At 73.3% G+C, this 50,478-nt stretch carries 41 protein-coding genes and 2 tRNA genes (1 of these 43 running past the window's edge); 12 read left to right on the top strand and 31 right to left on the bottom strand.

Features of this window, described 5'->3' with window-relative positions:
• Positions 1-87 precede the first annotated feature (87 nt).
• Positions 88-1,521: an ATP-binding protein gene (locus HLI28_RS08810; RefSeq protein WP_171247140.1), complete on the top strand. Its 1,434-nt coding sequence runs from the start codon at positions 88-90 to the stop codon at positions 1,519-1,521.
• Here HLI28_RS08810 and HLI28_RS08805 read toward each other — a convergent pair whose 3' ends face one another.
• A complete protein-coding gene (locus tag HLI28_RS08805; RefSeq protein ID WP_171247139.1) occupies positions 1,522-3,378 on the bottom strand; it encodes an ATP-binding cassette domain-containing protein in 1,857 nt (618 codons plus the stop codon).
• A gap of 98 nt (positions 3,379-3,476) precedes the next feature.
• On the opposite strand from HLI28_RS08805, the gene HLI28_RS08800 reads away from it, so the two are divergent.
• Positions 3,477-4,445 (top strand): acetylxylan esterase, encoded by a 969-nt coding sequence (locus tag HLI28_RS08800; protein ID WP_171247138.1) that lies wholly within the window; start codon positions 3,477-3,479, stop codon positions 4,443-4,445.
• Positions 4,446-4,575: 130 nt separating this feature from the next.
• Here the strand turns inward: HLI28_RS08800 and HLI28_RS08795 are convergent, their stop codons facing one another.
• From HLI28_RS08795 to HLI28_RS08780, 4 genes are all read right to left on the bottom strand, one after another.
• A complete protein-coding gene (locus tag HLI28_RS08795) occupies positions 4,576-6,477 on the bottom strand; it encodes a glycoside hydrolase family 127 protein (protein WP_171247137.1) in 1,902 nt (633 codons plus the stop codon).
• Positions 6,478-6,503: 26 nt separating this feature from the next.
• Positions 6,504-7,319 carry a carbohydrate ABC transporter permease gene (locus tag HLI28_RS08790; RefSeq protein WP_171247136.1) on the bottom strand — a complete coding sequence of 272 codons (816 nt, stop codon included), beginning with the start codon at positions 7,317-7,319 and terminating at the stop codon, positions 6,504-6,506.
• Positions 7,316-8,245, bottom strand: a complete 930-nt coding sequence (locus HLI28_RS08785; protein ID WP_171247135.1) for a carbohydrate ABC transporter permease — start codon at positions 8,243-8,245, stop codon at positions 7,316-7,318. The genes HLI28_RS08790 and HLI28_RS08785 overlap by 4 nt, the downstream gene beginning before the upstream one ends.
• Positions 8,246-8,329: 84 nt before the next feature.
• Positions 8,330-9,622 carry an extracellular solute-binding protein gene (locus tag HLI28_RS08780; protein ID WP_171247134.1) on the bottom strand — a complete coding sequence of 431 codons (1,293 nt, stop codon included), beginning with the start codon at positions 9,620-9,622 and terminating at the stop codon, positions 8,330-8,332.
• A gap of 127 nt (positions 9,623-9,749) precedes the next feature.
• Here HLI28_RS08780 and HLI28_RS08775 point away from each other — a divergent pair, with 127 nt between their 5' ends.
• Complete coding sequence (locus HLI28_RS08775) at positions 9,750-10,817, top strand: LacI family DNA-binding transcriptional regulator (RefSeq protein WP_171247133.1); 1,068 nt, start codon at positions 9,750-9,752, stop codon at positions 10,815-10,817.
• A 91-nt stretch (positions 10,818-10,908) separates the two neighbouring features.
• Here HLI28_RS08775 and HLI28_RS08770 read toward each other — a convergent pair whose 3' ends face one another.
• From HLI28_RS08770 to metG, 7 genes are all read right to left on the bottom strand, one after another.
• A complete protein-coding gene (locus tag HLI28_RS08770) occupies positions 10,909-11,838 on the bottom strand; it encodes a 4-(cytidine 5'-diphospho)-2-C-methyl-D-erythritol kinase (protein WP_171247132.1) in 930 nt (309 codons plus the stop codon).
• Entirely contained in the window at positions 11,835-12,707 is an 873-nt protein-coding gene (gene rsmA / locus HLI28_RS08765) for a 16S rRNA (adenine(1518)-N(6)/adenine(1519)-N(6))-dimethyltransferase RsmA (protein ID WP_171247131.1), read from the bottom strand. Before rsmA ends, HLI28_RS08770 begins: the two co-directional genes overlap by 4 nt.
• A gap of 43 nt (positions 12,708-12,750) precedes the next feature.
• Entirely contained in the window at positions 12,751-14,103 is a 1,353-nt protein-coding gene (locus tag HLI28_RS08760) for a resuscitation-promoting factor (protein ID WP_171247130.1), read from the bottom strand.
• 423 nt (positions 14,104-14,526) lie between these two features.
• A complete protein-coding gene (locus HLI28_RS08755) occupies positions 14,527-15,825 on the bottom strand; it encodes a resuscitation-promoting factor (RefSeq protein WP_343035742.1) in 1,299 nt (432 codons plus the stop codon).
• 222 nt (positions 15,826-16,047) lie between these two features.
• Positions 16,048-17,172, bottom strand: coding sequence for a resuscitation-promoting factor (locus HLI28_RS08750; RefSeq protein ID WP_343035740.1), 1,125 nt, complete (start codon positions 17,170-17,172; stop codon positions 16,048-16,050).
• A gap of 145 nt (positions 17,173-17,317) precedes the next feature.
• A complete protein-coding gene (locus tag HLI28_RS08745; RefSeq protein WP_171247127.1) occupies positions 17,318-18,250 on the bottom strand; it encodes a TatD family hydrolase in 933 nt (310 codons plus the stop codon).
• Positions 18,250-20,046, bottom strand: a complete 1,797-nt coding sequence (gene metG, locus HLI28_RS08740; protein ID WP_171247126.1) for a methionine--tRNA ligase — start codon at positions 20,044-20,046, stop codon at positions 18,250-18,252. The genes HLI28_RS08745 and metG overlap by 1 nt, the downstream gene beginning before the upstream one ends.
• Before the next feature lie 76 nt (positions 20,047-20,122).
• On the opposite strand from metG, the gene HLI28_RS08735 reads away from it, so the two are divergent.
• Both HLI28_RS08735 and HLI28_RS08730 read left to right on the top strand, forming a co-directional pair.
• Positions 20,123-20,695 carry an isochorismatase family protein gene (locus HLI28_RS08735; protein WP_171247125.1) on the top strand — a complete coding sequence of 191 codons (573 nt, stop codon included), beginning with the start codon at positions 20,123-20,125 and terminating at the stop codon, positions 20,693-20,695.
• 177 nt (positions 20,696-20,872) lie between these two features.
• The gene (locus tag HLI28_RS08730) at positions 20,873-21,382 is read left to right on the top strand and encodes an LURP-one-related/scramblase family protein (protein ID WP_171247124.1); all 510 of its coding nucleotides are present in this window, start codon (positions 20,873-20,875) and stop codon (positions 21,380-21,382) included.
• Between the two features lie 94 nt (positions 21,383-21,476).
• On the opposite strand, the gene rsmI is transcribed toward HLI28_RS08730, so the two are convergent.
• Positions 21,477-22,349 carry a 16S rRNA (cytidine(1402)-2'-O)-methyltransferase gene (rsmI, locus tag HLI28_RS08725; RefSeq protein ID WP_171247123.1) on the bottom strand — a complete coding sequence of 291 codons (873 nt, stop codon included), beginning with the start codon at positions 22,347-22,349 and terminating at the stop codon, positions 21,477-21,479.
• Between the two features lie 48 nt (positions 22,350-22,397).
• Between rsmI and HLI28_RS08720 the strand changes: the two genes are divergently transcribed.
• Positions 22,398-24,380, top strand: a complete 1,983-nt coding sequence (locus HLI28_RS08720) for a dolichyl-phosphate-mannose--protein mannosyltransferase (protein ID WP_343035739.1) — start codon at positions 22,398-22,400, stop codon at positions 24,378-24,380.
• A 19-nt stretch (positions 24,381-24,399) separates the two neighbouring features.
• Here the strand turns inward: HLI28_RS08720 and HLI28_RS08715 are convergent, their stop codons facing one another.
• The 11 genes from HLI28_RS08715 to HLI28_RS08665 all read right to left on the bottom strand — a co-directional run bounded on the left by HLI28_RS08715 (position 24,400) and on the right by HLI28_RS08665 (position 35,578).
• The gene (locus HLI28_RS08715; protein WP_171247122.1) at positions 24,400-25,848 is read right to left on the bottom strand and encodes a family 20 glycosylhydrolase; all 1,449 of its coding nucleotides are present in this window, start codon (positions 25,846-25,848) and stop codon (positions 24,400-24,402) included.
• Positions 25,849-25,872: 24 nt separating this feature from the next.
• A complete protein-coding gene (locus tag HLI28_RS08710; protein ID WP_171247121.1) occupies positions 25,873-27,477 on the bottom strand; it encodes a hypothetical protein in 1,605 nt (534 codons plus the stop codon).
• A gap of 55 nt (positions 27,478-27,532) precedes the next feature.
• Positions 27,533-28,642, bottom strand: a complete 1,110-nt coding sequence (locus tag HLI28_RS15960; protein WP_171247120.1) for a diguanylate cyclase domain-containing protein — start codon at positions 28,640-28,642, stop codon at positions 27,533-27,535.
• Positions 28,643-28,777: 135 nt separating this feature from the next.
• Positions 28,778-29,056, bottom strand: coding sequence for a metal-sensitive transcriptional regulator (locus HLI28_RS08700; protein ID WP_171247119.1), 279 nt, complete (start codon positions 29,054-29,056; stop codon positions 28,778-28,780).
• A 141-nt stretch (positions 29,057-29,197) separates the two neighbouring features.
• Positions 29,198-30,064: a TSUP family transporter gene (locus HLI28_RS08695; protein ID WP_171247118.1), complete on the bottom strand. Its 867-nt coding sequence runs from the start codon at positions 30,062-30,064 to the stop codon at positions 29,198-29,200.
• 16 nt (positions 30,065-30,080) lie between these two features.
• Positions 30,081-30,689 carry a rhodanese-like domain-containing protein gene (locus tag HLI28_RS08690; protein ID WP_171247117.1) on the bottom strand — a complete coding sequence of 203 codons (609 nt, stop codon included), beginning with the start codon at positions 30,687-30,689 and terminating at the stop codon, positions 30,081-30,083.
• A 71-nt stretch (positions 30,690-30,760) separates the two neighbouring features.
• Positions 30,761-32,170, bottom strand: coding sequence for an MBL fold metallo-hydrolase (locus HLI28_RS08685; protein ID WP_171247116.1), 1,410 nt, complete (start codon positions 32,168-32,170; stop codon positions 30,761-30,763).
• A 286-nt stretch (positions 32,171-32,456) separates the two neighbouring features.
• On the bottom strand, positions 32,457-33,311 hold the full coding sequence (locus HLI28_RS08680; RefSeq protein ID WP_171247115.1) for an aldo/keto reductase: 855 nt from the start codon (positions 33,309-33,311) through the stop codon (positions 32,457-32,459).
• A gap of 226 nt (positions 33,312-33,537) precedes the next feature.
• Positions 33,538-33,610: transfer RNA gene (locus HLI28_RS08675), tRNA-Ala, on the bottom strand.
• A gap of 97 nt (positions 33,611-33,707) precedes the next feature.
• Positions 33,708-34,859: a DUF4231 domain-containing protein gene (locus HLI28_RS08670; RefSeq protein WP_171247114.1), complete on the bottom strand. Its 1,152-nt coding sequence runs from the start codon at positions 34,857-34,859 to the stop codon at positions 33,708-33,710.
• Positions 34,860-34,939: 80 nt separating this feature from the next.
• Complete coding sequence (locus HLI28_RS08665; RefSeq protein ID WP_171247113.1) at positions 34,940-35,578, bottom strand: GNAT family N-acetyltransferase; 639 nt, start codon at positions 35,576-35,578, stop codon at positions 34,940-34,942.
• A 64-nt stretch (positions 35,579-35,642) separates the two neighbouring features.
• On the opposite strand from HLI28_RS08665, the gene HLI28_RS08660 reads away from it, so the two are divergent.
• Positions 35,643-36,299: a 5-formyltetrahydrofolate cyclo-ligase gene (locus HLI28_RS08660; protein WP_171247112.1), complete on the top strand. Its 657-nt coding sequence runs from the start codon at positions 35,643-35,645 to the stop codon at positions 36,297-36,299.
• Between the two features lie 16 nt (positions 36,300-36,315).
• On the opposite strand, the gene HLI28_RS08655 is transcribed toward HLI28_RS08660, so the two are convergent.
• On the bottom strand, positions 36,316-38,973 hold the full coding sequence (locus HLI28_RS08655; protein WP_425483388.1) for a penicillin acylase family protein: 2,658 nt from the start codon (positions 38,971-38,973) through the stop codon (positions 36,316-36,318).
• 71 nt (positions 38,974-39,044) lie between these two features.
• On the opposite strand from HLI28_RS08655, the gene HLI28_RS08650 reads away from it, so the two are divergent.
• From HLI28_RS08650 to mscL, 3 genes are all read left to right on the top strand, one after another.
• Complete coding sequence (locus HLI28_RS08650) at positions 39,045-39,362, top strand: FmdB family zinc ribbon protein (protein ID WP_171247111.1); 318 nt, start codon at positions 39,045-39,047, stop codon at positions 39,360-39,362.
• A gap of 96 nt (positions 39,363-39,458) precedes the next feature.
• Positions 39,459-40,118: an SAF domain-containing protein gene (locus HLI28_RS08645; protein WP_171247110.1), complete on the top strand. Its 660-nt coding sequence runs from the start codon at positions 39,459-39,461 to the stop codon at positions 40,116-40,118.
• A 165-nt stretch (positions 40,119-40,283) separates the two neighbouring features.
• Positions 40,284-40,676: a large conductance mechanosensitive channel protein MscL gene (gene mscL / locus HLI28_RS08640; protein ID WP_171247151.1), complete on the top strand. Its 393-nt coding sequence runs from the start codon at positions 40,284-40,286 to the stop codon at positions 40,674-40,676.
• 58 nt (positions 40,677-40,734) lie between these two features.
• Here the strand turns inward: mscL and HLI28_RS08635 are convergent, their stop codons facing one another.
• Positions 40,735-40,950 carry a hypothetical protein gene (locus HLI28_RS08635; RefSeq protein ID WP_171247015.1) on the bottom strand — a complete coding sequence of 72 codons (216 nt, stop codon included), beginning with the start codon at positions 40,948-40,950 and terminating at the stop codon, positions 40,735-40,737.
• 31 nt (positions 40,951-40,981) lie between these two features.
• Positions 40,982-45,112: a hypothetical protein gene (locus HLI28_RS08630; RefSeq protein WP_343035736.1), complete on the bottom strand. Its 4,131-nt coding sequence runs from the start codon at positions 45,110-45,112 to the stop codon at positions 40,982-40,984.
• A gap of 297 nt (positions 45,113-45,409) precedes the next feature.
• Between HLI28_RS08630 and HLI28_RS08625 the strand changes: the two genes are divergently transcribed.
• Entirely contained in the window at positions 45,410-46,624 is a 1,215-nt protein-coding gene (locus HLI28_RS08625; RefSeq protein ID WP_246246580.1) for an MFS transporter, read from the top strand.
• Positions 46,625-46,729: 105 nt separating this feature from the next.
• Here the strand turns inward: HLI28_RS08625 and HLI28_RS08620 are convergent, their stop codons facing one another.
• The 4 genes from HLI28_RS08620 to HLI28_RS08605 all read right to left on the bottom strand — a co-directional run bounded on the left by HLI28_RS08620 (position 46,730) and on the right by HLI28_RS08605 (position 50,211).
• A complete protein-coding gene (locus HLI28_RS08620; protein WP_171247108.1) occupies positions 46,730-47,245 on the bottom strand; it encodes a DinB family protein in 516 nt (171 codons plus the stop codon).
• A gap of 86 nt (positions 47,246-47,331) precedes the next feature.
• Positions 47,332-48,771 carry an RNA-guided endonuclease InsQ/TnpB family protein gene (locus HLI28_RS08615; protein ID WP_171247107.1) on the bottom strand — a complete coding sequence of 480 codons (1,440 nt, stop codon included), beginning with the start codon at positions 48,769-48,771 and terminating at the stop codon, positions 47,332-47,334.
• A gap of 46 nt (positions 48,772-48,817) precedes the next feature.
• A tRNA-Arg gene (locus HLI28_RS08610) sits at positions 48,818-48,890 on the bottom strand.
• Positions 48,891-48,972: 82 nt separating this feature from the next.
• Positions 48,973-50,211: an ROK family protein gene (locus HLI28_RS08605; RefSeq protein WP_171247106.1), complete on the bottom strand. Its 1,239-nt coding sequence runs from the start codon at positions 50,209-50,211 to the stop codon at positions 48,973-48,975.
• A 95-nt stretch (positions 50,212-50,306) separates the two neighbouring features.
• On the opposite strand from HLI28_RS08605, the gene xylA reads away from it, so the two are divergent.
• Positions 50,307-50,478: the beginning of a xylose isomerase gene (gene xylA / locus HLI28_RS08600; RefSeq protein ID WP_171247105.1), read on the top strand. 992 nt of this gene lie beyond the right edge of the window; the window shows 172 of its 1,164 coding nt (coding positions 1-172); its start codon is at positions 50,307-50,309; its stop codon lies beyond the right edge, outside the window.

Genomic DNA, 50,478 nt, shown 5'->3' with positions numbered 1-50,478 from the left:
ACCGACGTGTGCGCACACCCCGACATCATTGCCCCAATGTCAGATGTGTTCTAACTTAGATGACATCTAACATTGTTGGAGACGACGATGGAGTTCCACGGCCGATCCTCAGACCTTCGACTGCTCCAGCAGCAGCTCGACGACGTCCGCACCGGCACCGGGACGACGCGGGGACGGGCGTTGATGCTCAGCGGCCGCCGTCGGGTCGGCAAGTCCCGACTCGTCCAGGAGCTGTGCGACCGCTCCGACCTGCCGTCCGTCGTCTTTCAGGCCACGCGACGCCGCAACCCGGCTGCCGAGCGCCGGGACTTCCTCGACATCGTGGCCCACAGCGACCTGCCCGGCGCCGACCTCGTCGCCGGTCTCACCGCGTCGGACTGGAACCAGGCCCTCCGGGCCCTCGCCGTCGCCCTGCCCGACGACGGACCCGCCGTCGTGGTCATCGACGAGCTGCCGTGGCTGACCGAGCAGGACCTCGAACTGGAGGGCGCTCTGCAGACGGTGTGGGACCGCCACCTGGCCCACAAGCCCGTGCTGCTCGTCCTCGTCGGCAGCGATCTGTCGATCATGACCGCCCTGCAGGAGCACGGTCGACCGTTCTTCGGCCGCGCTCGGCCGATCCGGATCGAACCTCTGCACGTCGCCGACGTCCAGGACGCCACGGGACTCGACGCTGCCGCCGCCGTGGACGCCTACCTCGTCACCGGTGGGTTTCCGGAGATCGTCCAGTCCTGGCGACCGGGATCGACGCTGCGGACGTTCCTCGCGGAGTCGCTGACCAACCCCCTCTCGCCGCTGCTCGTCTCCGGCGAGCTCTCGATGCTGGGCGAGTTCCCCCAGGCGACCTCGGCTCGGTCCGTGCTCGACGCCGTCGGATCGGGAGAGCGCACCTTCAGCACCATCGCGGCGGCGGCCGGCAACGACGGCCCGCTGAAGTCCGGGACCCTCGGACCGCTCCTCACCACGCTGCAGGACAGGGGTGCGCTCGCCGTGGACAGCCCGTTGTCCACGCGAGCGGACACGAAGAACAAGCGCTATCGCGTGGCAGACGCCTACCTGCGCTTCTGGCTCGCCTTCGCGCCCCGGGCGATCCCGCTCGTCGAGCGGGGTCACGGCGAACGTGCCCTGGCCCAGATCGAGCGGTCCTGGGCGTCCTGGCGCGGGAGAGCCGTCGAGCCGTTGGTCCGCGAGTCCCTGCGCCGGTTGCTCCCCGATAAGTCCTGGCCCATCGTCAACGCGGTCGGCGGATGGTGGAACCGCCGGAACAACCCCGAGGTCGACCTGGTCGGCACCGACCACGAGCCGGTCGCCCGGTCCGTCGAGCTCGTCGGCTCGGTGAAGTGGCACGACACGCGGCCCTTCGACCGGCGCGAGTACGACGCGCTGGCTCGCGCTGCCGTCGCCGTTCCCGGGGCGAGCGAGGACGTACCCCTGGTCGGGGTGTCCCGGTCCGGGTTCGTCGACGGGCTGCCGCTGGCGGCCGCCTGGGGCCCCGGGGACCTGGTGGCCGCCTGGCGGTGATCACTCGACGAGCTCAGCGGCCTCCAGCCACTCCATCTCGAGCTCGTCCTTCTCGGCCTGCAGCGCGCGCAGCCGCGCGTCGAGCCGCGCCGTCGCCTCGAAGTCGGTCGGGTCGGCCGCCATCTGCTCGTGCAGGCGCGTCTCCTCGTCGGCGAGCCGGGCGAGCTGCTTCTCCAGGCGCTGCACCGTCTTCTTCGCCTGACGCTGCTCGGCCGCCGAGGCCGCCGGGGCCTTCCGGTCGTCCGACGACGCGTCCGGGCCCGAGGCCTCGGGCGCCGTGGCGGCGGACGAGGCGCCCGTGGCCGGCGCCCGGCCCGACGTCGCCGCACGCCGCAGCTCCAGGTACTGCTCGACGCCGCCCGGCAGGTCCCGCAGCGCCCCGTCGCCGAGCAGCGCCCACTGCCGGTCGCACACCCGCTCCAGCAGGTAGCGGTCGTGGGAGACCACGATCAGCGTGCCGGGCCAGCCGTCGAGCAGGTCCTCGACCGCGGCCAGGGTGTCGGTGTCGAGGTCGTTGGTGGGCTCGTCCAGCAGCAGGACGTTCGGCTCGGAGACGAGCAGGCGCAGCAGCTGCAGCCGGCGCCGCTCCCCGCCGGACAGGCCGCGCACGATGGTGTGCGCCCGCTCGCGGGTGAAGCCGAGCCGCTCGGTGAGCTGGCCCGCGGTGAGCTCCTTGCCGTCCACGACGACGGTCCGCTTCTCCCGGTCCACGACCTGCACGGCGGTCAGGTGCGCGACGTCGTCCAGCTCGGTGACGTCCTGGGTGAGCTCGGCGACCTCGACGGTCTTGCCCCGTCGCACGCGCCCCTCCTCCGGGGTGCGGCGGCCGGCCAGCAGCGCGAGCAGGGTCGTCTTGCCCGCACCGTTGACGCCGACGACGCCGTACCGGTCGCCGGGCCCGAGGCGCCACGTGACGTCGTCGAGCAGGGTACGCTCCCCGCCGTCGGGCAGGGGGACGCGCACCGTGACGTCCTCCAGGTCCAGGACGTCCTTGCCGAGCCGCTTGGTCGCCATCTGCGTCAGCTCGAGCCGGTCGCGCGGCGGCGGCTCGTCGGCGATGAGCGTCTGGGCGGCCTCGACGCGGAACTTCGGCTTCGAGGTGCGCGCCGGGGCGCCCCGCTTGAGCCAGGCGAGCTCCTTGCGCAGCAGGTTGTTGCGCTTCTCGGCGGCCGCGGCGGCCTGCCGGGACCGCTCGGCCCGGGCCAGGATGTAGGCGGCGTACCCGCCCTCGTAGCCGTCGACGGCGCCGGAGCCGTCGCCACGGACCTCCCACATCCGCGAGCAGACGGCGTCCAGGAACCAGCGGTCGTGGGTGACGACCACCAGCGCACCGGTCGCACCGGGGCGGCCGTAGCGGTTCCTCAGGTGCTCGGCGAGCCAGGCCACGCCCTCGACGTCCAGGTGGTTGGTGGGCTCGTCGAGCAGCAGCACGTCCGGGTCCTCGACGAGCAGGTGGGCGAGCGCCACGCGGCGGCGCTGGCCGCCCGAGAGGGTCGTGGCCGGCTTGTCGAGGTCGAGGTCCGCCAGCAGCCCGGCGTGCACGGCACGGACCCGCGGGTCCGAGGCCCACTCGTGGGTCTCGTCGTCGCCGTGCACGAGGTCGAGCACCGTGGCGCCCTCGGGGACGTCGTCGCGCTGGTCGAGCATCCCGAGCCGGGAGCCGCCCACGCGGGTGATGCGGCCGGCGTCGGGCACGGCGGTCCCGGCGAGCATCCGCAGCAGGGTGGACTTGCCGGCGCCGTTGGGGCCGACGACACCGATCCGGTCGCCGTCGTCGAGCCCGAGGGAGACGTCGTCGAGCAGGGTGCGGGTGCCGATGGTCAGCGAGATGCTGTCCGCGCCGAGGAGATGTGCCACCGCAACAGGGTAGTCGCCACGGCTGCACCCCCGGTCCGGACGACGGTGCTGGGACCGCTAGCCTCGGACCGTCGACGACACCGCGTGAGGAGAGCCCGATGGCCCAGTTCGACCTGTCCCCGGCCGAGCTCGAGGAGTACCGCCCCACGATCCACGAGCCGGAGGACTTCGACACGTTCTGGACCGGCACCGTCGCCGAGGCCCGCGGTCACGGCGGCGACGTGCGGGTGGAGCGGGTCGACGCCGGGCTGACCGAGATCACGGTCGACGACGTGACGTTCCCCGGGTTCGGCGGGCACCCGATCAGGGCGTGGCTGGTCCGGCCGGCACGGGTCGACGGGCCGCTGCCGGCCGTCGTGGAGTTCATCGGGTACGGCGGGGGCCGGGGCCTGCCCCACGAGCACCTCGGGTACGCCGCCGCCGGGTTCGCCCACCTCGTGGTCGACACCCGGGGTCAGGGGTCCGGCTGGGGGTCCGGCGGGGACACCCCGGACCCGGTGGGCCACGGCCCCGCCTCCCCCGGGTTCCTGACGCGCGGCATCCTCGACCCCGCGGAGCACTACTACCGCCGCGTGTACACCGACGGGGTGCGTGCCGTGGACGCGGTGCGGCAGATCGACGGGATCGACCCGGCACGGGTCGCCGTCGCCGGGACCTCCCAGGGTGGCGGCATCGCGATCGCCGTCGCGGGTCTGCTGCCCGACGTCGCCGCCGCGGCACCGAACGTGCCGTTCCTGAGCCACTTCCGCCGCGCCGTGGAGATCACGGACGCCGACCCGTACGCGGAGATCACGCGGTACCTGTCGGTGCACCGCGAGCACGCCGACGCCGTGTGGCGCACGCTCTCCTACCTCGACGGCGTCGCGTTCGCCCGCCGCGCACGGGCCGCCGGGCTGTTCTCCGTCGCGCTCATGGACCAGGTCTGCCCGCCGTCCACGGTCTACGCCGCCTACAACGCCTGGGGTGGCACGGACCGGGAGATCGACGTCTACCCCTACAACGGGCACGAGGGCGGTCAGCACTACCGGTTCGCGCCGACGCTCGCGTTCCTGCGCAAGCATGTCTGAGCGCTGATCGTCAGACGGGTGCTGGCGTGGGACACGAGAGACCTCCGTCGGTACGAGCCGGGTTCCTCGACAGCTCCCGATCGACGCCGGAGGTCTCTCGCTGTGTCAACAACGTGCCGCGGACGTGGAGCTAGTCCGCGACGGGCATCCATACACGCATCGTGGACGGCCCCCTGTTGGCCCAGGCGTGGTACGGCACGAGGGTGACGTCACGGACCTCACCGGCGGCGGCAGCGTCCGGCTCGGGACGGTACGGCCACGTGGCCTCGATCCGCTCACGCAGACGCACGGGCACCCGGACGATCGTGCCGTCGTCGGCGGGGGCGTCAGAGGCAACGACCTCAGCGAGAGCGACGTCCACTCCGAGGTCCACCGACTCCAGGCAGTACACGACCGGGCCGCGCTCGACAGCGACCTGGCCTCGGAGGGCGTCGACCTGCGGGTGCGGCCACGTCCACCGGGCGGCGAGAGGGATGACGAGTTCGACAACATCACCGACCGCCCACTCCCGGCGCACGTCCGCGTAGCCCGGTCCCATCTCGCGCTCCTCCTCGCCCACGCGCAGTACGGCACTCGGGCACCAGCCCGGCACGCGCAGGGAGAGGGTCCACGGCTCCGGTGGCGTAGCGGCGATCCGGACCCGGACGAGGCCGTCCTCGGGGTAGCGGGTCTCGACGTCGACCTCGACGCCTCCAGCAATGTCCGCCCGGATGTGCGCGCTCGCATACTGGTGCACCTGAAGGCCGTCAGCGCTGGTCGTGGCGACATAGGCACCGAGCGAGGACAGGGTGCGGGCAACGTTCGTCGGGCAGCACGAGACGGCGAACCAGGGTGCCCGCAGGCTCGAGGCGGCCCGGGGGCTCGGCTCGTCCTGAGCCGGCTCGGTGCCCGGCTCCCGCTGGTGCAGGGTGTTGGTGTAGTGGAACGCCCGTCCGTCCTGCGCTGGCGAGGCGCTGATCACGTTGTACAGCACGCGCTCGACGAGGTCGGCGTGCTCAGCGCCGCCGTCGGCGAGCAGGAGACGGTGCGCGGTATGGATCGCGCCGACCCCCGCGCACGTCTCGGAGTAGGCCCGGTCCGGGGGCAGCTCGTAGTCCTGCCCGAACGATTCGCCCTCGTGATGGGCTCCCATACCGCCGGTCAGGTACGTCCTTGTCGCGACCGTGCGGGCGACCTGTGACGTGACGGCGTCCAGGAGATCGGTGTCGCCGGTCTCTGCGGCGACGTCGAGCGCCCCGGACGCGAGGTAGAGGGCACGCACCGCGTGGCCGCGGAGCACCTCCGCCGCCCGCACCGGGACGTCGTCCTGGAAGTACTCGGGGCCGAAGTCGATCTCCCCGAGGAGACCGTGACCGCGGCGCTCGAGGAAGAGCCGGGCCTGTTCGAGGTAGCGGCGCTCGCCGGTGTGCCGGCCGAGCTCGACGAGGGCCGTCTCGATCTCCGGATGACCGCCGACCTTCTCGAGGCCGTCCGGACCGAAGACGTCGCAGACGTGGTCCGCGGCCCGCACCGCGATGTCGACGAACGAGTCGTGGCCGTGGGTGCGGGCGCGCGCCACGCCGGCCTGGATGAGGTGCCCGAAGCAGTACAGCTCGTGGCCCCACTCGAAGTCGGAGTAACGCGGCTGCTGACCGCGCCGGCCGAACATGGTGTTGAGGTAGCCGTCCGGCTCCTGCACGGGCCGGATACGGTCGACGAGTGCGGTGAACCGCCGCTCGAGTCCGGGGTCTCCGGTCCGCCCGATTTCCCAGGCCATGGCCTCCATGAGCTTGTAGACGTCGGAGTCCGAGAACTCCCGGCCCTGGCGGTCTGCGGGGAGACGCCCCTCGACGGCAGCGTCGAAGTTGCCGATCCAACCGACCCGCTCCATCCAATACTCGGCGTGGTCGATGATCGCGGTCGCGTTGAGGTCCTGCATCCGCGTCCAGAAGCCGCCCGTGATCGTCACGTCGTGCAGACCCAACGGGGTCAGGGCTCCGGTGGACGGAGCGACGGGACGGCCGCGGAGCTGTGGGGAGGAACGATGGGACATGGTCGGACTCGCTTTCGTTCGGGTGCTCACTTCACGGCGCCGACGGTGAGGCCGTCGCGCAGGAGCCGGTAGGTCAGGGCGTAGACGAGAAGGACGGGTATGGAACTGAGCACCGCCAGAGCCATGAGCCCGGGCCAGTTGATGCCGAAGGCGGAGACCTGCTGGGCGAGCAGCGCACTGAGCGGGTACGTCCCCGGGGAGAGGAAGAAGTTGACCGCGTAGAGAAACTCGCCCCACGCGAGCAGGAACACCAGGGTGCCGGTGGTCGCCACGCCGTTGCGGGCGACCGGCAGCACAACGAAGAAGAAGCTCCGAAGCACCGAGGCACCGTCGATCGCGGCGGCCTCCTCCAGCTGGGGCGGCACCGCGCGGAAGAAGGGGCGCAGAAGGATCGTGGCGAAGGGCACGAGCAGCGCCGAGTCGGCGATGACGACGCCCAGCGTGCTGTCGAGCAGGCCCCAGCTGCCGAAGATCTGGAACAGCGGGATGACGTTGGCGGTCTGCGGCAGCATCTGGAGCACGATGAGCAACCCGAGCCCCACCGAGACGGCCCAGCCGCGGGTTCGTGCCAGGCCGTAGCCGGCCGGGATAGCGATCGCGAGGGTGAGGGCGGTCGTGCCCACCGCGATGACCACGGACTGCTGCAGTGCCGAGACGAGCGCGCCGTCGAGCGCCTCGACGTAGCTCGTGACGACCGGCCGGAAGACGAAGGTGGCGTCGGCAGCGAAGACGTCGGAGGAGCTCTTGAACGAGGTCAGCAGGATCCACAGCAGGGGGACGCCGTACATGAGGGTGAGCAGGATCTTCACGATGGTGTTGACCGGCCCGGCGGAGTGGCTCATTCCTTCTCCTCCTTGCGGATGCTGCGTGCGTAGAGCACAGCCAGGACGAGCACCACGAGCACGGCCACGACCGATGTCGAGGCGCCGAGCCCGAAGTTGAACTGGCTGAAGGCCTGGAGGTAGCCCAGGAACGGCAGGGTGTTCGTCGCCGTACCGGGGCCGCCGTACGTCATGACGTAGATGAAGTCGAAGCTGCGGAAGCCGTAGACGATCGTCAGGACGAGCAGCACGAGCATCGTCGGGCGGACCGAGGGCACCATGATGTGGCGCACCTCCTGCCAACGGCCGGCACCGTCGAGCGCGGCAGCCTCGAACACCTCGGGTTCGATGTTGAGCAGGGCGGCGCGGAAGACGAGTGCGTTGAAGGGGATCACCGCCCAGGAGTTGACGAACGCCACGGCCCCGAGGGCCCAGTGCTGGTCGTACAGGAACGGGAGCGCCGTGTCCGTCAAGCCGACGGCGCGGGCGACGACGTTGAGCAGGCCCGCGTCAGCGAGAAGAAACTTCCACACCGAGCCGTTGACGACCGGGGGCAGAGCCCAGGCGAACACCATGACGGCCAGCAGGACGTTGGACCACCGGCCCCGGGTGCGCAGAGCAACGGCCCCGGCGAATCCGCCGACCATACCGATCACCGTCACGACGAGCACGAAGACGGCCGTGCGGACCAGGGCGTCGCCGGTCTGACCCGACGCCAGGCCCTCCTGAAAGTTCTCCAGACCGACGAAGAGCCAAGAACTGTTCAGGGTCGATGCCGTGACGTCGCTGAGGCTCATCCGAAGGAGCTGGACGAGGGGGAACAAGGAGAAGAGGGCGAGGAAGACGAGGGCCGGTAGCAGGAAGAGGTAGCGGCTCTGGTGTCGGGGGCGTCGCTGGGGCGGCGCCGCGGCCGCCGCTCGGGCAGCCGCCGGTGCGGGTGTGGACATGTCGGGCTCCGTCGCGTCGGGGGCGCCCGGCGGCGCCCGGAGGGACCGCGGGCACCGTTCGAGGTGCCCGCGGCCGGTCCGATGTCAGCCGATGAGGGCCTGAATCTGGGCGATGACGTCCGCAGCGGCGTCCTCTGGGCTGCGCTGGCCGCCCAAGGCCGCGCTCCAGGCCTGTCCCATCGCCGTCTGCAGCTTGGCCACGTTCTCCGGGGGAATGATCGGGTCGGGGTAGTTCGCACCGTTCTGTGCCAGCGTCGTGGCGAACGGTTCGAGCAGGGAGTTGTCCGTGACCTCCGCCTCCTGGGAGGTGTCCAGCCGGGAGGGAATGGAGCCGACGTTGTCGACGGCAAGAAGCTGACCCTCGGGGTCGTAGTAGGTCTCCGTCAGGTACTGCCACGCGAGGTCTGGGTCGTCGCTGAAGGCGCCGATGCTCTGGCCCTCACCGCCGAGGTAGACCTTGCCGCTCTCGCCCACCGGGAGCGGGACGACGCCGTACTCGAAGTCGGCCTCGGCCTCGGCGGTGCCCATCTGCCAGTTCCCGTTTGCGGCGAAGGCGACGTCGCCGGAGGTGAACTCCTGGAACGGCACGGTCTGGTCCCAGGTGGTGGCCTCCTGGGAGAGGTAGCCGTCCTCCACCCAGCCGCGCGCCATGGCAAAACCATCGGTGAGCGCCTGCTCGTCGAGGTCGGAGTAGTCGAAGCCCTGGCTGGTGAGCCACGGGTAGGCCTGCCATTCACCCTGGGACTGCGGCAGGCCGGAGAGCGTGATGCCCTGGTAGCCGGCGTCCACGGCGGCGGCCATGGCGGCCTCGAGCTCGTCGATGCTCGTCGGGGGCTCGACACCGATCTCGGCGAGGATGTCGGCGTTGTACCACAGGCCCAACAGGTTGACGTAGCCCTGAACGGCGTAGACATGGTCGTCCATGCCGTGGATCACCGAGTCCGGGAACTGGTCCGCGTCGGCGAAACCCTCCCACGGCTCCTCCATCGGGGCCAGCGCCCCGGCGAGGGCGAGCGTGCTCCACTCGGCGCCGTTGAAGACGACGACGTCCGGCCCGGTCTGCTGCCCGGCGGCTGAGATGACCTTGGAGTTCATCTGGTCGTAGGGGACGTAGACGTTCTCCACCGTGACGCCGTCGTGGGCCTCCTCGAACTTGGCGGCGTAGTCGTCCATGAGCTGGACCTGGTTCTCGGCGCTGAAGTAGTGCCACACCGTGACGGTGCCGTCACCTCCCGCGGCGTCGGCGGTGCTGCCACCGTCCGCTGTCCCCGGCTCTGGATCACCCCCACTGCACGCGGCGAGCAGGAGGGCGGTGGCCACCGCCCCGCCGACGACTGCGGCGTGACGGGTCCTGCGGTTCTGAGCAGAGTTCCTCACGACATCTCCTTCGTGCCCGCGTCCTCGCGGGCTTGGGACGGTTCCACGGCGATCTCGAAACTGTCCGAAACCGCTTTCTGTACCGTAGATCGCGAGACGCCGCCCGTCAATAGCGCTCAGATCCAGTATGTTTGGGGAAGAAACAGGCCTGGGGAGGAGCACGGTGAGCACCGCCAAGAACGACCGCTCGAAAACGGTAACGCTGCGTGACGTGGCACAGGTGGCGGGAGTGTCACTCTCGACGGCGTCGAAGGCGCTCAACGGTCGGGCAGATGTCCGCCCGGAGACGCGCCGGCGGGTGGAGGAGGCTGCCGACCGGCTGGCCTTCCGGCCCAACGCGGCCGCGCAGCTCCTGCCCAGCGGGCGCACCGGGACCGTCGGTCTCATCACGAGCGACCTCGAGGGCCGGTTCTCAATCCCCATCCTCATGGGGGCCGAGGATGCCGCCGGTGCCGGGAAGATGTCCGTCTTCCTGTGCGACGCACGGGAAGACACCATTCGGGAGCGCTACCACCTCGAAGCGCTGCTGAGCCGCCGGGTGGACGGCATCATCGTCGTCGGCAGCCGGACCGACCCTCGGCCGTCGCTCGGCCGCGACCTCCCGGTGCCGCTGGTCTACGTCTACGCGCCGTCCGACTCGCCCGACGACCTCTCGCTCGTTCCCGACAACGTCGGGGCGGGCCGGCTGGCCGTGGAGCACCTGCTCTCGACCGGGAGACGGCGACTGGCCCACATCGCCGGCGACCCGACCTACGCGGCGGCCCGTGACCGCGTCGAGGGAGTGACGTCCGCCCTTGCCGAGCACGGGCTCGGGCTCGCCGGGGGCCACCAGCCCGTCTACGGGGCATGGTCCGAGGCGTGGGGGCGTACGGCCTTGCGGGCCGTGCTCGAGGCCGACCCCGACATCGACGCCGTCATCGCCGGGAGCGACCAGATCGCTCGCGGCGTCCTCGACGCGCTGCGAGAGCTCGGCCGCCGCGTCCCTCAGGATGTTGCCGTCGTCAGCTTCGACAACTGGGAGATCCTCGCCACCGGGTCGGTCCCGCAGCTGACGAGCGTGGACATGCGCTTCGAGTCGCTCGGCCGACAGGCCGCCCAGCGGCTCTTCGCCGCGTTCGACGGCACCCAGGAGGTCGGGACGCTGACCCAACCGTGCCGTCTGGTCGTGCGCGGATCGTCCGTCGAAGGAGCCTGAGCCGGCTCAGCCCGGGAGTCGACGCGGCAGGACCGGCCCGACTCACAGTAGCCAGTCCTGGCCGACCGACGGGCGATGGCCCTGCATCCCGTCAGAGGACGCGGGCCCCCGCGGCGGGCGCCGTCGTGCACCACACGGAGTCCGCGGCGTCCTCGGCGGTCCACGTCGCCGCGATCGCCAGTGCGTGCTGGCGCGACCGCGCCAGCGCGGCGACCGTCGGTCCGGACCCCGACACCATCGCTCCGAGCGCCCCGCCGTTCCGGGCGATCTCGAGCGTGCGCTCCAGCTCGGGCCGCAGGTCGAGCGCGGCGGGCTCCAGGTCGTTGTGCAGCGCCGCGCCGAGGGCCGACGGGTCGCCCGCGCGCAGCGCCTGCATGAGGGGGTTGTCGTCGACGAGGTCCACCGGCGGAGCCGTCGGGCCGCACAGCTCGTCGAACCGTCGGTACACCGCCGGTGTCGACAGACCCTCGTCGCGGGTCGCGAACGCCCAGTGGAACTCCCCGCGGGACATCGCCGGCGTCAGCAGGTGGCCGCGACCGGTCCCCACGGCGGTGTGGCCCAGCAGGGCGAACGGCACGTCGGACCCGAGGACCGCGGCCAGCGTGGAGAGCTCACCACGGGACAGCCCGGTGCCCCACAGCGCGTCGCAGGCGACCAGCGTGGCCGCGGCGTCGGCGGACCCGCCCGCCATCCCGCCGGCGACGGGGACACCCTTGGCCAGGTGCAGCGCGACGTCCGGGGAGATGCCGACGTGCTCGGCGAGCAGCTCGGCCGCCCGCCAGGCGAGATTGGTGGCGTCCAGCGGGACCCGGTCGGCCTGCGGTCCCTCGACGGTCACGGAGATCCCCGCACCGTCGGCGACCTCGGTGGCCGTCACCTCCTCGGCCAGGGCCACGGCCTGGAACACGGTCACCAGCGGGTGGTAGCCGTCCTCCTCGACCGGACCGACACGCAGCGAGAGGTTGACCTTGCCCGGCGCGCGGACGCGGACGGACGGCGACGGGGCGGCAGCAAGTGTCACTCGTCCACCGTGCCAGCCGTGACGGGAAGGTGCTCGGCGATCCGCGCGAAATCCGTGATCGAGAGTCGCTCGCCGCGCAGCCGCGGGTCGACGCCCGCGGCACGCAGCGCCTCCTCGGCCGCGGCGCCGGAGCCGAACAGCCCCGACAGCGCGGCGCGCAGGGTCTTGCGCCGCTGGGCGAACGCCGCGTCCACGACGGTGAACACCTGCCGTCGCGTGGCGGTGGTCTCCGGCGGGTCTCGGCGTTCGATCGCCACCAGCGCGGAGTCGACGTTGGGCTCCGGCCAGAACACGTGCCGGGAGATGTTGAGCGACCGACGGGCGGCGCCGTACCAGGCCGCCTTCGCCGACGGCACGCCGTACGTCCGGGACCCGGGCGGCGCGGCCAGACGGTCGGCGACCTCGGCCTGCACCATCACCAGCACCGAACGGAGCGAGTCGAAACGCTCGAGGAACGTCAGCAGCACCGGCACGGCGACGTTGTACGGCAGGTTCGCCACGAGGGCGGTCGGCGGCTCGCCCGGCAGCGTGGTGACGTCGAGCGCGTCGGCGGTCACGACCTCGAAGTCCGCGTCGGGGGCGTGGTGCCGCACCGTGTCGGTGATCTGGCCGGCGAGCACCGGGTCGATCTCGACGGCCACGACCGAGGCGCCGGCCTCGAGGAGCCCCAGGGTCAGGGATCCGAGCCCCGGACCGACCTCGACGACGCGGTCGCCGGGTCGCACGTCGGCGGCACGGACGATCTTGCGCACCGTGCCGCCGTCGTGGACGAAGTTCTGCCCCAGCGTCTTGGTCGGCCGGACGCCGAGGCGCCCTGCCAGCTCGCGGATCTCCGCGGGGCCGAGCAGGGCGCCAGGGGTGTTGGTCATGGGCGGCAGTATCGCCCGACCAGGGGTGTCGGTACCAGTCGGCTCAGTACCAGTTGTTCGCCTGCGAGTGGCTCCAGGCACCGCACGGCGTGCCGTAGCGGCCGGCGATGTAGTCCAGGCCCCAGGCGATCTGGGTGGCCGGGTTGGTCTGCCAGTCGCCGCCGTGCGAGGACATCTTGCCGCCGGGCAGCGCCTGCGGGATGCCGTAGGCACCCGAGGACGGGTTGGACGCGGTGTGCGACCAGTTGGACTCCTTGGTCCACAGCGACTCCAGGCAGGTCCACTGCGAGCCGGTCCAGCCGCGCTCGGCGGCCATCTGCTGACCGATCGACCGGTTCGACCCGGAGTAGGACGACCCCGAGCTCGACGACCCCGAGCTCGACGAACCCGAGCTCGACGAGCTGGAGCTCGACGACGTCGCGGGCTCCGGCGCGGGCTCGGGCTCCGGCTCCGGACGCTCCTTGGTGCCCTGGACCAGCACGCGGGTCTTCGGCTTCTTGGTGACCTCGGAGCTGATCTTCTCGCTCGAGACCTTCTCGCCGTCGATCGTGGTGACCTCGCGGACGATGGTGCGCACCCCGTCGCGGCCCTTCTTCTTGACCTTGCGGTCGAGGTCCTCGTACCGGCCGTCGTCCTGGACGACCTTGACGTCCCGCTCGATCTTCTTGGTCTTCTCGACCCGCTCGACCTCGAGGCGCTCGACGACGGCGGCCACGTCGGGCATCTCGACGCCCTCGGGCAGCTTCTTGGCCTTGACGCCGGCGGTCGCGGCGTCGGTGACGGTGACGATGTCGTCGGAGTCGATCTCGACGTCGGCGGCGCCGAGCACGGCGTCCAGCTCGTCGGAACCGTCCACGACCTCGATCTCGTCGTCGGCCACGACGGCGACGTCCTCGCCGGCGTGGACGTCCAGCGGCAGCGCCGCACGGTCAGCGGAGCGCGAGGCGACGAGGCGGACCTCGCTGCCACGCTGGCTCAGCAGGTTCAGGGCCTCGTTGGCGTCGGCGGCGTTGATCCAGGTGGACGACTCCTTGCCGTCGACCTCGACGTCCACCTGCTTGCCGGTGCGCACGACGATGTCGCTGCCGTCGCGCAGCGCCGCGGCGGTGGACGGCGCCACGACGTCGCGCTCGCCGAGGTCGACACCCTGCTCGTCGAGCAGTCCGTCGACGTCGCCGGCGAAGGTGCCGACCGAACGGGTCTCCCCGTCGACGTCCAGCGTCACGGTCTTGTGGGCCTGCGAGACGCCCACGGCGGAACCGACACCGAGGGCGAGGGCGCCGACGGTGAACGAGGCGATGAGGGTGCGCCGACGACGGACGCGGTGCGTCCGGGTCACGGCTCGGGTCTCAGCCGTGGTCGGCTGCGGCTCGATGTTCTCGGGCACGGAGGTCATACAGCTCCAAGGTGAGTGCGTGGGGCCGGCCCCCTGCGGGCCGTGCATGTCGACAGCTCTGGACGGTCGGTCCTGACGGCGTGGACTCGCCCGGTCGGAACGACGCGGCGGCCACCGTAACCATTCCGTGATCCGTGGCAAGAGGACGTAGGTCACATCGGGGCAGCGGGCACACGCCTTTCACACGCCCCGCACACCCCCGTTCCCCCACCGTCAGATCCGAGGCCCCGTCACCTCCCGGGTGACCGCGGAGACGGGACCGCCCGGAGACGGGCACGAGGGTCGAACCGGCCCGGCTGCGGGGACGGAGGACGCGGCGAAGCGGCCGGCAGGCCCGGACCGCGTCGTCATCCCCGAAGTGGAGCGCCCCCTGGGGCGCGTGGACGCGACGTGGTCCGGGCCTGCCGGCCGCGGCTCAACCGGTCAGAGCAGCCCGAGCTTCGCGGCGCAGTGCGGCCACTGGCCCCACCCGGCCCGCGACTGCAGGATCTGCGCCCGCTTCGTCTGCTCGGCGGCCGACGCGTCGGACGGCAGCCCGGTACCGCCCACCGCCTGCCAGGTGGACAGCGAGAACTGGTACATCCCGTAGTACCCGTTGCCGGTGTTCGTCGTCGGGTCACCGCCGGACTCGCACTCCGCGAGTGCGGCCCACACGGAGCCGGAGGGCGCGGACCCGCCGGACGTGGAACCGGACGAGGAGGACGACGTGGAACCGGAGGACGACGACGAGGACGAGGACGACGAGCTGCTGGACTCGGTCGGCTGCGGGGCAGGTTCGGGAGCGGGACGCTCCTTGGTGCCCTTGACGACGACGCGGTCCACCGGCTTCGTCGTGACCTTGCTCGACACCTTCTCGCGCTTCGTCACCTCGCCGTCGACCCGGGTGACCCGCCAGGTGATGGTGCGCTCGCCCGGCCGGCCCTGCGTGGCCACCGTCGAGCCCTGGTCGGCGTAGCGGTCGGGGTCGGTCTTCGTGACGGTGTCGAAGTCGATCTTCTTGGTCCGCACGACCTTCTCGGTGTCGACGATCTGCACGACGACCCGCACGGACGGTTCGCCGGCGCGCGGCGGGTCGACCTGCTCGACGTGCACGCGGTCGTCGGCGTCGATCTCGACGCCCTCGGCGGCGAGCAGCTCGGCCAGGGTGACCGCACCGTCGTCGACCACCGACGACTTGCCGCCGACGACGAGCGTCACGGGCTGGTCCGCGTCGAGGCGGATCGGCAGCACGGCGCGCTCCGCGGAGCGCGACGGCAGCAGCCGGATCTGCTCGGCACGGTCGGCGAGCTCCTCCAGCGCCTCGTCGGCGTCGAGGGCGGCGACCCAGACGTCCTCCCGCTCGCCGTCGGCCTCGACCGTCAGCTCGCGGCCGTACCGGACCTCGACGACGGCGCCGTCACGCAGCTCGTCGTCGACGGCGGGGGTCACCTCGTCGTTGTCGCCGACGCGGACGCCCTCTTCCGCCAGCACGTCGTCGACGGTGTCGGCGTACGTCGTGACGGTGGTGAGGCGGCCGTCGACGTCGATGGTGACGTCCTTGCGCAGCTGCTCGACCACGGCCGCGGAGACCCCGCCGGCCACGGCCAGGCTGAGCGCCGCCACGACGGCCACGAGCGGCCACCGGCGGCGTCGGCGACGGGTCGCCGCCGCGTCGGCGGGCGGCTCACCACCGCTGCCGGCGGACGAGGAGTGAACGGCAACCGGCTCGGTCGACGGAGTCACGGAGTCGAAAGGAGAGGCCTGCATGGCGGTCCAGACGTCGTGCGGTCCGGGTTCGACGACGGGTACCCCGGCGCGAGCGGTCGGGTCCGGGTCGGTCCGGCGATCGCGACGACCGTAACCGCATCGTGATCTTCGACCAACCGTGCTCATGGTAAGAATGGTCGGTTGCGGACGCCTATGACCGAAAAATTCCGCCCCCTGGCGTGACCGATGTCACACGGTTCAGTACCAGCCGACGGTCATCGAGTGGTCCCAGGCCTCGCACGGGGTGCCGTAGCGGCCGGTGATGTAGTCCAGGCCCCAGATGATCTGCGTGGTGGGGTTCGTCTGCCAGTCCGACCCCGCCGACTGCATCTTCGAACCGGGCAGCGCCTGCGGGATGCCGTACGCCCCGCTGGACGGGTTCTCGGCGTTCCAGCGCCAGCCGGACTCCTTCTCCCAGAGCTGGTCCAGGCAGATGAACTGGTCGTCGCCCCAACCGCGCTCGGCCACGAGCGACCGCGCGACGGCCTTCGCCGAGGAGGGGTCGACCTGCATGTCGGCGATGTCGAGGGTGCCCACCAGCACGACCTCCGTCACGGGCTCCACCGTGACGGTGCGCTCCACGACGGTGCGCTCCACCTCGGTGCCGTCGATCGTGCGCACCTCGTAGGTCGTCACACGCTCCCCCGGCACGCCGCGGGTCTGCACGATCTCGCGCCCCCGCGGCAGCTCGTCGGACTCGACGGTCTCCGTCTCGAACGGGACCACCTCGGTGACGACGTCCGAGGCCGACTGGCCCCGGTGCACCACCACCACCATGCCGTCGACGGCCGCGGCCCCGAGGGGCACCGACGTGCCGTCCTGGGCGGCGAGCGTGATCCCCACCTCGTCGAGCACCTCGCGCACGGTGGCCTGCGTGGTGCGCAGCGGGAGCACGGCGCCGTCCACGGAGACGTGGACGGTCTTGAGCGTCGAGACCCGGACCGGCGAGCGCCCCAGCAGGTCGCTGCGCGACGCCGTCGTGACCGCCCCCTCACCGCGCGGACCGAGGGCGGCGAGGAGCTCCCCCACGGTGTGCGCCGTCGTCGGGAACGTCACCGTCTCGCCGTCGATCTCCATCGTGACGTCCCGGCTGGTGCGCACCACGACCTCGCCGTCGTCCGGCGCCGAGGCCGACAGCGCGGGCTGGACCAGGTCGTCCGGTCCGGGCGTGATCCCGTGGAACGCCAGGACGTCGGCGACCGTGTCACCGTAGCCGTCGACCGTGCGGACCTGACCGTCGACGTCCAGGGTGATCTCCGCGTGGGCGTCCACGACGCCGGCCGTCCCGACCGCGACCGCGGCCACCACCACGCCACGCGTCACGAGCCCTGCGGCGGCGGGCAGCGCGCCACGCCGCCCCACGAAGGGTGCCCGGGTACGCCGACGACGGGGCTCTGCCCGTCGATTCGTCCTGTTCGTCGCCACTGTCACCGCACAGTAGTGGACCGCCCGCCGGGCACGGAAGCGGTCACCAGGATCCGTACACCCGCTCGGAGTTCTCGGACAGGGCGCGGCAGAGCTCCTCCAGCGGCCGGTCGAGGACCTCCGCCATCGCCCGCACCGTGTGCCCGGCGACGTAGGGCGCGTTGGGGCGGCCGCGGTACGGGTGCGGCGGCAGGTAGGGCGCGTCGGTCTCGACCAGGACGAGCTCGAGCGGCACGGTGCGCAGGGCCTCGCGCAGGTGGTCGTTCCTCGGGTAGGTCACCGGCCCGGCGAACGAGAGGTACCACCCGTGCGCGGCGGCCAGCGCCGCCATCTGCTCGTCGCCGGAGTAGCAGTGGAAGACCGTGCGGTCCGGGGCGCCGTCGGCGAGCAGGACCTCGATCACCTGCTCGTGGGCGTCCCGGTCGTGGATCTGCAGCGCGAGCCCCAGCTCCTTGGCCAGCGCGACGTGCGCGCGGAAGGACTCCCGCTGGGCGACCTCGCCCTGCGGGCCCGTGCGGAACAGGTCCATCCCGGTCTCGCCGACCGCCCGCACGCGCGGGTTGGCCCGCGCGACCTCGGCCACCCGGGCCACGGCGTCGTCGAGCGACGTCGCGTGGTGCGGCCGGGGCGACGGCTCCAGCCCGTCCGGACCGACCTCGCGGACCCCGGCGTGCAGCACGGCCTCGTTGGGGTGGATCGCCACGGCCCCCAGCAGCCGCGACCCGTGCTCCGGGTCGCGCAGCAGGGCGTCGGTCCACGCGATCGACGGCAGCTCGCAGCCGACCTGCACCAGCCGGTCGACACCGACCGCCGCGGCACGCTCGAGATGGTCGGCGACGGTGGGGACCGGGCCGCCGTCGAGGGCGCGCTCGTCGAGCACGTCCTCGATGGCGTCGAGGTGGGTGTGGTTGTCGACCACGGCGACGGGCAGGACCTCCGGGTCCGGCGGGAAGCCCCGTTCGCGCTTGCGTCCCATCAGGCCTTCTCGCGCAGGCGTTCCAGCTCCTCCTCGACGATGGAGTCGTCGAGCTTGGTGAACACCGGGGTGGGCTTGCCGATCGGGGTGCCGGGCCGCACCGGCACGGACTCCCAGGCGGGGAACCGGTAGGCGCCGTCGTGGTTGCCGGTGATGACCGGGTAGTGGCGCGTGTCGTCGTCGAGGTCGGTGACCTCCTCGAGCGACGGCTGCGGCGCGAACTCGCCGGTCCCGCCCAGCACCTCGTGCACCGACTGGGCCGAGTGCGGCAGGAACGGTGAGAGCAGCGTGTTGCAGTCGCTGACCGCCTGGGTGGTGGTGTGCAGCACCGTGGACAGCCGGTCCGGGTCCGTCTTGAGCTTCCACGGCTGGGTCTCCGAGACGTACCGGTTGACCTCGCCCACGACCCGCATCGCCTCCGCGATCGCCGCACGCTGCCGGTTGGACTCGATGAGGGAACCGATCTTGCCGAACGCCTGACCGGTGGTGGCGAGGACCTCCCGGTCGACGTCGGCCTGCTCGCCGGCGGCCGGGATCTCCCCGAAGTTCTTGTGCACCATCGACGCGGTGCGGTTGACCAGGTTCCCCCAGCCGGCGACCAGCTCGTCGTTGGTGCGGCGCAGGAACCCGTCCCAGGTGAAGTCGACGTCCTGGTTCTCCGGGCCGGCGGCGGCCACGTAGTAGCGGAACGCGTCGGGCTGGTAGCGCGCCAGCATGTCGCGCACGTAGATGACCACGCCGCGCGAGGAGGAGAACTTCTGGCCCTCGACGTTGAGGAACTCGCTGGAGACGACCTCGGTGGGCAGCTGGAGGGACCCGTACGGGCCGGGCGCCCCCCCGTGCGAGCCGCCGCCGTCGTACCCGAGCAGCTCGGCCGGCCAGATCTGCGAGTGGAAGGTGATGTTGTCCTTGCCCATGAAGTAGTACGACCGGGCGTCCGGGTTGGTCCACCAGTCCCGCCAGGCCTCGGGCGTGCCCCGGCGGCGGGCCCACTCGATGGAGCTGGACAGGTAGCCGATGACGGCGTCGAACCAGACGTACAGGCGCTTGTTCGGGTTGTCCTGCCACCCGTCGAGCGGCACGGGGATGCCCCAGTCGATGTCGCGCGTCATGGCGCGCGGGCGGACGTCGTCGAGCAGGTTGCGGCTGAAGTTCAGCACGTTCTGCCGCCACCCGGTGCGCGTCTCGAGCCAGGAGGCGAGCGCGTCGACGAAGGCCGGCAGGTCGAGGAAGAAGTGGTTCGACTCGACGAACTTCGGCGTCTCGCCGTTGATGCGGCTGCGCGGGTTCTTCAGGTCGATCGGGTCGAGCTGGTTGCCGCAGTTGTCGCACTGGTCGCCGCGCGCCCCGTCGTAGCCGCAGATCGGGCAGGTGCCCTCGATGAAGCGGTCGGGCAGCGTGCGGCCGGTCGACGGCGAGATGGCACCCATCGTCGACTTCTCGACCATGTAGCCGTTCTGGTGGACGGTGCGGAACATCTCCTGCACGACGGCGTAGTGGTTGCGCGTCGTGGTGCGGGTGAACAGGTCGTAGCTGAGGCCGAGCGAGGTCAGGTCCTCGACGATCACGCGGTTGTACCGGTCGGCGAGCTCCTGCGGGGTCACGCCCTCCTGCTCGGCCTGGACCAGGATCGGGGTGCCGTGCTCGTCCGTGCCGGACACCATCAGCACGTCGTGACCCGCCATCCGCATGTGCCGGCTGAAGACGTCGGAGGGAACGCCGAAGCCGGCGACGTGGCCGATGTGCCGCGGACCGTTGGCATAGGGCCATGCCACGGCCGAGAGGATGTGGGTCATGGCCCGAATCCTACTTGCCCGGGTCGCCGGGCAGCCGACCTGTCTCACCGCCCCCGGTTGGTGAGACAGTGGAGACATGAGCACGCGAGCACTCCTCGTCGTCGACGTCCAGCTGACGTTCTGCGAGGGCGGCGAGCTCCCGGTCGACGGGGGCCACCGCGTCGCGCAGGACGTGGCCTCCTACGTCGCCGCCCACCGTGACCGCTACGACCTGGTCGTGACGACCCAGGACTGGCACATCGATCCCGGGGAGCACTTCAGCGACGACCCGGACTTCGTGAACTCCTGGCCGGTGCACGGTGTCGCGGAGTCGGACAACGCCCTGCTGCACCCGGCTCTCGCCGACCTCGACGCCGACGTGACGATCACCAAGGGCCAGTACGAGCACGGCTACTCCGGGTTCGACGGGACCGACGCCGCCGGGCGCTCCCTGGAGCAGGTGCTGCGCGACGCGGAGGTCGCGTCCGTGCACGTCGTCGGCCTGGCCGAGTCGCACTGCGTGAAGTTCACCGCGCTGGACGCCGTCCGGTCGGGGTTCGACACCACCGTGCTGACGGACCTCACGGCGCCGGTCTCGGCGGAGCAGGGTGAGCAGGCGCACCGGGAGCTGGCGGCCGCCGGGGTGGAGCTGACGCCCTCGACCCGCTGACCCCGGGACGTGGGGTCACGACCCGCGGGTCAGGACGATCCAGCGCGGGTCAGGACGATCCAGCGCCGGTCAGGACGACTCGCCGCGCGTCAGGACCCCGGGCGCGCGCCCGCCCTCCGGCGTGCCCCGGCACTCCCGTCGCGCTACGTTGCGAAGACGTCGACTCCGGAGGTCCCGATGCCGCTGCCCCCGCCCCCTGCCGGTTGGGCCCGCTACCTCCTCAAGAGCAAGTTCGGCATGGGCCGCGACTTCGCCGTCCTCGACCCGGACACCGGCGAGCAGTCCTGGTTCGTCGACGGCAAGGTCGGCATGCGGCCGCGGGCCGACATCCAGGACGGCGACGGCCAGGTGGTGTACACCGTCACCGGCAAGATGTTCGGCATCCCCAAGCACATGACGATCTCCGGGGCCGACGGCACCGAGATCGCCTCGCTGCACGCCAAGATGTTCTCCCCCATCAAGGACCGCATGTCCATGGAGGTGCCCGGGAGCGAGCCCTGGAGCCTCGAGGGGTCGTTCATCGAGAAGAACTACTCGGTCACCGTCGGCGGTCGGCACGTCGTGCAGATCACCCAGAAGTGGGTGACCATCCGCGACGCCTACACCCTCGACGTCGCGGACGGTGTGGACGTCGGGCTGGCGCTGGCCGTCGTGTGGGCGATCGACCGCTGGGTCGAACGGGACTGACCCGCGGCACCCCGGTCCTGAGTCGCGCCCGGATGCCCTGATTCGCGCCGGGTCGCCCTGAGTGGCGCAGGGATGCCCTGACCCGCCGAAGGAGTCAGCGGGCGGGCCGAGCCGCCAGCGCCGCCTCGTAGAGGTCGCGCTTGGAGACCCCGGCGGCCGCCGCGACCTCGGACACGACGCTCTTGAGCCGCTCCCCGGCGTCGACCCGCTCCTGGACGCGCGGTACGAGCACGTCGAGGCCGGGAGCCTCCGGCGCCGGCGCCCCGCCGACGACGACGCAGATCTCGCCGCGCAGCCCCTGTCCGGCCGCGGCCCGCTCCGCCGCGAGCGCCGCCAGCTCCCCGAGCGGCCCGCGCAGCACCTCCTCGTAGACCTTCGTCAGCTCGCGGCAGACGGCCCCCGGACGCTCGGCGCCGAAGGCGTCCGCCATGGCGGCGAGGGTGTCGACGATGCGGTGCGGCGACTCGAAGAACACCATCGTGCGTCGCTCGCCGGCCAGGTCGCCGAGCCAGCGCGACCGGTCACCGGTCTTGCGCGGGACGAAGCCGTCGAACGTGAAGCGGTCCGTGGGCAGCCCGGACAGCGCCAGCGCGGTGAGCACGGCGGAGGCACCGGGCGCCGACGTGACGGTCAGTCCCCGCTCGACGGCCCGGGCGACCAGCCGGAACCCGGGGTCGGACACCGCGGGCATCCCGGCGTCCGTGACGACCAGGACGGTGCCGCCATCGGCGACGACGTCGAGCAGGTCGTCGGCACGGTCGCGCTCGTTGTGCTCGTGGTACGACACGACGCGCCCGCCGACCTCGATGCCGAGCCGACCGGCCAGGGCGTGCAGGCGGCGCGTGTCCTCGGCGGCGACGACGTCGGCGTCGGCGAGCAGGCGCAGCAGTCGCGGTGAGGCGTCCTCCACGTTGCCGATCGGGGTGGCGGCCAGCACGACGGACCCGGCCTCGGGGACACGACTCATGGGGACAACTGTCCCACGGGGCGTCGTCGACCCCCTAGAGTGACCGAGGTGAGCGCCCACGATCCCGACGCCCCCGCCCACACCGGAGTGCCGCCGGAGGAAGACCCGACGGGGTCGCCGAACCGCCAGTACCCGTCCCGTCGCGAGATCCACGGGCACGACCGCCGCACCAACACCCGCGGCATCCCCGTGGTGACGGGAGCACTCCGGGCGCTGACCGGGTCCACGCCCGCGGTCAACGGCGAGGGGCGGGCCACGTCCGCGCCCGACGTCGCGGCGTCCTCGCCCGCCGACCCTCCGGCCCGACGGCCCGAGACCGGCATGACGCCGGCCGCGGAGAGGCGCGCGGCAGCCGCGGTCGCGACCGTCGCCACGGTGTCGGCGACGGCCGACCCGGCCCGGGACGACCACTCGGACGACGACGCTCCGGGCACGACGGACGGGACCGGGGGCGGCACGGAGCGGGCCCTGCTCGTCCGGCTGCTGGGCGAACGGCGCCTGGGCCTCGGCGCGACGTGGTCGGCCCGTCTCTACGGCTGGGTGGGGGCCGTCCTGGTCACCCTCGTGGCCGCGGTCGCCCGGCTGTGGGAGCTCGGACGGCCCGGCGCGCTGGTCTTCGACGAGACGTACTACGTCAAGGACGCCTACACCCTGGGCAGCTCGGGCACCGAGCGGCAGTGGCCGGACGACCCGAACGCCGCCTTCGAGGCCGGCGACGTCGACACCTACCTGGACCAGGCCGCCTACGTCGTCCACCCGCCGGTGGGCAAGTGGATGATGTGGCTGGGCATGGAGGCCGGCGGCGGGGCGGCGAACCCCTTCGCGTGGCGTCTGGCCTCGGCCGTCGTCGGCATCCTGGCGGTGCTGCTGCTCGTCCGGATCGCGCGGCGGCTGTTCGCCTCGACGACGATGGGCCTGGTCGCCGGGTTCCTGCTGGCGATCGACGGGCAGGCGATCGTGCACTCGCGCACCGCCCTGCTCGACCAGTTCCTCATGTTCTGGGTGCTCGTCGCCTTCGGCTGCCTGCTGCTGGACCGGGAGTGGGCCCGCCGCCGGCTGGCGACGCGGGTGGCGGCCGTCCTGGACGCCGGCGGCACGGTGGACAAGTACGGGCCGCGGCTCGGGATGCGCTGGTGGCGGCTGGCGGCCGGCGTCTCGCTGGGCCTGGCGTGCGGCGTGAAGTGGTCGGGGCTGTGGTTCGTCGCGGCGTTCGGGCTGCTCACCGTCCTGTGGGACGTCACGGCCCGACGTCGGGCCGGGATCGGTCGATGGCTCGAGGACTCGGCGCTCGCCGACGCCGTCCCGGCGTTCCTGCAGATCGTCCCGGTCGCGGCGCTGACCTACGTGGCCTCGTGGTGGCGGTGGATCGCCGGCTCGGAGGGCTACTACCGCGACTGGGCCGCGGAGAACCCCGAACAGGCCGTCTCCTGGCTGCCCGACTGGATGGCGAGCCTGTGGCACTACCACCAGCAGGTGTTCCAGTTCCACACCACGCTGGACGCGGAGCACGCCTACGCGGCGGGCCCGCTGGGCTGGATCGTGCAGTGGCGTCCGACGTCCTTCTACTGGGACCGGCTCGGTGCGGGCGACGGCGCCTGCCCGGCGGGCACGGACGGCGGCTGCGCGGTCGCGGTCACGGCGCTGGGCAACCCGCTGCTCTGGTATCTGGCCGCGATCGCGCTGGTGGTCACGGTCGCCCTGGGGATCTGGCTGCGTGACTGGCGTGCGCTGGCGGTGATCTCCGGGACGATCGCCGGCTGGCTGCCGTGGTTCCTGTACGCGGACCGCACGATCTTCACCTTCTACACGATCGTCTTCACGCCGTTCGTCGTCATGACGCTGGTCTACCCGATGGTCGTCGCGCTCGAACGCACCCGATGGCGTCAGGGCAAGGGCGGCACCGCCGCGGTGATCGCGGTCGTGGTGCTGCTCATCACCCTGGTGTCGGTCGCGTTCTACCCGTTCTGGTCGGCGATGGCGGTGCCGTACGACTACTGGCGCGAGGTCATCCGCTTCCAGAACTGGATCTGACCCGAGGTCGCTCCGCGTCCTACCAGGCGACCTGCGGGGTGGGGTGGAACGCCCAGCCCGCAGCCGTCCAGGACGGCGCCGACGCGGCCGTGCGGGCCGTGAACCCGTCGAAGTCCTTGCGCTCCGGGGCCGTCCAGGCGACCTCGGCGACGGCGCCCAGCCGCGGCAGCAGCATGGAGAACAGCTCGTCCCGGGTGGTGAGGGTCTCGGTCCAGATCGCGGCCGACACACCCTCGACGGCGGACGCCGGCAGCCCGTCGATCACCGCGGTGGGCTCCCACTCGTAGGCGTCGCGCAGCTCCACGTGGCCGGCCCACTCCAGCCCGAGGGGGTGCTGGGCGGTGTACTTCATGTCCAGGTAGGCGTGGTCGCCCGGTGACATGACGAAGCGGGCCCCCGCCTCGGCCGCCGCGACGAACCGGTCGAGGTCCTCGCCCTTCGGCTCCCAGTACTGCAGCAGCGTGCCGGGCTCGACCGGGCCGCGTGCCCCCTCCTGCCAGAAGATCGGCGTCTTGCCGTGCTCGCGCACGATCCGGGCGGCGAGCTCGACGAACCGCGCGAACTCCGCGACCTCCATGGTCAGCACCTCGTCACCGCCGACGTGCACCCACGGCCCGCGGGTCATGCGCGCCAGGTCACCGATGACGTCGCGCAGGAACGGTTCGGTGGCGGGGTTGTCGAACCACAGTCGCGAGAACCCGACCTCGATGCCGTCGTAGGCGTCGGTCGGCACCCCGTCGGACGTGAGCGCGCCGTAGACGTGGGTGGCGGCGTTGACGTGCCCGGGCATGTCGAACTCGGGCACGATCGTCACGTGGCGCGCCGCGGCGTACTCCTGCAGCGCCCGGTAGTCGTCCACGGTCAGCCGGCCGGCCGGGCCGCCGCCGACCTGGTGGTCGGCGGCCCTCTCCAGCTCCGGACGGGAGGGGATCTCGATGCGCCAGCCCTGGTCGTCGGTCAGGTGCAGGTGCAGCACGCGCAGCTTGAACGAGGCGACGAGGTCGACGACGGCCCGGAGGTCGTCGGGGCCGAACCAGTGGCGCACGACGTCCAGGCTCAGGCCGCGCCAGGCGTAGCGCGGTGCGTCGTGCACGACGACGGGGGCCACGACGGGTGCGCCGCCCGCGGCGGGGTGCGTCACGAGCTGGCGCAGCGTGCGGGCGGCGTGCAGGAGGCCGACGGGCGCGGCGGCGGTGGCACGGATCTCGCCGTCGCCGACCCGCAGCGTGTACCGCTCCTCGACGCCCGAGCCGTCCGGGCCGGCGGCCGGGTCGACCTGCAGCGTGAAGGGCACGGCACGTCCCTCCGCCGGGTCGTCGGACACCGGGACGCCGGCGGCCTCGACCTGCTCGGCGACCAGCGCGGCCACGGCGGGGTCGGGGGTGTCGACGCGGATCGCGGGGACGGCGACGGGGTCGTCGCCGGTCCCGGCGACGTCGGTGGGCCACGGGATGAGGGGCAGCAGCATGGGTCTCCAGTCGGGCCCGGCCGGTCAGGAACCGGTCACGAGCAACGGGGCGGGGTCCGTCGGCACGAGCTCCACGGAGCGGTAGTACTCGGGCTCCGGGCCCGCCCAGCCGGCGTGCACCCCGTCGGGCAGGCCGTCGGTCACGCGCCCCCACACCCACTCGGTCGTGGTGAGACCACCGGTCCGGTCGGCGGCGACGACGAGCTCGACCGCCTCGGTGCCGGCGGCCGTCCGGCCGAGCTGGTCACGGTCGACGACGGACTCCGGTCGCGTCTGGTGCAGGACCACCATCGTCGGGGGCAGACCGTGATTAGTTACCACCCCTTCAATATAGCGGACCACGTCCTCCACCTCGGCCGCCGACACCTGCCCGGGAGGCTGCTCCCCGTCGGAACGCCGGTCCTCCGGGTGGAGCATCACCCCCACCCCCGGCCTCGCCAGCAGGTCCTCCAGCGGCTCGACCTCCTCACGCAGGGTGGACATGCCGGCCCCCACGTCGAGCAGGACGAACTGGCCGGCGTCCCGGGCCGCGTCCACCAGGGGCTCCAGCTCGGCCGGCGGCTCCTCGGCCACCCAGTCGCCGTCCTCCCCCTCGTGGCCGGCCGCCGCACTGGCCTGCACGACGACCGTCGGGACGACCGGCCCGCCCTCCAGGCCGGCGTAGGTGTCGGCCGCGGCCGCCGCCGCGTCGACCACCGCCGCGGGGTCGTCGCGCCGACCGCCCTCGACGCTCACGTACCGCGCCGGCAGCAGCTGCTGCGTCCCGGTCGGCAGCAGCTCGCCGCGTTCGGCCGCGGCCACCCGCCACGCGAACTCCTCCGCGCTGCCGAAGGTCGGCCCCACCCCGACGACGGCCAGCGCCTGGACGGAGTCCACGTGCTCGATGACCTCCGGGGCACCGGCGATGTCCCCGCCCGGCACCTCGTGGTCGACGGCGCCCGCGGCGCGCAGCGTGGCGATCGCGGCCTCCTGTCCGGGACGCGGGTCGGTCAGGGCGAGCACCTCGGTCAGGCGCGCGGCGGGTGAGGACGCGGGGGACGGCCGACCGTCCGCCAGCGCCGCGTCGACACGGTCACGCAGCTCCTGCTCCTCGTCCTCGGACAGCGGCTCGACACCGGGGTCGCTCCCCGGCAGCAGCGCGGGGGTCTCCAGGGTGACCACCTCGACACCGGCCGCCCGGGCCGCCTCCGCCGCCAGCGGCTCGGGCGAGGCGCTCTCCGTCTCCCCCGGGTCGGCGCCCGGACGGACCACGACGGCGACCCGGGCGCCCAGGCGGTCCAGCTCGTCGGACACCCCGCGGTCGGACACCGCTCCCCCGACGAGCAGCGCCGGGGCACCGAGACTCTCGGCGGCCGCGGCGTGCAGCGCCCGGACCGCCCCGTCCGGCAGGTCCGCCCCGGACCCGGCCACGACGGCGACCGGCGACCGCTCGAAGATCTGCTGGCTCGCCGTCAGCGCGAGCTCCGCCGGGTCGGGCGAGTCCAGCAGCACCGTCGAGGCCGGCTCGCGGACCACGGTCTGCACCGCCGGGCCGTCGGACGGCTGCGGGCTCACCTCGTCCCCGCACGCACCGGCGAGCAGCACGACGGTCAGGGTCGACAGGACGAATCGGGCTTTCCGTGCAGGCACCAGAACATCTTCGCGTATCCGGCGCCCCCGGGTCGACAGCACCCGGTGGATCGGCTCAGACCAGCGGCGGCGCGGACGTGCTCGCGGCGCCGGCCCGCCGGTCGCGGCGCGGGAGGAGCGACGGCGCCGCCGAGGGGGTCGGCGGCGTCACCGCGGGCTCACCCGACGTGGTCGGGGCGGGTGACGGCGACCCCGGGCCGTCCGGCACGGCGGGGACGCCGTCGCGGGACCCCAGGTCCCGCGCGAGCCGCGACTCCGCCTCGACGACGAGCTCGTCCGGCGACCCGGCGCCCGCGACGGACCAGACCACCGCCGACCGCAGGTCCGGCCGGACCGGCAGGTCGTCGCCGGGCTCGGTCAGCCGTGCCAGCACGAGCCGGCGCAGCTGGTCCGCCGAGGCCGCGGCGTGCACGTCGTCCATCGCCGGCAGGGTGGCGAGCACGGCAAAACGGTCGCCGTCGACCCGGCCGGGCTCGCACCCGCGGGGCAGCCCGGTGCGCAGCCGCTGCGCGAGCGCGGTCAGCACGTCGTCGCCGACCTGCAGCCCGTGCAGGGCGTTGAGGCCCCCCATGCCGCGCACGTCGACGAGCACGAGCGCCACGCGCAGGGCCGACCCCCGGACCAGCTCGCAGCGCCGTGACAACGAGTGGTAGGTCGCACCACGGGTGGGCAGCCGGGTGTGGGGGTCCTGAGTGGACCGGTCGGCCAGCGCCGCGACGAGGGCTCGCATGAGGTCCGCCGTCGCGGCGGTGGCCCAGTGCGACCCGGCCACCAGGACGTCGTCGTACCGGTGCGCCTCGTCGCGTTCCATCGCGCGGGTGGCGACCGTCGAGACGGAGTCCTCGGGCGAGACCGTCATCGGGGACCAGTCGGTCACGGACGCGACGGGGCGTCGCTCCAGCACGGCCCGGCCGTAGCCCAGCCGGCCCGTCAGCGCGGCCGTCAGACCTGCTCGCACCACGAGCCCCGTGCGGGACCCGCCGTGGTCGTCCTGCACGGCGACGCACGTCACCTCGGGACTGCGGAACATGACCTCGAGCTGCCCCACGGGCATCGAGGAGCCGACCACGGTGACGGGCCGGGCGAGGTCGGCGACGATGCCGGCCAGCCGGGCACCGCCCCGGACCTGTCGGTGGCGGGCGACCTCGGTGATCTCGTCGTGCACGATCGTGAGCATCGCAGCCGCGGAGGCGTCGCGGGGGCCAGATCGCCGAGTCTTCCGGCAGTGTTCACCGTCGTTCATCCACCGGTCAGGTGGCGGCTCGTCGTCCGCGGGCCCCGACGCGGCGTCCGCCGGCGGTCAGGCCAGGGTGAGGAACAGCTTCTCGAGCTCCTCGGCGGTGAGCCCGTCCTCGGCCTCGGCCGTGCCGTCCGGGTCGTTGACGCACTCGCGCATCGCCGTGGAGACGATGACGAAGCCCGCCCGGTCCAGGGCGGTCGAGACGGCGGCGAGCTGGGTGACCACGTCGCGGCAGCTGCCGCCGTCCTCGACGGCGGAGATGACGCCGTCGAGCTGGCCCCGGGCACGCTTGAGGCGGTTGAGGATGCGGCGCTGGGTCTGCGGGTCGGCAGTGATCATCGGACGGTTCGCTCCTGGTCGACGGGTGCCGCCGGACACGAGGACGCCCCGGGGCGGACGTCAGGATACGTCCACCCCGGGGCGTTCCGGGAGGCCCCGTCCCGGACGGGCCGGGACGGGGCGGGTGGCGGCCGGGTGGCGTCAGTGCGCCGCGACGCGGCTGCGCACGGGGCACCGGGTGCCCGCCAGGCGGCACGCCACCGCGGCGAGCGCCACCACGCCGGCGACGACGGCGACCACGAGGCCGCCTACACCCGGCAGCTCCTGCACGAGGACGAACACGCCCATCACCAGGACGAAGTATCCGAACCCGCGGCGCAGCGCCGCCTCAGGGACCCGGTTGCTCAGCCGGGCTCCGACGAGGGAGCCGACGACGGCCGCGACCGTGACGGCCGCGACGAGACCCCAGTCCAGGGACACCGAGGTGAGGTAGCCCGCCAGGCCGGCGAACGACTTCATCCCGATGACCAGCAGGGAGGTCCCGACCGCCACCGACATCGGCAACCCGCCGAGGAGGACGAGCGCGGGGACGACCAGGAATCCGCCCCCGGCCCCGACCAGACCCGTGACGAGCCCGACGACGAGCCCGTCGACGATGGTCCGGCCGACCTTCAGCGTGCCGTCGTGCTCGGGCGCCCGGCCGTTGCGGCGACCGCGGATCATGGCGGCCGCCGTCGCGATCATCATGGCCGCGAAGGCGATCATGAGGATCGTGCCGGGGACGTGCCCGCCGACGAGACCGCCGGCGAAGGCACCCGCCATCCCGGCCGCACCGAACAGCAGGCCGGTGCGCCACTGGACGTTGCCGCGGCGGGCGTGGGCCAGCATGCTGGTCACCGACGTCACGCCGACCACCAGCAACGAGGCGGCGATGGCCTCCTTGGGCGGGAAGCCGGCGACGTAGGTCAGCAGCGGGACGGTGAGGATGGACCCTCCCCCGCCCAGCAGGCCGAGGGAGATGCCCACCACGACCGCCAGCAGGAGCACGGCCACTGTCGTGATGTCCACGATCGTCCCCCGCCGCTCAGGCGGCCCGGGCCGAGACGGCCTGCGGCGCCACCGGGATGGACCGGATGGTGTTCTCGACCGTCGGGCTGACCTCGGTGCGGTTCCACGGCGCCTTGGACAGCGCCGCGGCCATCGCGCAGGAGTCGGACAGGGCCGAGTACGTCAGCCCGGCACCGATCGCGCCGGCGAGGAAGCCGACGCGCGGGTGGATCAGCTTGCTGCCGAGGAACCCGGCGAGCACGAGCGAGCCCGCGACCATCCGGACCTGGCGGTCCATGGCCCAGCGCTGGGTGCCGCGCACGACGGCGCCGCCGGCGGACTCGAACGCGGAGATCCCGCCGGCCAGCACCTCGGCGCTGGCCAGGCCGACCGCGGAGAGCCGGTCCTGCGCCTGCCCGGCGCGGACGCCGGACTGGCACACCAGCACCACGCGGCCGCCGAGGCGGTCGGCGAGGTCGTCGGTGTGCTCGGACAGCAGCGGCAGCGGCACGTTGTACGAGCCGCGGATGTGCACCGTCTCGAACTCGGCCGGGGTGCGGACGTCGATGATGGTCAGCTCGTCGTCGGCCAGGCGCTGCTTCAGCTCGCCGGGCTCGATGGTGGTGACGGTGGCGGTGGAAGCCATCGGTGAGGTGGTGCCTTTCGTCAGGGGGTGGGGGACGTGCGTCGAGGACGGGGCGTGGGTCGCCGGGGCGGTCACGCGGGCTGCGCGACGCGCTGGGAGCCGCGCCAGGCGGTCCAGCCCGCGTAGCTGCCCTCGAGCTCGACCACGTCGTAGCCGGCACGGCGCAGCGCGCTCGCGGTCACGGCGTTGCGCACGCCGGACTGGCAGTACGTGACGATCGTGCCCTCGTCGGGCAGCTGGTCGAGGTTCCACAGCACACGGCCGCCGCTGAGCTGCTTCGAGCCCGGGATGTGGCCGTCGGCGTGCTCGGTCTTGTTGCGGACGTCGAGCACCAGCGTGGCGTCGAAGGACTCCAGCTCGGCCGGGGAGATCGTCCGCGGCGTGGTCATCGGCAGGCCGTCGAGCTCGGGGGTGAACCCGGCCACGGTGTCGATGCCGACGCGGACCAGGTGGTCACGCATCTCCTCGGCGTACGCCTGGTCCTCGGCCAGCAGGATCAGCGGCCGGTTCTCCTTCTCCGGGTCGTAGACCCAGGCGCCGTAGCTGGCCGCCTTGGCGATCCCGGGGACGTTGAGGCTGCGGGCGACGGTCCCGGCGTGCACGGCGTGCTGGTCGCGGGTGTCGACGAAGATCAACTCGTCCGCCTCGAGACGGCGCGCGAGGTCGTCGTTGGCCATCCGGCCGAGCGGGGCCAGGGGGCCGAGCAGCGCCGGGCCGTCCTTGTTCTCGCGCTTCATCCGTCCGAAGTAGGCGTGGGCGTCGGGCTGCCCGTCCAGCAGCTCGTCGATGAAGCCCTGCTCGTCGTTGTCGCGCAGGTACGGCGCCCACCAGGCGTTCAGGCGCTCGTAGCCGACCGTGGTGGAGGGCAGCGCGCCGAGGGCCTTGCCGCAGGCGCTGCCGGCACCGTGGGCCGGGAAGACCTGGACGTGGTCGCCCAGGGTCAGGAACTCGTCGCGCAGCGAGGCGAAGAGCTGGCGAGCACCCTCGAACCGGGTGTCGACGCCGCCCGCGGCCTCGTCGAGCAGGTCGGGACGGCCGAGGTCGCCGGCGAAGACGAAGTCGCCGGTGAGCGCGTAGCCGGGGGCGTCGCTGAAGGCACCGTCGGTCACGAGCATCGCGAGGTGCTCGGGGGTGTGGCCCGGCGTGTGGCGCGCCTCGATGGTGATGTTGCCGATCCTGATGGTGTCGCCGTGGTACAGGCGGTTGGCCTCGAAGCCGTACTGCCAGTCCTGGCCGCCCTCGCCGGAGACGTAGATGTCGGCACCGGTGGTGGCCGCCAGCTCCCGCGTGCCGGAGAGGTAGTCGGCGTGGATGTGCGTCTCGGTCACGGCCACGATCTGCATGCCGTGCCGCTGGGCGAGGTCGAGGTACTCGGCGACGTCGCGACGGGCGTCGACGACGACCGCCTCGCCCTTGGCCTGGCACCCGATGAAGTAGCTCGCCTGGGCGAGGTCCTCGTCGTAGATCCGTTCGAGCAGCATGGGAAGTGTCTCCTTGAGGTCGGTTCCGCAATGCGTCGACCCCAGTCTGACGCATACCCCCTAGGGTATTCAAGTCACACCCCCCGGGGTATGTGTCACTCTCGACCCTACTGCCCCTGAGCAGCCCCGACGACCTGGTGCGCAGCACCCGGCCGGAACCACCGCGGGAACCTCGGCGACACCGCACCCGGACACACGTCGGGGCCCCTCCGAACGCTCGGAGGGGCCCCGACGGGGCCGTCGGCCGGTCAGGTCCGCGCGGAGGCGGCGACCGGACCGGCCGGGATCACGCGCCGCTGTAGACGGGGAAGACGGCGCTCTTGCCGTAGTCCGTGAACTGCACCCGGAACAGCGTGTCCATGTCCTCGTCCGAGATCTCGAAGTCGACGTCGGCGTTGCTGCGCATGTGGTCGGGGTTGGCGGTCTTGGGCACCGGGAGCGTGCCGAGCTGCAGCGTGTAACGGATGCACAGCTGCGGGACGGTCACGCCGTACTTCTCCGCCATCGCCACGACGTCCGGGTCCTTCAGGATCTCGCCGTGCGCGATGGGCGAGTAGGCCTCCACGAGGATCCCGTTGCTCTCGCAGAAGTCGAGGAGGTCGAACGGGGTGTTGCCGACGTGCACGAGCAGCTGGTTCACGTGGGGCGTGACCGTGCTGCCCTCGAGCAGGTTCTCCAGGTCCTTCTGCTCGAAGTTGGACACGCCGATCGACCGCAGCTTGCCGGCCTCGTAGGCGTCCTCGAGCGCGCGCCAGGCCTCGCGGTTGCCGTCGGCGTAGTCCCCGCCCCGGAAGTCGTCCCAGGGCTGCGGGCTGTGGATCAGCATCAGGTCGACGTAGTCGAGTCCCATCGTCTCCAGCGACGCGTCGATCGACGCGACCGCCTCGTCGTAGGACTTGACCTCGGCGGCCAGCTTCGTCGACACGAACAGGTCCTCGCGGGGCACGCCGGCGGTGCGGACGCCCTCACCGACCCCGCGCTCGTTGCCGTAGGCCTGCGCCGTGTCGATGTTCCGGTACCCGATCGCGACGGCGTCGCGCACGGCCTGGGCCACCACGTCGTCCTTGATGAACCAGGTCCCCAGGCCGATCCGGGGAATGGTCACGTCGTTGGACAGGGTGTACGTCTCGTTCAGCATCATGGTGGATCGCTCCTTCGGTTCGTGCGACGCCGTCCACGCTAGGACGGGCCGCGAGAACCTGCGAGGCACCACTGGTACACCCCTCGGGGGCGAACCCCACGGTGCCGGCAGGACCGTCGGGCGCCAGCGCACGGCGCGGGAGCGTCCACCCGCATCGACGTGCAGGAACGGGCCGCAGAGACGACGAAGGCCCGGAACCGCAAGGGTTCCGGGCCTTCGTGCCGGGTGGAGCTAGGGGGATTCGAACCCCCGACCTTCTCATTGCGAACGAGACGCGCTACCAACTGCGCCATAGCCCCGTGAAGCGGTAGTCAGATTAGCACCTGGCCACCGCTTCCGACCAAATCGGGGCGGCCCCGACGACGTGACGTGCGTCGCAGCGGCCCGACGGCGACCTCAGCCCGCCGCGCGCCGCCGCGCCAGGATCTGGTCCAGCGGCAGGCCCAGCGTCTCCGACCGCGGGCGCGGGTCGTCACCGGCCGACGGCTCCGGCGTCGTCGCAGCCGGTCCGTCCGCCGGCGACCGCCGGCCGGCACGGTCCTCCACGGTCCACCGCTCGCTGCGGACCGGGCCGCCCTCGCCGTGGGTCGAGCCGGCGAGCGAGGCCAGCAGCCCGGCCGTCGTGGAGCCGCGCGGCGGAGCCTCCGGCTTGGTCACGTAGGTCGGCAGCGGGACCGGGACCGGGTCCCAGGGAGCACCGCCGACGCGCCACGCCGTCCCGTCCGTGCCGTCCGGCGACCCCGGGCGCTCGTCGGCGGAGCGCTCGCTGACGTCGTCGGGCGTCGGAGCCTGCGGAGAGGACCTCGGTTCGTCCTCCTCGGCGGGCTCGGCCGGCCGGTCGGAGGAAGGGGCCACGGTCTCCCGCCGGTCCCGGGCCGACGTGGCCGACGGCGGCGGCTGGACGCGCGGGATCATCTGGGTGTTCGTGTCCGAGGGGTGCACCGCGTACCCGGTCACCCGGGCACGGTTGCGCGGCGCGTACGGCCCGCCGTGCGCCAGCGTGCGGCGCTGGGTCGCGCGCTGCTGCTCGGCACGACGCTCGGCGCGCCAGCGGGTGTCCGACCGGCGCGAGGTCATCACCGCCAGCCGGCCCAGCACCAGCACCACCGCCAGCAGCACGGACGGCACCGCGGCGACCGGCCACGGCACGGACCCGAGGGCCACGAGCGTCCACCCGGCCGCCGTCACGAGCGCCAGCACGACGCTCAGCGCGAGCCGGCGGCGCGCCCGGGCCGCCCGGCGCTCCAGCACGGCGAGCCGTGACGCCCGCACCTGCGGCGTCATGCCCGACGCCGGGCCGGAGGTGTGCGCGGACACGCGAGGCGTGCTGCCCGTCGTGGGCCCGTGCCCCGCCGCGCGGTTCGTGGGCATCACTCGTCCCTTTCCTGCTCCGTCCGCCACCGTCAGCATCCGCAGGCCGCCGGAGAACCGGTCGTCGACCCTGGCCGCGGCGAGCTCGGTCCGTCGGCGCAGCTGAAGCGGCACCCAGTAGCCGAGCCAGAGCACGAACAGTGCGATGACTGCGAGCCCGGCCGGCGACGTTTCCATGACCTGACGGTAGGCGAGGCGGGCACGCCCGGGCCGCACCACGGGGCGGCGTGTCCGCGACCTGGACGGCGCGCGAGCGTTCAGGCCTCGTCGCGGGTCCGCTGCCAGCGGCTCAGCAGCCCCCCGGGGACCTCCTCGGTGGTGAGCGCGAACGTGCGATGGTCCCGCCAGTCCCCCTGGATGTGCAGGTACCGCTCGCGCACGCCCTCGTCGCGGAACCCGAGCTTGGCCACCACCCGCAGGCTGGCGGCGTTCTCCGGGCGGATGTTGATCTCCACCCGGTGCAGCCCGACCACCTGGAAGCAGTAGTCGGTCACCATGGCCACCGCGGTCGGGGTGATGCCCCGGCCCGCGTGCTCCCGGGAGATCCAGTAGCCGATGCTCGCCGAGCACAACGACCCGTACTGGATCGACGACACGGTGAGCTGGCCGACCAGCTCACCGTCCAGCTCGACGGCGAAGGGCAGCGCCGTCCCCGCACGGGCCTGCGCGCTCAGGGCCCGGACGTACTCGCCGAACGACGACGTCCCGGGCCGGTCCCCCGGCGTCGTGGCCTCCCAGCGGTCCAGCCAGTCCGCGTTCGCACGCCGCAGCCGCATCCACGCGGCGCCGTCGCGTCGGCGCAGCGGCCGCAGCACCACCGCACCACCCGAGGGCATGTCCTCGCGCAGCGTGACCGGCCAGGGCTTGGTCACCGCCCACCCTCTCGTGTCGCTCATCCGACCCCCGTCCACGCCCGGCATGCCGGGCCCCTCGACTCCCGGACCCTGCCACAATGAGGGCATGCACGGCGACCGCAGGCCTCTGACCACCCCGCAGCCGTACCCGATCGTCGACGGTATGGAGACGGGCGACGCCAAGGACGAGCTGCGCCGCGCGATCCGCCACCAGCGCCAGGAGCGCTCGCCGCGGCTGCGCGAGGAGGCGGCGGCCGCGTTCGCCGAGGTGCTGGCCACGCTCCCCTCGGTCACCGAGGCCGCCGTCGTGGCCACCTACGCCTCGCGGCCGACCGAACCCGGCACCGCGGCACTGCTCGAACAGCTCGCCGGCCGGGGCGCGCGGGTGCTGCTGCCCGTCCTCGGCGCGGGTCTCGCGCGGGACTGGGCCGAGTACACCGGGCCGGAGGACCTGCTGGAGCGCGCCCCGGGGCGGCCGCCCGAACCGGGGGGCCGCACGCTGGGCGGGGACGCGATCGCCGACGCCGACGTCGTCATCGCCCCGGCACTGGCCGTGGACACCCAGGGCGTCCGCCTGGGTCAGGGCGGCGGCTGGTACGACCGGTCGCTGAAGCGGGCCCGCCCCGGCGTGCCGGTGGTCGCGATGGTGTTCCCGGAGGAGTTCTACGACGCCACCGAGCGCCCGCTCCCCGTGGAGGACCACGACGTGCCGGTGCACGCCGTGGCCACCCCCGAGGGCTGGCAGCCGCTGCCCGCCCGCTGACGGGGCGGGCAGCGGGTCAGGGCACCAGCGTCGCGGTGTCCTCGGCGCTCTCCGCGACGGCCTCGCGCGAGAACGGCCAGGCGAACGTCTCCCCCGCCGCCCAGGCGGAGAGCTGGTCGTCGTAGTGCGGCGACGCCGGGTGGCCCGACGTCCCCGTCACCGTCACCCAGGTCGACGCGTCCAGGTCGGCGAGGTCGACGACCATCCGCATCGAGGGTCCGGTCTGCACCGCGAAGCTCCCGGTGGAGGCGTCCCACCCGGTGGCGTTGACGATCGAGCTGCCGCCCGCCATCTCCACCGCTCCCGGGTTGACGTAGTCGCGCACGACGCCGGGGACGTCCGGACCTCCGAGCACCGGGTGCTCCAGGGAGAGCTCGTGCAGCGCCCCCCAGCTCCAGTCGCCGGGGTCCTTCGACAGCTCGACCGTGAGGTCGTGACGCGCCGTGACCAGCGCCCGGGTGAGCAGCTCGTCACGCGTCTCGAGCACGTTCAGCGTGGAGCGGTCGTCCCAGAACGGGTCGTCGGGCCGCTCGAGCATGTCCCGCACCACGACGAGCCAGCGGGAGCCGCCCGAGGGCAGGGCGTCGGCGGGCAGGTCGTCCCAGAAGGTGGCCGAGAGCAGGTTGCGCCACACGGCGTTGAAGTACGCGGCGGCCGCCGAGTCGGCGTCCGTGCGGTAGTCCCACCCGGCCAGGAGCTCCTGCCCGGCCGCGTCGTAGGGGTCGTCGATCTCCATCTCCAGGAGCACCGGCACCAGGGCCGCGGCGAACGGTGACCAGTCGTCGAGCATGATCTCGTTCATGTCCTCGACGGTGAACTGCCGGCCCGCGCTGATCTGCTCGGTGAGCAGGGTGCGGATCCGTTCGGACCGGAACCCGTGGTCCCAGTCCTTCCCCAGCTCGGGTCCGACGCCGTCGGGCAGCACGGCCTGGTTCGCCGCGACGATGAACCCCTCCTCGGGGTCGAGCGCGCGCGGCATGTCCGCCGGGTCGACGTACCCCGTCCAGTCGAACCGGGGATCCCAGCCGGGTCGCGGCCAGGTGCCGTCCGACGGCACGGGCCCGTCGACGTCCCGGCGCACCGGCACCCGCCCGGGCGCCTGGTAGCCGATGTGCCCGTCCGTGGTGGCGAAGACGATGTTCTGCGCCGGCACGTCGAAGAGCGCGGCCGCCTCGGTCACGTCGGCGGCGTCGCTCGCGACGCCCAGCGCGAACACGGCGTCGGCCGTCCGCCCGGGTTCGAGGGCGGTCCAGGCCAGCGAGACGGCGTACTCGCCGAACTCGGTGCCGTCCTCCGTGGGCGACCCCACGACCGCGCCGACGTCGAGCACGTCCGAGACCACCGGCCCGTGCTCCGTGGACCGCACCGGCAGCTCGACGGGGTCACCCCCGTTGACGCGGATGGTCTCGGTGCGCGACTCCATGTCGACCCACTCCTCGGCGTCGGCGTCGCGCAGCCAGGTGTCGTTGCGGACGCGTTCGACGAAGAAGTCGGTGACGTCGGCACCCAGGTTCGTCAGGCCCCAGGCCAGGTCGCCGTTGTGGCCGATGATCACCCCCGGGAAGCCCGCGAAGGAGAACCCGCTGACGTCGAACGGGCACGAGTCGTCGACCTGCTCGCAGTGCAACGAGACCTGGGACCAGATCCCGGGCGCGCCCAGGGACAGGTGCGGGTCGTTCGCCAGCAGGGGTTCGCCCGAGGCCGTCAGGTCCCCCGAGACGACCCAGGAGTTCGACCCGGAGGCCTCCCCCCGCCCGACGAGCACCGGGACGGAGTCCAGCGCGGCCGTGGCGGACTCGATGGCCGCGTCGAGGGCCTCGGTGCCCCACGGCAGCTCGGTGGAGGTCCGGGCGACCGTGTCGGCGTCGGTGGCCCTCAGGTCCTCCTCGGCGAGGATCGGCGTGTTGCCGGCTGCCGCGTAGGCGGGGAAGAGCTCGTCGACCAGCTCGACGTCCTCGAGCGTGCTGTAGGCCTTGGCCCGGGCCAGCTCGTCGTCGTAGTTGCCGCGCAGGTCCCACGCCATCGCCTTGAGCCAGGCCAGCGAGTCGACCGGGTCCCACGGGTCCGGGTCCGCGACGTCCACGGTGACGCCCAGCACCGTGTACTCCACGGCGAGGTCCTCCGGGGCACGGTCGGCCAGGTAGGCGTTGACGCCCTGGGCATAGGCCTGCAGGTAGGAGCGGGACTCCGGGGAGATGAGGTTCCACTCCTCCTCGGCGACGTCGCGCCACCCGAAGGTCCGGATGACCTTGTCGGCGTCGATCGCGGCGGGGACGTCCCCGACCAGCTCGGCGAGCCGGCCGGAGGTGACGTGCCGCCGGTAGTCCATCTCGAAGAAGCGGTCCTGGGCGTGCAGGAAGCCCTGGGCGGCGAACAGGTCCTCCGCGGTCGAGGCGTAGACGTGCGGGACGCCCTGGGCGTCGCGCTGCACCGTCACCTCGCCGCTCAGACCGGGCACCTGCTCGGTCGCGGCGTGGTCGGGCAGCGGCCGCCGGGCGGTGACCACCGTGAACGTGACGGTCGCGACGACGGCCAGCACGACGAGCACCGCGATGCCGACGGCGGTGCGGCGCAGCCGCGACCGTCGGGGCGGGACGGCGTCGTCCTCGGGCGGTTCGTCGCCCGAGCGGGGCGGGTCGGATTCGTGCGTGACGGGGTCGGTGCTCGCAGACACGCAGGCGAGACTACCGCCCGAGTATGATTGGCACTCGCAGGATCCGAGTGCCAGCCATCTGAGGAGAGACCGTGCCCACGTACGCCTACCGCTGCGCCGACTGCGGCCACGCCTTCGACATCCGCCAGGCGTTCAGCGACGACGCGCTCACCGTCTGCCCCGAGTGCGCCGGACGGCTGCGCAAGCAGTACGGCTCCATCGGGGTGACCTTCAAGGGGTCCGGCTTCTACCGCACGGACTCGCGCGCCGGCGGGGGCAAGAGCTCGGGGTCCTCGTCCTCGGGCGGGACCTCGTCCTCGGGCGGGTCGTCCTCCGGCTCCTCCGGCTCCTCGGGCGGTTCCTCCTCGAGCTCGTCCTCCGGCGGGTCCTCGCAGGCCGCCTCCGCCTGACCTCAGCGGACCCCGCCCACCCACCGGCGCAGGCGTCCACAGCGGGGTGCCCGGCTGCGCCGCGACCCGGCACCGCCGGCCCTAGCGTTCCCCGGCATGGACCTCACCGCGAACCGTCAGGTCGGTGCGTCCCTGCGCCTGGTCGTGTGGCGGTCACGCTTCGTCGTGGCCGCCTGCTGCTGCGGGCTCGCCGCCTGGGCGGTCGTCGCGGCCGTCCGACCCGCGCCGCCCCCGACCCTGGACGTCCTCGTCACCGCGCACGACGTCACCACCGGCCACACCCTGACGTCCGACGACGTGACCACCGTGCCGGTCCCGGCCGCGCTGGCCCCGGCGACGCTGCTGCGCGACCCCGACGAGGCCCTCGGACGGACGACGGTCGTCGACCTGGCGGCCGGCACCCCGCTGTCCGCCTCGGTGGTCCGCCCGGGCGGGCCGGCAGGGTCCGCTCCGCCCGGGACCGTCGTCGTCGCCGTGCGCCTCACCGAGTCCGGCTGGCTGCGGCCCGGGGACCGCATCGACCTCGTCGCCACCGACGACGGCGGGACACGACTGGCACGGCGCGCCCAGGTGCTGCCGCCGGCCGCGGAGGATCCCGGAGCCGGCACCGTCGACGAGCCGGGCGCCCGTCTGCTCGGCGTCCCGGACGCCGGCGACTCCACCGGCGTGACGTTGGTCGCCGTCTCGCCCGAGGAGGCCCCCGCGGTGTCGGCCTCCTCCGGGTGGGGCGCGATCGCCCCGGTCCTCGTGCCGTGACGGCCGGGCCGGCGACCCGTGCGCCCGGGAGCCGCCCCGCCGGCGCCGGCGACGGTGCGTTGCCTTGCGCGACGGCTCCCGGGCTGATCGGATGCCGGTCGACCGTCGCGCGCGGCGAACCGCCGCGCTCCGCACACCCCGAAGGGACGCCGTCAGGTGACAAGCATGCTGTCCGGGTTCAAGCAGTTCATCATGCGGGGCAACGTCGTCGACCTCGCGGTCGGCATCGTCATCGGCGGCGCGTTCGCCGGGGTCGTCAGCGCGCTGACCGACGGCCTGCTGACCCCGCTGATCGCCGCCGTCTTCGGCGAGGCCAGCCTGGCCGGGGTCGGGAACTTCACGCTCAACGGCGCCCAGTTCTCGATCGGGCTGTTCCTGGACGCCGTGCTCCGGTTCCTGCTCGTGGCGGCCGCGCTCTACGCCGTCGTGGTGCTGCCGATGAACAGGCTGGCCGAGCGGCGCGCCCGCGGTCAGGAGCCGGAGCCGGAGCCCGTGCCCTCCCCGGACGTCGTGCTGCTGACCGAGATCCGCGACCTCCTCGCCGAGCGCCGCGCCTGACGCCCGAGCGCCACCGGTCGGGCGACCGCCCGACCGGACCCGTCCTGCGGGGCCGGGGTCACCAGTGCGGGGGCACGTCCCCGCGCAGCCGGTCGTCGTTGGACCCGTGACCGCCGGACTCGTCCGTGCTGACGCCCCAGTGGGTCTCCTTCTCGGTCCCCCGGCGCACGGCCCGGCGGGGCCCGCGTCGGCGTGCGCCCGCCGGCACGGCGGGCGTCTCCGGGGTCCCGGCCGGGTCGACGGGGTCGACGGAGGGCTCGGCGTTCTCGCTCACGGCACCATTCTGCCCGCCCCGCGGTCGAGGATCAGTCGACCTGGTCCTGGTCCGCGACCGGCCCGACCGGGGAGTCGTCCGGCTCGCCCTCGTCGTCCAGCACCGGCACGACGATCTCCGGCGGCACGGGCACACCGCCCGGGGTGCCGACGCGCTCGTCGCGGACCCGCTGCACCAGCCGGCGCACCCGGTCCGCCTCGCCGTCGGGGTCGAGGAACACGGCCGCCGACCACACCTGCGTGACGGTCCAGCCGAGGCGTTCCAGCCGCTGCGCGAGCTGCCGGTCACGCAGCCGCACCGACGGCTCGGCCACGTAGTCCTCGTCGTCGGTGAGCACGGCGACCAGCAGCTCGCCGGGCAGGTCCGGGTGCCCGACCACCAGGGGGACGTGGTCGCCGTCGACGGTGCCGTAGTCGGTCTCGACGAGGTACCCGAGCCGCCACAGGCGCTCACCCAGGTCCGTGACCAGCCGGTCCGGGACGCGGCCCACGTCGACGCCGTTGCCCAGCTCGACCTGGTCGGCGACGCCCGAACGCCGCTCGGCCGTCTCCAGCACCTCGCGCAGCAGCCGCGGACCGGCACCGCGCAACCGGTCGGGGTCCAGGGCCGCGGCGTCGAAGCAGCTCACCACGTGCAGGCGACGCCGTGTGGCGCCGAGCGCGCCGAGCAGCATGGCCGCGCCGCCGTCCTCCCCGAGCACGCCGAACCGGTGCAGCACCCGGCCGTGCGGCGTCCGGCCGAAGCCGACCGACAGCAGGATGGTGTCGCGGGACAGCCCGGCGACCCCCGTGATGTCGGCGACGACCACGGGCTCGGGGCGCCGGCCGGAGAAGAACGGGGCGAGGGCGGGGTTCGCGCGCACCTCGGCGAGCAGGGCCTCGCGGATCCGGTCGGCGTGGGCCGCCGTGATCGTGACGATGCCGAGGGTCTCCTCCGGCCGCGTCATCGCGTGCTCGATGGACGCCTCGATGACCCGGTCCACCTCGGCCCGGGTGCTCTGCACCGAGCCGCTGGTCTGGTCGGGCATCCCGCTGCCGTCGACGAGGTCGAAGCGGATCAGCTCCTCGGACCGCGGGACCGGGGCGGGCCGCAGCAGGTCGTCGTACCCGTGAGCGGCCAGGAGGCGGGTCAGGGCCGGGTCGCGACGGTTCTCCCGCGCCTGCAGCGTCAGGGTCGGCAGCAGCTCGGACAGCTCGGCCACGCTCGTGCCCGAGGCCGACCGCGGGTCGCCGACGACGATCACCTGCCGGCCGCGCGCCAGCGCGGGCAGGACCACCTCGGTGGGCACGTGCTGGACGGCGTCGACGACCACGAGGTCCGCGGTGCGGTGCGCCGGCATCAGGTGCGGCACGAGCGTGGGCGTCGCGAGCACCACCGGCCGCAGCCGCCGCGCCAGGTCCCCGTACCGGTCCACCAGGTCGCGCAGCGAGGTCAGGCGTCCCCCGATGAGCTCGGCGAACAGGTCCTCGGCGCCCTGCCGGTCCGCACGCATCGCCGTGCCCAGGTGCGACCGGGTCGCCACCCGCACCGGCTGCGACAGCGCGGCCAGGTGGCGCGTGTCCAGGTCCCGGAAGCGCCGGGCCAGGGCGTCGAGCCCGGCACCGTCCTGCCCGGCCAGCACCGGGTCCTCGGCGAGGACCTGCTCGAACACGGTCGACCACCAGGCCAGGTCCAGCTCCGCGCAGACCCGGTCACCGGCCACGCGCCGCGTCGTCAGGTCGTCCACGAGCGCGCCGATCCCCGCCTCACGGGCGCGCCGCAGCAGCGCCGTGCGCTCCGGCAGCGTCTCGAGGGCCTTCGGGTCCCCCGCGAGCTGGTGCAGCCGCTGGGCCAGCGCGTCCAGGTCGAGGTCGAGCAGGCGCCCGCCCGCCGTCGTGGGGGCCAGCACCGGCTCGAGCTCGGTGAGGTCGATCCGCACCGCCTCGTAGGTGTCCTCGATGGTGGCCAGCCCCTCGGGCAGCGTCGGCCAACCACCGCGCGCCGAGTGCTCCGCCCACAGGTCGCGCTGCGCGGCGACCTCCTGCAGCGCGCCGTGCAGGTCGGTGACCCGCACCCCGGGGCGCACCATGTCGCGGGCGCGCTTGCGCAGCCGGCGACGGGTGAACCACCCCATCTCGATCCCCCGCTCCCGACGCCAGGCGCGCGGGGCGGTCGCCTGCACCAGGTCGGTGGCGGTGCGTTCGAACACCATCGGGTGGAAGACGTCCAGCGTGCTGCGCATCCCGGCGAGCATGCGGAGCTGCTCGCCCCAGGCACGGGTGGTGCGGGGCACCTCCAGACCGGTGACCTCGCCGGTGTAGGCGATCTGGCGCCGCAGCTGCGGCAGCGTCGCGTCCTTGAGGCGTCGCACCCGGGCCAGCGCGTCCCGCGCGGCGTCCATCGTCAGCAGGTCGGCCCCGAACCAGGGCGTGCCGGACGGGCGCAGCGTGAAGGCCCCCAGCGTCGCGGCGCGCTCCAGGTCGGCCGCGAGCCGGTGCCGTCGCTCGGTGTCCAGGGCCAGCGCCGTCGTCGGGTCCAGCCGGACGCGGGTCGACGGCGACGGCCGCTCCGAGGTGAGGCGCGCCAGCTCCTGCAGCGCGTCGTAGGCGGAGACGCCCCACGGCGAGCGCCGCGCGTGCAGGGCGTCGATGTAGCCGGTCAGCTGGGCCCGCGCCCCGATGAGGGCGTCGCGGACCTCGGCCGGCCCGGTCGTGTCCACGTCCTCCGGCTCGCTGGCCATCGCCGCGAGCAGCCGCCGGGCCATGTCGTCGCGCCAGGTCGGCCGGGGGGTGACGTCGAGCGAGAGGCCGCCCAGGCCGAGCTCGTCGAGCCGTTGGGCCAGGCTGTCCGCCGCGCGGCGGTGCCCCGTGACGTACAGCACCGACCGGCCGGCGGCGGCCGCCTCCGCCACCACGGCGGCGACGGTCCCGGCGACGTCGGCGCCCACCGGGGCGTCGACGAAGAGGTGGTGACCGGTCGCGGCCGCCTCGACCACCTGCCGCTGGTCCGGGTCCAGGTCGCCCACGCCCCGCTCCCGCGCCGGGTCGGGGTCCGTGCGCCGGGGCTCCGGCAGCTCGACGCCGGCGACGCGCTCGCGCGCCGGCTCGGCACCGGCGAGCGCGGCGACCAGCTCGTGACGGCCCAGCGCCGGCGCGAGCTCGTCGAGGTCGTCCACCAGCGCCTGGGCGGGGTGCACGAACGTGCCGGCCAGCACGCGGTGCTCCCAGCTGAAGTCGTCGAGGTGCTCGGCGGCGATGTCGGCGAGCCGTTCCAGCACGTCGTCGGGGTCGAAACCGGCCGCCGTGAAGGTCGCGCCGGCGAGCCCGGCCGCGTCCAGCCGGGCACCGCGTGCCCGCAGCGTGCGGACCAGCTGGGGGTTGACCTCGACCGTCGGCTCGAGCGTGAGCTCGTAGTCGGTCTCGCCCTCGCCGCGTGGGGCGAGCAGGACCGGGCGCAGCAGCACCGGGGCGTGCACGGTCCGGGTGCCGCCGGCGCCGTCCTCGCCGGACGGCACGCCTCGCGCCTCGGGCTCGCGTGCGGCGACGCTGACCACGGGGATGGATGTCGTGACGGCCTCGGGCGGGGAGGAGGCGCTCGCGGCGGAGGCGGCGCTGGTGCCCGACGCCGCCACCTCGGCGAGCGCCGTCAGCTTCCCGCGGCGCTCGGCGGTGGGCTCGCCGTCGGCGTCGACGGTCTCGGTCCACGTGGCCACGCCGATCGCGAGGTAGGTGGGGGCCATGCCGTAGCGGGCGGCGTGCTCGGCCGACCGCACCATGACGGCCCGGGCCCGGCGTCGTGCCGTGGGGAAGGAGTCGCCCTCGCGGACCAGGTTCGACAAGCGGGTGGCCCGCCCGGCGAACAGCTGCGCGACGCCCGAGGGGTGCGCGGCGGACAGGTCGACGACGGCCTCACCGAGGAGCCCGACGTCGGCCACCCCGGCGCCGCCGGCGGTCTCGACGAGCCCGGCGCGCCACCGGCGCACGGCGTCGACGAGCGGGGTCGTGGTCGTCGGTCCCGTGGCGGAGGAGGCGCTGCGGGCGGTGGCGTCGTCGGAGGTGGCGTCGGTCCGCGACGACTCCGGCGCGGCGCCGTCGCCCGACCGGTCAGCCTGTCCCGTGGCGTCGTGCGGTCCGGCCGCGGGCTGGGCCCCGGTCGCGGCGGTGGATCGGCGCAACACTCTCACGCCAGCACGGTAGTCCGACCTCCGTCCCGGATCGTGGCGGGCACGCCGGGCCACCGGGGAATCACGAACGCCCCCTCGGTGGGGGGCCGAGGAGGCGCCGTCCGGCACGAGTCCGGATGAAGACAGCGCGCACCGCGCAGGGGGCGGGCGGTGCGCGCTGCCATCCGAGAGTTTGCCGGTGATGTCGCTAACACGTCAATACACGGTGCGCATCTCGAAACGATTCGCACGACCGTCCAGCAGGTAATGACGTGGCATCACGCCTGGTCGGAGGCCTACCATCGGTCAGTGCGAAAGATGCTCGAGGCGATCGTCCCTGCCCGGCTGGGACGCAGCTTTCGCTGGCTCGTGTCGGCGAGCTGGACCAGCAACATCGGCGACGGCATCGCGCTGGCCGCCGGACCGCTGCTCGTCGCCTCCCAGACCGACTCGGCGTTCCTCGTGGCGCTCGCCGCGCTGCTGCAACGCCTGCCCTGGGTCGTGCTCGGCCTCTGGGCCGGGGCGCTCGCCGACCGGCTCGACCGGCGCCGGCTGGTCATCGTCTCGAACGTCCTGCGCACCGTCGTCGTGGCGGTGCTGTGCGCGTTCATCCTCACCGACCACGTCAACATCACCGTCGTGCTGGTGGCGATGCTGCTCATGGGCGTCGCGGAGGTGTTCGCCGACACCACGGCCCAGACGCTGCTGCCGATGCTCGTGGACTCGCGCGACCTCGGCACGGGCAACGCCCGCCTGCAGGCCGGGTTCCTCACCGGCAACCAGCTCGTCGGACCGCCCGTCGGCGCGGCCCTGTTCGCCGCGGGGCACGCCTGGCCGTTCGTCGTGCAGGTCGTCACCCTCGCCCTCGCGATCGTGCTGGTGAGCCGGGTCGTGCTGCCCGCCGTCCCGCCTCCGACGACATCCGGCACGCGCGGCGAGATCCGCGACGGGCTGCGCTGGCTGTGGAACCACCCGCCCGTGCGGACCCTCGCGCTGGTCATCTTCACCTTCAACCTCACCTGGGCCGCCCCCTGGGGCGTGCTGGTGCTCTACGCGCGCGACCAGGTGCAGATGGGGCCGGTGGGCTACGGCCTGCTCATCACGTCCTCCGCCGTCGGCGGGGTCGTCGCCACCGTGCTGTACGGCCGCCTGGAGCGGCGGTTCACGCTGGCCACCCTCATGAAGGTCTGCCTGTCGGCCGAGGTCGCCTTCCACCTCGTCCTGGCGCTCACCACGACCGGCTGGGTCGCCATGCTCGCGCTGTTCGCGTTCGGGCTCTACACGTTCGTGTGGGGCACCGTGTCGAACACCGTGCGCCAGCGGGCCGTGCCCACCGCGTACCAGGGCCGCGTCGGGTCGGTGTACCTGCTGGGGCTGTTCGGCGGGATCGTCGTCGGCAACTTCCTCGGCGGGCTGCTCGCCGAGTGGTGGGGCATCACGGCCCCGTTCTGGTTCGCGTTCGTCGGCGCCGGGCTGACGCTGGCGCTCGTGTGGCGCCAGCTCGCGCACATCGCGCACACCGAGGCCCCCTGACCCCCGTATTGCTGTGGGCATGAAATCTGCGGACCTGAACGGGTTCAGGTCCGCAGATTTCATGCCCACAGCGGTGGGGCGGTGGCGGGCCGGCAGCCGGGCGGCCTACTCCCCCGTCGATCCGTCGACCAGCTCCCGCGCGACGTCGAGGTGCCCGGTGTGCCGCGCGTACTCCTGCAGCACGTGGAAGCAGATCCACAGCAGAGTCGGCGGGTCCTCGGCGAAGCGGCCGCCGACGGCGGCACGCTCGGCCAGGTCGTGCTCGGCCAGCACGGCCCGGGTGCGCTCACCCCCGACGTGCAGGTTGTCGAGCAGCGCGGCCACGGTGACGCCGTCGGGCACCTGCCAGGGACCCTCGGGGTCACCGCCCGAGTCGCCCCACGGGTCGTCGACCTGCTCACCGAGGAAGCCCCAGACGAACCAGCGGCGCTCCATGTGCACCAGGTGGATCAGCAGCTCGGCGGGCGTCCACCCGGACGGCAGCACGCTGGTGGTGAGCTGGGCGCCCGTGAGGCCGTCGAGCTTCCGTGCGACGGCGGCTCGGTAGTAGTCGAGATAGGTCACGAACTGGGCGGCCGGGTCGGTGGAGTCGAGGCGGGGTTCGGCGGCGGAGACAGGCATACGGGCAGGGTACGGCGGCTGCACGACACCGGACTTGCAGCATGCCTGCGGTCGGCAGAGCACCGCCCTTCTCGGGCGTCCGAAGGTCAGGCAGACGCCCGAGCCTCGGTTCCCACGTCCTCCGGGTCCGTTTCGCCGCCGCGGAGGCGGCGGCCAGAGCGTTCCCGTCGGTGGGCGTTGATGACCGGGCCCTCTGCTGGAAGGTCCCGGGCCCAGACGTCTGCACCGTGGTGCAGCTCGGCCCAGGCGGCGAGGTTGGCCGCGGCGTTGAGGTCGCGGTCCAGGGACAGCCCGCACGCGCGGCAGTCGAACCGGCGCACGGCCACCCCACCCAGGCCCTGCACCGACCGGCAGGCCGAGCAGGTCTGGGACGAGCGGTACCACCGGTCGGCCCGGACCAGCTCCCCACCGCGCCACGCCTGTTTGTAGGCGATCTGCCGGGTGAGCTGGTACCAGCCGACGTCGTGGATCGACTCGGCCAGGGTGGGGTTGCGCGCGAGCATGCCCCGCACGTCGAGATGCTCGAGGACGAGCCGGTCGTGGGTCTTGACCAGCCGGTTCGAGATCAGGTGCGCGTGGTGACGGCGCCGACGCGCCGTCCAGGCGTAGTAGCGGGCGAGCCGGGCGACGGCCCGCCGGCGACGCCGGGACCCGCGCTGCTTGCGGGTGACGGCGCGATGCAGTGCTCGACGGCGGCGCGCTGTGGAGCGCAGCAGCCGCGGCCAGGCGTCGATGCGGTCCACCTCGGTGCCGTCGCTGCGGGCAGCGACCGCCAGGGACGTCAGTCCGAGGTCGACGCCGACCCACCGGGAGTCCGCCTCCGCCGCGTCGGCTCCCCGGTCTGGATGCTGCCGGGCCGGGTGCAGGTCCGCCGCCTCGACGTTGAGGGACACCCACCATCGACCCTGACCGCGCGAGACGGTGGCGAAGAGGATCCGCACCCGGTCCTTCGCGAGCATGCGCCGCAGGCGACGCGTGTCCTCGCGGACCCGCAGCGTCCCGACGCCGGGCAGGCGGACCGAACGCGGCGTGGTCTCCCCGACCCGGATCGCCGGCCTTCCACGTCGCGGGAACTGGTTGCGGACCCGGAAGGAATGCCGAGCCGTGGCCTTCTTCCGGAAGCCCGGGTGCCCGACCTTTCGGCCCGCGCGTTCGCCCCGCCGGGAGGCCGACCATGCGGCCAGTCCCCGGCCCAGGTCGACGGCGGCCTCCTCGAAGACCTGCTGGTAGACCTCCCGTCGCCACACGAGGCCCGTGTCGGTGACCTGCGTGGTCCCGACCGGGGCGACGCTGAACACGCGCCCCGCCGCTGCGGACTTCTTCCACGCGTTGAACGTGGTGATGAGGTCGTAGCCGGTGCGGGGGACCGTGACGTCCTCGCCACGCTCCCGGGCGCGGCGGGCGTCGAACACGAACCGCAGGCACTGGTTGAACGCGAACCGCGACGCCCCGGCGTGCCGTTCGAGCACACCCCGCTGCTCGACCGTCGGGTCGAGGCTGAAGCGGAAGGTGGTGTGCCGGGTCATCGCTGGTCAGCCTGCCAGGAGGCACTGACATGGAGTCGAACAGGTGTGCGCCTGAGAGGATTCGAACCTCCGGCCTACCCTTTAGGAGAGGGTTGCTCTATCCACTGAGCTACAGGCGCTCGCCGCCGTGAGGCGACGCTCCACCGGAGACAGATCCCGGCGACGCCCACAGCCTAGCGTCCGAGCCCGCGCGAGCAGGAATCAGCCCCACGCCGCCGGGTCGGCCACGACCTCGCGCAGCACCTCCCGCGCCCCCCCGGTCAGCGCCGCGTGCTCGCCGGCCACCGCGGCCCGCACCACGACCGGCGCGAACGGCGCCGCCAGCACCCGGTCGGCCAGCCCTGCCTCGACCTCGGGGCGCAGCCAGTCCTCCAGCTCGGTGTACACACCGCCGAGCACGACGGTCGAAACCCCGGTGAGGTTCACGAAGTCGGCCAGGGCCGACCCGAGCGCCTGCCCGGCCCGGACGACGGCGGCGCGCGCCTGCTCGACAGCCGCACCGTCGTCGTCCCTCAGCAGCGCGACCAGCGAATCCAGCGGTGCGTCGGCTTCGAGCCCGGCAGCCCGCAGGATCGCCTCCTTGCCGGCGTACTGCTCCAGGCAGCCGTAGGCGCCGCAGGTGCAGCGCGGCCCGGCGGGGTCGACGACGACGTGCCCGATCTCGCCGTTCCACCCCCGTTCGGCGAGGAAGAGCGCTCCGTCGACGACGATCCCGCCACCGATGCCGACGTCGCCGGAGACGTAGAGGAACGACGGCGGCACATCGCCGGCGAGCTCGGCGAGCGCGGCGAGCTTGGCCTCGTTGGCGACGACGACGGGCAGCTCGCCGAGACCGAGGGGCGGCACCGGGTCGAGAGAGGACCAGCCGAGGTTCGGGGCGACCTCGAGCTCGCCGGTGCGGGCGTCGACGAGGCCGGGCAGCGCGAGCCGGGCGCCCGCCACCTGCATCCCGTCGGCCTGGACGCCCGCGACGACGTCCGACGCGAGGGCCCCGAGGCGGGCGAGGACGGCGGCGGGGTCGGAGTCGTGGAAGCTCCCGGTCCCGACCCGCTCGGCCACCACGTCCCCGGCGAGGTCGAGGACGCGCACGCCGAGGTAGTCGACGTTGACCTCGAGGCCGACCCCGACGACGGTGCGCCGCGCCGGGACCAGCGGCACGGCGGGGCGTCCGGCACGCTGCGCGGGGACGGGGGCGAGCTCGGTGACGAGGCGTGCCACGAGGAGCCGGTCGACGAGGGTGGAGACCGTGGCACGGGTCAGCCCGGTGGCGGTGGCGACGTCGGCGCGGGACGGGGGGACGGCGCCGGGCGACCGCGGAGCCGCCGCAGCGTCGTAGATGGCGCGGGCGACGAGTCGCAGGTTGCGTTCGCGCAGCGTGTGCTGGCGGGATGCACTCGCGTCGTCAGCGGCACCCGGACTACGCGTCGTCGGCTCGGTCACGTCTTGACTCTAGCCCAGCGACGGGTAATAGTTCATTCATAGAACAAACGCCGTGGCCGTCGTCGCCCGGCGACCGACTCGACGAGGAGAAACCCGTGAGCGACATCAAGTACTCCTTCGGCCTGTGGACCGTCGGCTGGCCCGCGAACGACCCGTTCGGCGCCGCGACCCGCCCCGACCTGGACCCGGCCGACTCCGTCCGCAAGCTGGCCGACCTCGGCGCCTGGGGCTTCACGTACCACGACAACGACGTGTTCCCCTTCGGCG

This window comes from Isoptericola sediminis (genome assembly GCF_013085345.1).
Taxonomy (GTDB): domain Bacteria; phylum Actinomycetota; class Actinomycetes; order Actinomycetales; family Cellulomonadaceae; genus Isoptericola; species Isoptericola sediminis.
The sequence above is the reverse complement of the archived record's forward strand: the minus strand, read 5'-3'. Positions and strand labels throughout refer to the sequence as shown.

Coding starts and splice junctions, on each gene's coding strand:
- HLI28_RS08810 (WP_171247140.1), top strand. CDS start 88: ATGGAGTTCCACGGCCGATCCTCAGACCTTCGACTGCTCCAGCAGCAG.
- HLI28_RS08800 (WP_171247138.1), top strand. CDS start 3,477: ATGGCCCAGTTCGACCTGTCCCCGGCCGAGCTCGAGGAGTACCGCCCC.
- HLI28_RS08795 (WP_171247137.1), bottom strand. CDS start 6,477: ATGTCCCATCGTTCCTCCCCACAGCTCCGCGGCCGTCCCGTCGCTCCG.
- HLI28_RS08790 (WP_171247136.1), bottom strand. CDS start 7,319: ATGAGCCACTCCGCCGGGCCGGTCAACACCATCGTGAAGATCCTGCTC.
- HLI28_RS08785 (WP_171247135.1), bottom strand. CDS start 8,245: ATGTCCACACCCGCACCGGCGGCTGCCCGAGCGGCGGCCGCGGCGCCG.
- HLI28_RS08775 (WP_171247133.1), top strand. CDS start 9,750: ATGTTTGGGGAAGAAACAGGCCTGGGGAGGAGCACGGTGAGCACCGCC.
- rsmA (WP_171247131.1), bottom strand. CDS start 12,707: ATGACCAACACCCCTGGCGCCCTGCTCGGCCCCGCGGAGATCCGCGAG.
- HLI28_RS08760 (WP_171247130.1), bottom strand. CDS start 14,103: ATGACCTCCGTGCCCGAGAACATCGAGCCGCAGCCGACCACGGCTGAG.
- HLI28_RS08745 (WP_171247127.1), bottom strand. CDS start 18,250: ATGGGACGCAAGCGCGAACGGGGCTTCCCGCCGGACCCGGAGGTCCTG.
- metG (WP_171247126.1), bottom strand. CDS start 20,046: ATGACCCACATCCTCTCGGCCGTGGCATGGCCCTATGCCAACGGTCCG.
- HLI28_RS08735 (WP_171247125.1), top strand. CDS start 20,123: ATGAGCACGCGAGCACTCCTCGTCGTCGACGTCCAGCTGACGTTCTGC.
- HLI28_RS08730 (WP_171247124.1), top strand. CDS start 20,873: ATGCCGCTGCCCCCGCCCCCTGCCGGTTGGGCCCGCTACCTCCTCAAG.
- rsmI (WP_171247123.1), bottom strand. CDS start 22,349: ATGAGTCGTGTCCCCGAGGCCGGGTCCGTCGTGCTGGCCGCCACCCCG.
- HLI28_RS08715 (WP_171247122.1), bottom strand. CDS start 25,848: ATGCTGCTGCCCCTCATCCCGTGGCCCACCGACGTCGCCGGGACCGGC.
- HLI28_RS08700 (WP_171247119.1), bottom strand. CDS start 29,056: ATGATCACTGCCGACCCGCAGACCCAGCGCCGCATCCTCAACCGCCTC.
- HLI28_RS08690 (WP_171247117.1), bottom strand. CDS start 30,689: ATGGCTTCCACCGCCACCGTCACCACCATCGAGCCCGGCGAGCTGAAG.
- HLI28_RS08685 (WP_171247116.1), bottom strand. CDS start 32,170: ATGCTGCTCGAACGGATCTACGACGAGGACCTCGCCCAGGCGAGCTAC.
- HLI28_RS08680 (WP_171247115.1), bottom strand. CDS start 33,311: ATGATGCTGAACGAGACGTACACCCTGTCCAACGACGTGACCATTCCC.
- HLI28_RS08670 (WP_171247114.1), bottom strand. CDS start 34,859: ATGGAAACGTCGCCGGCCGGGCTCGCAGTCATCGCACTGTTCGTGCTC.
- HLI28_RS08665 (WP_171247113.1), bottom strand. CDS start 35,578: ATGAGCGACACGAGAGGGTGGGCGGTGACCAAGCCCTGGCCGGTCACG.
- HLI28_RS08660 (WP_171247112.1), top strand. CDS start 35,643: ATGCACGGCGACCGCAGGCCTCTGACCACCCCGCAGCCGTACCCGATC.
- HLI28_RS08645 (WP_171247110.1), top strand. CDS start 39,459: ATGGACCTCACCGCGAACCGTCAGGTCGGTGCGTCCCTGCGCCTGGTC.
- mscL (WP_171247151.1), top strand. CDS start 40,284: ATGCTGTCCGGGTTCAAGCAGTTCATCATGCGGGGCAACGTCGTCGAC.
- HLI28_RS08625 (WP_246246580.1), top strand. CDS start 45,410: ATGCTCGAGGCGATCGTCCCTGCCCGGCTGGGACGCAGCTTTCGCTGG.
- HLI28_RS08620 (WP_171247108.1), bottom strand. CDS start 47,245: ATGCCTGTCTCCGCCGCCGAACCCCGCCTCGACTCCACCGACCCGGCC.
- HLI28_RS08615 (WP_171247107.1), bottom strand. CDS start 48,771: ATGACCCGGCACACCACCTTCCGCTTCAGCCTCGACCCGACGGTCGAG.